The organism is Gilvibacter sp. (assembly GCF_965601605.1).
GTDB lineage: Bacteria > Bacteroidota > Bacteroidia > Flavobacteriales > Flavobacteriaceae > Gilvibacter.
Genome location: NZ_CBFCWJ010000035.1, coordinates 57,672 through 104,362, shown reverse-complemented (window position 1 = coordinate 104,362; position 46,691 = coordinate 57,672). Strand labels below are relative to the sequence as shown.

The following is a 46,691-nucleotide window of genomic DNA, read 5'->3' as shown; positions in this document are numbered from 1 at the left end:
CGAGCTGCTTCCCTACTTGTACACCATGTTCTGGGAATACGCTCAAGACGGTATCCCGATGATCAAGCCTTTGGTTTATTTTGATCAAGAAGACCACCAGACCTTTTACCGTACAGACGAGTTCATTTTTGGAAATGACATTTTAGTGTGTCCTATTTTAGAGCCGAATGCGCAAGGCCGCCGTATGTACATCCCTCGTGGACATTGGTACAACTACTGGAGTGATGAAGTGGTTGAAGGCGGAAAAGAACTTTGGGTAGATGCGGATATCAACAAGATCCCACTCTTTGTAAGAAGTGGAGCCATGATTCCTAAATATCCTGTACAGCAATATGTTGGGGAGAAAAAGATCGAAACCTTAACCTTGGATGTTTATTACAAAGAAGGAAAAGGAAAAGCCAAGGTCTATGAAGATGCTCAGGACGGTTACGACTACAAAAAGGGACGTTTTAGTATGCGTTCATTCAAGTTGACTGGAAAGTCCAATGAACTGATCATTCAGCAACACAAAGAAGGTAAGTTTGTAACCGAGTACGATACCATTACTTTGAAGTTCCACGGATTGCCTTTCAAGGTTACTGCTATTGAATTAGACAATCAGCTGGATACCAGCATTAAATTCAACGGGGAAGCTACTTTAGAGATCACCAAAGACTTTACTGAGCTTCACTTGATCGGGGAATAATCACCCTAAAATTGAACTAAAAAAGGCCAAGGATATTTGATATCTTTGGCCTTATGTATATTCCAGCCCTTTTCAAAGAGACCAATCACGCTAAGATCACCGAGTTTTTAAAAAGCAATGCCTTTGGACTTTTGATCACTCAGCATGATGGAAAACCACTAGCCACTCACCTGCCATTAGAATACTTGGAAAAAGATGGTAAAGCCTATCTGCAAGGGCATTTGGCTAAAAGAAATGTACAATGGGAGTCCTTTGATCAGCAAGGTGAGGTTTTGGCGGTTTTTAATGGACCGCATTCCTATGTTTCTGCAAGTTGGTACAGCATTGAAGAGGTCTCTACCTGGAACTATGTGGCCGTGCATATTTATGGCAAATTACGCACTATGGACCAAGAGGAGCTCATGCCCATGTTGGAAGGCCTTATGGCTAAATACGAGGCTGATGTTGACGAGCCCATCGATATGTCCAAACTCTCCAAAAAGACCTTGAACCAGGTCTATGGAATTGTAGGATTTGAAATTGAGATCACAGACATTCAAGCCAAATACAAAATGTCTCAGAATCGTTCTGAAAAAGATTATGAAAATATCATTGATCAATTGGAAGACGATCGCGGGACACAGTCGGCAGAAACGGCAAAACTCATGCGCGTCTTTAAACCCGACTTGGATGGGAATGCGTAACTAGCAAACGGCATTCCCTTAGTTGAGGAATTTCTAACACGATTTTAACGAATTTGCTATTACTTTTTGAGGAAAAACCCTGTTGACCTTCAAGGAGTTATGAATTAAATTTACAGTCTTTACACTAAACTGCAATCGACTTAAACAGTTGAAGTGAGAAAGAAAAGTTCTGCTACATGTTCAAAAAAACCCGATCGTCCTTGATCGGGTTTTTTATTGTCATTTATTGCTGCGTCGCATTTGCCTTTGAATCTTATTGATCGCAGATTCTATAGATTTTTCGGGTTCGATCACATTCCTCGCCCCCCAAAAATCAGGATCTGAAAAACCAGAGATCTCGTCGGTGATCACTACCGATGGACGCAATCGATCCTTTGGGCGTACAATTTGATCATTTGTGATCAATTCCCAATTGGTCACTGCCATCTCACTGTTCAAACTATATACGGAATTGAAGAGTTTGCGTTTTTTATTGATCTTAAAGGTGAGATCCACACTGCCGTATCCGTAGAACCAACGTCCGTCTTTCTCGCGGTAATCTACTCTATAAGCTGCTCTGGTTGGAGTAACCACAATATCACCGGGTTTTCTTTTTACAAACAAAGCGCTGGCCGCTTTTTTATCGGTGAGTAATAATTGGTATTCTGCGCTGGTCAAAGCCAGGGTTTCCGTGTCAATATAGAGTTGTCCATAATACAAGGGATCCAAAACAAAGTCCTTTTGCTTAAAACTCACCACATAAACCGGCCGATCATTCACCGCGGTAGAACTTTCCAAAGAGAAGTCGTAAAGGTCATAAGTGTCTTCTGTAAAGATGTATTCCGGATACTTCATTATATCCAAATACAAGGTAGAGAATGGCCCACCTTGTAATTTAAGTGCCACCGTATCCAAACGGCGATAGTCTGTGCTTTTACGGGCCTTATCAAGAGCTACCACATCTTTAATGTTGTTGGTGCTGGGTTGTTTGTACAAGTCCACAACAGCCTCGGTTAGGGATACATTTCTGTTGCGCCTTTTTATGGTCTCTCTGTAAAAGGCCGTCATGCGTGCGGGTTGAGGAAGGGTGTTGTCCCCTCTTTTCCTAAAAACAGCACGGACCAAGGCATTGGCATCAGCAAAACGCGTTACACTGATCTCACTCAACTGAGAAATTTCAATGGTCAAATAAATCTCGTGTTTGCTTTTAGGGACCTCACTCAAGGAGGCCGTGTAAGTCTCATACCCTAAAAGAGAAACCTCCAAAGAGGCATTGAGATATTCGTTAGGCACTTTAAGCAAATAATCACCTTCTGTATTACTTACGGTGCTGATGTTTGTACCGGTCACCAATAAAGTTGCAAAGACCACTGGGTCTTTACCTTCACTGTCTAAGATCTTTCCGCGAAATTCGGTGTACTCCGCCGCAGCGTCCTGTGCATTTAGGGTTGTTGCTGAGAATAAAAGAGTCGCTAGCAACAGCAGCATCAGTCCACGGAAATTGCGCTTTGGAGTTTGTGATTGGGCTCGCATTGGGCAATAATTTTCAATGGGATTGTTCTTCTAATTTAAGAAAATATCCCCTTCCCTGCCTGGTTTTTAACACTGTAGCCCTACGTATTTAGGGTCAAAGTCGCCATTGCAAACCTAGCCCTGCGTATTGATTGCGGTAATTTCTAAAGGATCTGGCAGTGATATCCGTATAATTGGTACTGCGGACCCTAGAGTAGACTTCTGCCCTTAAATATAGACTTTCATTAAGCTGCCAAGTCGCGTTAAAGCTCAGGTTAACGTATTCGTATTTGATCTTCTCTCCCGTAAGTCCCGATTGATCACGAGCCTCAAAAGTTTTATAATTCCGTGTATTAAATGCAGTGCTCGCACTCAGTACGAGCTTATCCCCACTGTATCTCAAACCTAAACGAGGCCCATATTGAGTAAAACCTGACCGATCGATCAACTGATCAATCCTTTGATAATAATTAAAGGCAGGAGTGATTTTAAAAGCCTTGGTCAAACGGAGTTCCAAAAATGCCGTGGCATCCAAATAATCCCAATCGCGTTCTCCGTCAGGAATCTCATTGGTGGTATTCAAAGTCTGATACAGTCGTTTTCGGGCGGCGAGCTCGATACCGATCTTCTGAAACCGCCGCCCTACTTTAAACCTCTGCTCAGTTGTAAAGCTGAGCTCATATTGATTATACTCCAGATCCCGAACTCCAAAAGGGTCAAAATTTTTGTGTCTGAATCCAGCCAATAGTATCATTTTATTGTATCGAAAGGGACGATACTGTACCCCTGTCTGTGCTTCATATTGCGTAAACCCTAAGGGATTGATTAAAATATCTTGCGCTCCGTCAAGTCCTTCTCTATCGTTGCGCTTGAATCTCGCAAAAGCCAAATAGTCCCAGCGTTTAGAGAGCTCCAATTCATAGGACAGATTGAGTGAAAATCGCCAATAAGAGTCCTCAGGTTGTTCGTAAAAGAATCGGGCTTCTGGAGCAGCAACTAGGCTGAAGGTGCTGTATCGACCTTCTGTCTTAAAACTGTAGCGCAGATCAATATCTTGATAGACACTACTATTAATCAAACTATCTCGACCTAAAACAGTACCCTCAAAAAGAACTTCATCGGGACTCTTCAAATAATTATACTCGTATCCGCTCAGAGTAAGCACTCTGAATTTGTGGTTTTCTGATTGCTGTGCTAGACCAATGTTGGTAAAGAGCAGGGTGACTAATAGGATATATCTGTTCATAATGTGTTTAGTTTTGGTTGTGCGTCAATAGCGGCTTGTAGCCCCATTTTATTGACTAATTGAATTCCCAGTCCTGGTCTTACGTTGACCTCCATGATCTGTGGTCCTAGTTCTTGATCAATAACAATATCGATCCCTAAATATCCCAAGGGAAAGATCTTTGCCGTCGCTATGCTGAGTGCGTAAAGGTCTTCCCAATACGGCACATCCATACCCTTGACACAACGGGTATTGTCTGGGTGGTTGTCGCTATACGAACTGCCGTCATAGACTTGTGTGAGTTTACCTGTGGCCATGTCAACGCCTATGCCCACCCCTTTTTGGTGCAGATTGGCTTTCCCATTGCTTTTGGAAGTTGGCATCCTGAGCATCGCCATAATAGGCACTCCCTTTAAAGTGATCACCCTAAAATCAGGAACTCCCTCTTTATAGATACTACCAAAGAACTCGTGAGGCACAATACAGGCTTCAATCAAGCAACGGTCCTCAGAACGCATGGAGTACATGCCGGTAATGATATTGGCTATGTGGCGTTTGACATCAGCATCAGCAAATACTTTTCCAGAACCTACCCACTCTCCTTGCTTTTTACGAAGGATCAAGATTCCGTCTCCTCCACAGCCATTTGCAGGTTTTATGGCCAAAGCATCGTATTGTTGACAATTTTGCCATGATCTTTTGATCTCACTGTGCTTGTGAATCACGGCATAAGTCTCTGCACAGGCAATCCCGTGCTTATGCAAGATTTGCTTGCACTCTACCTTGTCGTCGGCCAATTTGTAATGCTTGCGCTGGTTGTTGGGATAGATCAAGGTTCTGTTGCGCTTGTTGATCCCCATGACACCATTGGGCTTGATGAATCTGAACATAGCGACTATTTTAAAAGTGGATTGAAGCGAACGATCTCTACCAATCGGAAGCCAATGTATCGGCCTAAAAGAATCGCAATAACAATAATCAGCAATAGAAATTCTGGAAAGACCACCAACCATTCAAAGATCACTTGTTGTTGAAACAACAAATAACAACAGCTCACAGCCAACAGCGTTTGAAAAAGCATTCTTGTGGCATCACCCAGGCCATCTTCAACAATGAGATTGCTGAATTTCTCCGCGGACAACGTCAAGATAATCGTAGGAAAAACTGTTAGTGAACTTAGCCAAGGAATATCAAAATAAAGACCCGCTGCCGTCCCGGCCAGCATAAAAACAACCATAAGGGTAAGGGAGATCACCAATTTTGGTGTGTGTAATAAACCCAAACGCTGGAACGGTCTGGAAGCGAGTCCTACAAACAAGATCAGTCCTGTGAACAGTAGAATTCCTAGACCAAATCCGGTTTCAAACAAGGCATAGGCAATCAATACGGGTAAGAACACTCCAAAGGTTTTTAAGCCCACAACATTGCGTAAAAAGGCTACTAATAATCCGCCTAAGGGCAGCATCAGGATCAGATACAAGGCCGAAGTATTTAAAATTCCAGACTCCAAAAATCTAAACAAGCCTAAAGGACTAAAACTGCTCAGTGTAGCCGTTGGACGCTCCAAAAACTTCAACACTTCTAACTGCTCCATCTGGTAGTTGTAATCAAAAGACATACCTGGACTGTGGCTCAACATGGCACGATCTCCATGATGAATAGCCAAATAATTCGCTGGTAAATACCCAAAATGACCGTTAAGGGTGTCAAAAGGGATCCAGTGTCCGTCAATTTTTAGTTCAGTCCAAACGTGTGAGGTTCTTTTCTGTGTATTTTCTAAGATGAGGCCGCCACTCAGTCTAGCCGGATAGCCCATAGCACGGGCCAAAGCCACAAACAATCGGCTCTTACCGTTACAGGACGCGTAGTTCCGTGAAAGCGCTGTAAGGGCATCGGTCTTGGTAATGATTGGAGCCGATGGAATTTGCATCACCCGATCAAAAGCTGCAGTAATTCTCAAAAGATCACTGCTGTGTGCATTGCGGATTTGATCCGCCAGAGCAATAATCTCTGGCGCATCAGCTTGAATTAAGGGAGTTGATACTAAGTATTGGGTCGCGGATTCAGTATCTCTTTTAAAGTTTTCAGGGATTTGGTGCTGATACGCCTTGCCCTTAAAGACAAAACTGGTTTGTAATTGCTTGTATTGAGTATCGCCGTCTGCGGTCCATCTTAGTCGAGTACCATAAATATCTTCTCTAGGAATCAGCTCAGTTGGGAAAGTCAGGCTGTCAATTTGTTGTCTACTGCTATTCTGAGGCAGATACCAGTTTACTTGATCCTCAGAAGCAAAATCTTCTAGATAATAGTTGAAGGAAACACGATAGGTTTGATCTGCAGCAAAACTCGGTTTAGACTCATTTAGAGCCTTGCTCTTTTGATAAACTGCAAACATTAAGAGCCCTGAAATGGACAGCAGGACAAGACTGATAATTTGATTCTTTCGCATAGTGGTCGTTTATTGGACTAACAACCGGATTGGAAAAAATCCTGAAAAAGAATCGAAATTGTTTTTGGTAGAAAACAAAAAACCCGGCCAATTGACCGGGTTTCTATCTGTATATCAATGAATTACTTCACTTCTTCAAAATCGACGTCTTCAACGTCAGATCCTTGGTCGTCTCCAGCGGCTGAGGCATCACCTGTCGGTGCTCCTTGCTGCTGAGCTTCCGCTTGCGCTTTGTACATTTCCTCACTAGCCACTTTCCAAGCTTCGTTAAGGGCATCAAGTGCAGGCTGAATGGTCTCAAGCTCTTTAGTTTCAAAGGCTTTCTTTAGATCTTCAAGAGCAGCTTGGATCGGCGCTTTTTTGTCATCGCTGATCTTATCTCCGAATTCTTCCAATTGCTTTTCAGTTTGGAAGATCATCGCATCTGCTTCGTTGATCTTATCTGCTTTTTCTTTAGCAGCTTTATCAGCTTCTGCATTGGCTTCTGCCTCAGCTTTCATCTTTTCGATCTCTTCCTCTGTAAGTCCTGAAGAAGCTTCAATACGGATGTCCTGAGATTTTCCAGTCGCCTTATCTGCCGCAGTTACTTTGATGATGCCGTTGGCATCAATATCAAAGGTCACCTCAATTTGAGGCATTCCGCGAGGGGCTGGTGGAATTCCGTCTAAGTGAAATCTTCCAATAGTTTTGTTGTCTGTAGCCATTGGACGCTCTCCTTGAAGTACGTGGATCTCCACACTTGGCTGGTTGTCTGCAGCCGTAGAGAATACCTGTGACTTCTTGGTAGGGATCGTGGTGTTAGCCTCAATCAATTTGGTCATCACTCCACCCATGGTCTCAATTCCAAGAGAAAGTGGTGTCACATCTAAAAGCAATACATCTTTTACATCACCAGTCAATACCCCTCCTTGAATAGCAGCTCCTACAGCTACTACTTCGTCTGGGTTAACTCCTTTACTCGGATCTTTCCCGAAGAAGTTCTTTACAGCTTCCTGAACAGCAGGAATACGTGTAGAACCTCCTACTAGGATTACCTCGTCGATATCAGAAGTTGAAAGTCCTGCATTCTTAAGTGCAGTCTGACACGGCTCAATAGTTCTTTTTACTAGATCGTCGATCAATTGCTCAAACTTTGCACGGCTCAAAGTACGCACCAAGTGCTTAGGTCCGCTAGCCGTAGCTGTGATATATGGCAAGTTGATCTCTGTCTGAGAAGAAGATGACAATTCGATCTTTGCTTTTTCAGCAGCTTCTTTTAAACGTTGCAAGGCCATTGGGTCTTGTCTAAGGTCCATGTTCTCATCAGATTTGAACTCATCGGCTAACCAGTTGATGATCTTGGTGTCTACATCGTCACCACCAAGGTGAGTATCACCGTCAGTAGCCAATACTTCAAACACGCCATCTCCAAGCTCTAGAATAGAAACGTCATGCGTTCCCCCTCCAAAGTCAAAGACTACAATCTTTTGGTCTGAGGTCTTTTTGTCCAAACCGTAAGCCAAAGCAGCTGCGGTTGGTTCGTTGATAATTCTGCGAACGGTCAATCCTGCGATCTCACCAGCTTCTTTTGTAGCTTGACGTTGGGAGTCGTTGAAGTAAGCAGGAACGGTAATAACCGCTTCAGAAACGGAAGTACCTAAGTAGTCTTCTGCAGTTTTCTTCATTTTCTGAAGGACCATGGCAGAAAGTTCTTGTGGCGTATAAAGGCGACCGTCAATATCCACACGTGGCGTGTCATTGTCTCCTTTTACCACCGTATAAGCAGCGCGATCAGCCTCTTGCTGAGACTCGCTGTATTTGTTCCCCATAAAACGCTTGATGGAGGCAACGGTTTTAGTTGGGTTGGTAACTGCCTGACGCTTTGCAGGGTCACCCACCTTGATCTCACCGCCTTCTACGAAAGCAATTACGGATGGTGTTGTTCTTTTTCCTTCGGCATTCGGAATCACCGTAGGCTCGCTTCCTTCCATAACGGCGACACACGAGTTGGTGGTTCCTAAGTCGATTCCAATAATTTTACTCATAATTATATGCTATAGGTGTAATGATTCAAATTTAAACTCACTCCTCTATAGTCAATCATTATGCCAGCTCTATAATTATGACAGGCTGTCAGTCTAACTGTGCAGCCTGTCATTGTTGTCTTGCTTAGGATGTTAAATAGGCATGTATGGCGCTAAAATCCTGACGGGATCTACCGGCTTCTGCCGCTCCTTCAAATTGCGCCTTAACCGTTTCTGCCACAGCCAATCTTTTACCCGCAGAGCTATATGCCTGAGTAGCCAAGCGTAGATCTTTCAACATATGCTCTAAGGGGAAATGTGTTGGATAAGTATTATTGCTGATGTTATCCGTCTTTAAGGCTGTAAAAGGCGCCGTCACTGGTAATTTAGGCAGCGTTTTTAATAAGAACTCCGTATCGATGTTTAATGCCGTTCCTAACTGAATAGCCTCGCTAAAGATCACCATCGACTGACCCAAAAGCATATTGACCACCATTTTAAAGGAAGACCCCTGCCCTGCAGTGCCAAAAGGAATTACTTTTTGTCCCATCTGTAAGAGTAAGGACTCAAAAGGAGCGATTCCTTCAGCAGTGGTTCCCACAAAGAAACTCAATACAGCAGCTTCTGCTTGCGGTTTGGAACCTGCCACGGGAGCATCAATAAAAGAAACTCCACTTTTTTGAGCTGCCGTTGCAGATGACCTACTGAATTCCGAATCCACCGTAGAACAGTCTATCCATGTGGAATGAGGTTTCATGTGCTTTAAAATTCCAGATTCACTCAGAAACATTTGATCAACCGCAGATGGACCTGCAAGCATACTGATCACTAGATCTGCATCTGCCACTGCTTTTGCCGCACTTTCAGCAACAGTCGCTCCTAGTATTCTTAAGGACTCTGCTTTTTCTATAGAACGATTGTAAACCGTCAAAGAAGTTCCGTTTTTCAACAAGTTGGTAGCCATAGCCTGGCCCATAATTCCCAGGCCTATAAATGTAATTTTCATGTTCAAAGAATTTAATTAGGGCAAATTTCAAGGATATTCTCCACAGAAAAAATGAACCAGTTCAAGAAAACAAGAATTAAACGGATTTGCGAATCTTACTGAGAAACTCCGCACTCATGCCCAAATAGGAAGCCAAAGCGTATTGGGGAACTCGCTCCACAATTTCTGGATAACGCTCTTTAAAGACCAAATAACGCTCGGTGGCACTGTCGCGCAGGTTCGAAAGCATTCTGTTTTGCGCAAAGGCAAAGGCCTTTTGCGCTGTCATTTTAAAATACCTTTCAAAAATCGGGTGCTCTAAACAAAGTGCTTCGGTGGCTTCATACTCCAATTGTAAAACGGTGGTTGGCGTAATGGCTTCCACGTAAAGTGAGCCCGGTGCCTGATTGAGGTAACTATTAAAATCAGAGATGAACCAATCTTCTATGGCGAATTGAATGGTTTGCTCGCTACCATCAGCAGCAATAAAAAAGGAGCGCAAACAGCCAGAGACCACATAGCTTTGATGCCTACAGATCATCCCCGGTTCAAGCAGAAATTCCCTTTTATTCAAGGTCTTGCTTGAGAGAATTGCTTTAAGAGCAGTCTGCTGGGTATCATCGAGCTTTACGTATCGATTGATATTTGCGAGTATTCCAGAAGTTTCCACTCATTAAAAGTAATGGCTTCTGGACAAAAACACTAAATTTAGCCCCTAAAATACCACCGTGGAAAGCATCTCCGTTTTCGATATGCTCAAGATAGGCGTTGGCCCATCGAGCTCCCATACTTTAGGCCCTTGGCGGGCCGCAAACCGTTGGATCAAGATCGCCAAAAAACGCGGTCATTTTAAACAGATCGATCAGGTTACTGTTAATCTTTACGGCTCTTTGTCCTTGACCGGAAGAGGTCATGCCACGGACATTGCGGTACTTTTAGGGCTCTGCGGTTTTGACCCCGTGAGTTTCCCAACCGATCAGATCGATACAGAAATAGCGCTGATCCGTGAGAACAAAACCCTAGCGCTCAATGGAGAGCGGCCTATTGATTTTGATCTGGAGAAACAGATCGTCTTCAATCGAGAGTTTTTACCATTCCATCCCAACGGGATTGAGTTTATTGGATTACTCAAGAACGGAAAGCTTTTCAAAAAGACGTTTTACAGTATAGGTGGTGGATTTGTTGTTGAGGAATCCAGAAAGCGCGCCGCTGCAAAGAAAGAAGCCTTTAGTCATTTCCCTTACCCCATTCAAAGGGCTGATGAACTTCTAAAGTACTGCAACGAGCTGAACATGAAGGTTTCTGAAGTGGTCTATCAAAATGAACTTTCGTTGCGCACAGAAGCACAGATCAATGATGATTTTGAGGCTGTTTGGAAGGTGATGCTGGAAAGCATGTACACCGGCTGTCATACGGAAGGTATATTGCCTGGAGGGCTCAATGTGCGCCGTCGCGCTTATGACACCCACAAAAAACTCATCAGAAATACCCAATATACGGATCCGCAAGAGTGGATCTCTTGTATTCGCGATGGAGAAGTTAAGTTTAGAGAGATCTTAAAATGGGTAAGTTGTTTTGCCTTATCGGTCAATGAAGTCAATGCCTCGCTTGGACGTGTAGTTACAGCGCCAACCAATGGAAGCGCTGGTGTGATCCCTGCCGTATTGATGTATTATATGGTTATTGAAAATCACGACGCCAACTTTGACGATGTGCAGCAGTTCTTATTGGTTGCAGGAGAAATTGGAAGTCTCTTTAAAAAAGGTGCCACTATTTCTGCGGCTATGGGCGGATGTCAAGCTGAAATTGGAGTCTCTTCTGCCATGGCTGCTGGAGCTTTGACCGAACTCATGGGCGGAACTCCAGAACAAGTTTTAATGGCCAGTGAAATCGCTATGGAGCACCATTTAGGATTAACCTGCGATCCGATTGCTGGTTTGGTCCAGATCCCTTGTATTGAGCGCAATGCCATGGGGGCCATTAAGGCCATTAATGCTTCTGAGTTGGCGCTTGACAGTGATCCTAAAAATGCCAAAGTGCCTTTGGATAAGTGTATCAATACTATGTGGCAAACGGCCAATGATATGAATAATAAATACAAAGAGACCAGTGAAGGTGGCTTGGCCATTAATGTGGCCCTCTCTGACTGTTAGTCTTCTGTATTGCAGTCCCCTTTTCTTCGTGAATCGATCAAATGATGGATCTTCCAGCCGTCTTGTGTTTGAACCAAAGTGAAGGAATTGGCTCCGCAATGTAAAAATTGTCCATTGACATAAAAACGGTAAGGCGTCCAAACATGGGCAAGGTCGCCATCAATTTGCACCTTATAAGATAGTATTTCTTCTTTCCACACTTGCTCTGGTGGTCTATTGGCAATGCCTTCCAGCAAACGATCTACGCTGCCTCGGGCCAAACGTTTCTCACCATTAGGTGCTGTGTATGCTGTGTTTAGATCAACATCTTTGAGCATGACAGATTTCATCAAGGTAGTATCTCCCTTGTGGAATCCCTCAAAGAAAGTTTCAATGATGCCGCGGGCATCGGCCTCAGTAAAGTCTTGAGCAACCGCAGCTAGAGAGAAGCAACAAGCCAGTACAAAAAGTAATTTCTTATTCATGGTGTATTTAGTTAGCCGGCCAGAAATTCTGCTGGTCCTGTTTCCTGTTAAAATTAGTACTTTTATCCCCTAAAACCTTATTAAATGTCAACGGCCAAGAAAGAATACAAAAGAATTACCACCAAAACCTTGGTGGACATGAAGCATAATGGGGAGAAAATCTCCATGCTTACTGCCTATGATTACACCATGGCGCGCATTGTTGATGGCGCGGGTATTGATGTAATTCTTGTAGGTGACTCTGCATCTAACGTAATGGCCGGACACGAGACCACCTTGCCTATTACCCTTGACCAAATGATTTATCACGCTTCTTCTGTTATTCGCGGTATCAATAGGAGTTTGGTTGTGGTGGATCTGCCTTTTGGTACGTACCAAAGTGATCCAAAGGAAGCCTTGCGTTCTGCGATCCGCATCATGAAAGAAAGTGGCGGACATGCTGTAAAGTTAGAAGGAGGTCGTGAGATCAAAGACTCCATCAAGCGCATCCTGAATGCGGGTATTCCAGTAATGGGGCATTTAGGACTCACCCCTCAATCGATCTATAAATTTGGAACCTACACAGTACGTGCCAAGGATAAGGATGAAGCCGAGAAACTTAAGGAAGACGCCTTGATGTTGGAAAAGATTGGTTGTTTTGCCATTGTTCTTGAAAAGGTCCCGGCTTCCCTAGCGGCAGAAGTGGCTAAAAGTGTTCAAATCCCAATTATTGGTATTGGAGCGGGTCCTGGCTGTGACGGTCAAGTTTTGGTTACCCATGATATGTTGGGGATGACCTATGAATTCAATCCGCGTTTTTTACGTCGCTATTTAGACCTTTATTCTGAGATGACCAATGCCTTCGAGAAGTATATATCGGATGTAAAGTCTGGTGATTTCCCGAACGAAGACGAGCAATACTAAGGCTGCAAATGCGATCCACGGCGGAGAACATTGACATTATCTACGAGGACAACCACTTATTGGTGGTCAATAAACGCGCTGGTGACTTGGTTCAAGGTGATCAAACTGGAGACCTTCCTTTAGTAGAAGTTGCCAAGCAGTATATCGCTCGTAAATACAACAAACCAGGAAAAGTGTTCTTAGGGGTTGTTCACCGTTTAGACCGTCCCACCAGCGGCGTTGTAATTTTTGCTAGGACGTCAAAGGCATTGAGCAGGCTCAATGCAATGTTCCAAAATAGGGAAACGCAAAAGACCTATTGGGCCGTTGTTGACCGAGAGCCAGAAAAAGAAAAAGCGACCCTAACGCATTTTATGGTTCGCAATCCGAAACAAAATAAATCCTACGCCCACATTAAAGAGGTTCCTCAAAGTAAAAAGGCTGTTTTGTCCTATAAGGTCATTGCCCGATTGGAGCGATATACCGCTTTAGAAGTGGAGTTACACACCGGGAGACATCATCAAATAAGGTCACAGTTTGCTGCTATTGGCAGCGTGATCAAAGGTGATCTCAAATACGGAGCAAAGCGTTCCAATACTGATGGAAGCATTCATCTACATGCGCACCGACTGGAATTATTGCATCCCGTAAAGAAGGAACCCATGAGTTTTGTGGCCATGCCAAATACCCAAGATCCGATATGGGCAGCACTTATTGGATCCGGTACAGATCGTGCTTAAGGGCATAGATCACTAAGCCTACACGGTTTTTGATCTGCAAACGTGAAAATAGCTCGTGGCGGTAACCGTCAATTGTTTTTGGACTGAGATTCATCTTTTCTGCAATCTCTTTATAAGTCATTTCCGTACAAGCCAAACTGATAAAAATCCGTTCGTTCTCTTTCAATCGATGCTCAGGTTTTTCTTTGGCCGGATTGAGGGATTGTAATAAAGTAGCCGCAACTTTTTCCGAATGATAATAACCTTTGTGGATCACTTCCAAAAGTGCTTCCCTCAGCTTGTCTGGATGGATATCCTTAAGCAGGTAACCGTTGGCGCCACAGCGCAACATGCGTAAAATGGTCTCTTCATCATCATCCATAGACAAAGCGAGCACCTTAATGTCTTTGCGATAGGAACTGAGCCAATTGGCCGTTTCAAAACCGTCCATTACCGGCATATTGATGTCGAGTAAAACTACATCTGGCTGCATTTTTGCCAGTTTTAATTTTTGTTGAAAGTCCGACCCATTCTTTGCGTGGAACAGGACGTTAAACTCTCCAAAGGATTCTAAAAGTTTTTCTAGAGAACCGGCAAACAAGAGGTGGTCGTCTACAATTACGATATTGTGTTTAGTCTTGGCGGTCATAATCTTTATAGGGATATTCGAGGGTTAAACTAACACCTTTGCCCTGTTGTGAGTCCAGGGAAAATTCGGCGTTTATCAACGCGGCACGGCTTTTCATATTTAAAAGACCGTTGCTCACACGTACATCGGAGGCGTCAAATCCGATTCCGTCATCTTTGGCCTTGATCAGCAATCGGGCTGAGTCAAAGTCTAAATTTACAGATAAATTATCTGCTTTAGCATGTTTGATCACATTGCTAAAAAACTCTTGAAGAATGCGGTAGATGATGATCTCATCTTTGGCATTTATGCAGCACTCCTCGCCTTTAATGTCCAGAGTGGCATTTATAAAATTCATTCGATTGAAACGCTCCATCTCTCGCTTGATGGAGTTCACCAAACCGTCGTTTAGGATCACGTCCTTGTTCAACGAGCGCGATAAATTGCGGATCTCACGCAGGCTTTCGCCTACGATTCCTTTGGTTTCTTCCAGTTGAGGACGCGCTTCTTCATCCAGCTTGGACTCTATCATATTGAGTTGGATATTGGCCACTGAAAGCAACTGCCCAACATTGTCGTGAAGCTCCCAAGCAATATTTTTAAAGGTCTGTTCTTGAATCTCCAAACGCGAATTTGCCAGTTCTTGTTCAAATTTTTGTTCCGCCTCAAGATTTTCCAAGACCAATTTATTCTTCCTGTGAATAAACACCGAGAAAAACCGAATAGCTACCACCACAATAATAAGCAGTACCGCGGCAACGTAAATAATCAAATAAATTTGTTGGTCTGGGGTTTGCATAAGATAAATCCTAAAGTAAAGGTACCGTACATAATCACATTTGCTACGGCCAAGGTATAGAGGTAAAACTGTTTGAAAGCCTCTCCGCTTTCAATCTGATAATAATAACGCCCGTAGATAAACAAGGGCGTAATACACAAATAGTAGATCAATAATCCTACGGAGATGTAAAAAGTCAAGGAAGTGCTGAATCTCAGAATATTATCGCTCTTCAGCAATTCAAAATAATAGATCAAAATGCAGATCAATAAGAAGATCGATCCTACAATGTAGGTGTAGTTAGAAATACCCGTAAACATGATATCGGTAAATATCAAATTGGCAATGGCCGAGACCACATAAACAATGACTCCCCATTTAATAATGCTCGCTAAAAAACCACGTTTGAGTCGGGATCTAAAGAAAGCTGCAAAGAACCCAAAGGTGACAATGAGCTGCAAATTGTGTATCCATAGATTACTCTCAAAACGGGTGCCTTTTAAAGCTCCCAGAATTGCTACTTCTCTATCAATCAATCCTGGTAAAATATACGCTACAATCTCGGTGATAGCAACGAAAAATAGAACGTACACCACGTATTTGGTGTACGTTCCAACTTGGTGTCTTTTAATATGATACAAGCCCGCAAAAGCTGCTATGAGCTCTAAACAAATTACTAAGACTACAACAAACTTCATTAATAGTTCTTTGGAGGGAACCCAGCTGTTATGGTGTTATACGGCTCAATGTCATAATTGTTATCCGAGTGCTTATCGTCAGACATGGTCGCACTTAGAAAAACAGTTGCATAATCAGAACTCATATTGTTGTATGCTGCAAAATAAAGGCGTACACCAGGGTCGGTTATCCCCTTTTTGGCAGATTCATCTTTTACATAGTCAAGAAATTCTTCAAGTTCCGCAATATTAAACACAACTTCTCGGGTGTCTTGCTGCCCTCCTCGAGCCTGAGTGATAGCAGGCTCACGAGTGGTAACCCAGTTATTTTGAAGTTGTTTCGCTTGTTGTACTGAAATACATTTGGCAGGTTTGGCCATAGTTCGCTTTTTTAATTGTTATAACACATTAAAGGTTATAAAATCCGACTTGTAAATCAAAGAATCCGGCTAAAAAAAGGAAAAATCCCCTCTTTCAATCCCGCATATTCCTTGAGCTCAATACATAAAGTACAGGGTTTATCCCCTTGTGACTTCAAGATTTTGCCCCTATTTTTAAAGAAAAATCTACCATGAGAACCCTTAGACACCGCTCACAAGGAGAAGATGTGCACTTTTTAGAAGAGATCTTGGTCGCACTGGGATATCGTGTAAAAATCTCCGAATTCTTTGGCCTAGACACCCAAAAGGCAGTTATGGACTTTCAAAGAGCCAACAACTTAGTTGTTGATGGAATTGTTGGTCCTAAAACCTGGTCTGTCCTTATTGCAGCCCAAGAGCACCTAACGCGTTTCAATGATAAATTCTTATCAGAACAAGACCTTATTGACTTTGCCGCCAAGTACAACTTAGAACTCGCTGTTGTGAAAGCGGTCAATGAAGTAGAAAGCAGCGGAAAGGGATTTTTGATCGATGGTCGACCACGGATACTTTTTGAAGGACATATTTTTTGGAAACAACTGGCCAAAAGAGATTTGAATCCTGAAGATTTTGTGACCGATTTTACCAAAAACATATTGTATAAGTCTTGGACTAAAAGCTTCTATGAAGGTGGCGAACAGGAATACGATCGTTTGGAAAAGGCCGCTGGCATGAGTGATGTAGATGCCGTCCACGACGCAGCTTATTGTTCCGCTTCCTATGGGGCATTTCAAATCATGGGGTTTCATTATGAATTATTAGGATACCCTAGTGTTGACGCTTATGTAGCACATATGTACACCCATGAAAAAGCGCATTTAGAAGCCTTTGGTATTTTCTGTGAAAAGAACAATTTGATTCGCCATCTCAAAAGTCGGGATTGGGCAGCTTTTGCACGAGCTTATAATGGCCCAGGCTTTGCCGAGAATAAATACGACACCAAATTAGAATCGGCTTACCAGAAATACAAAACACTTTAAGGCTCTCGATTCACAAATTTTAAGCGCGTTCCCGGTAGTTGCTGAGACAAGATGCTTATTGCCTCAGGTAAAAGCTGAAGAATTCTGGCATATCCGCCCGTAGTTTGTGCATCTCGCATTAAAACGATCAATTCTCCTCCGGGTGTAAGTTGTACTGTTCCTGCTTGGACAGGACCTGTCAATATTCCTGGCAGCTTTAAGTTTGGAATCGATTTAAACCGATACCCCATTCTGCTGATGTTCCTTCCCAATTCATGAGAAGTATTCCACAAAAGCTCCCGCTGTTGTTCGCTAAGCTTCTCGTATTCAGGACCTAAAAGTACTGGGATCTCTGATGTGTCAAATAGCGTCTCTAAGCTCCGCAAACGGGATAACGCTGGTTTTTGAGGTAAATCCTTTTCGTGAAATTGGAGTTGTTGCCCTTTTTCTAAACGCGATCTTTCTGTTATGCCTGGGTAATACGACGCACTGCCCAAAACCAATTCGCTTTTAAAACCTCCTGCAATAGCGATATAACCAAAATTACTCGCTGCTTTGGTAATGATCTCTAGTCGCTCTCCGAACTTAATTCTGTGCGCTTTGTATAACTCTTTAGATTCTCCATTGATTTTTAGGCTAAAATGCAAGCCGGTTACAGCCACTATCGCCTCTTTGGCAAAAAGCAGTTCAGGACCTCTTTGGTAAAACTCAATGAGCGTGGCGTTAGGATCATTTCTGACAAGTTCTCTGGCAAAACCAGCATTATAATTGTCCATAGGCCCGCTCCACGGAACTCCAAAACTTCTATAGCCGAAGCGCCCAGAGTCTTGGAGGCTTGTTTGAAATCCTGCTTGAAGAACCTCTATCATTGGATCTCTATTTTAGTCAACTGGTACTCGCCATTGGCTACTTGCTTCTCTATTTCTTTGAACTCTTTATAAGTCACTGGGAAAAATCGCAACAAATGCCCCGCATTAAAAGGACTCGGTCGTTTTGAATTCGACGGATCAAATATGGGGACCGGACAACGTCCGATCAGATTCCAACCCCCTGGACTGTCTTGCGGATAGATTCCTGTTTGTGAGCCTGCTATACCTACAGATCCAGCTGGAACTCTGGTCCTCGGATTGGAAAGCCTTGGCTGGTGTAACTCTTCATTGAGGCCTCCCAAATAGATAAAGCCCGGCAAAAATCCGCAGAAATAAATATGGTAATCAACTCCGGCATGCCCTTGGATCAGATGTTCCAAGCTTAGTTGCTTATCATGCAAAAAAGTTTCTAGGTCTAAGGCCAATTGCGGCTCATAACAGACCGGTAACTCCCAGCGAACGCTCGGTTTTGCCACCATCACTTCATTTAGACTGAGAGTTTCTTCAAGTTCTTTTTTTAATGCCGGCGGAGACTGAGTGGGTTTTAAATGCAAGGCAATTGCATTGTAGCTGATCACCGTTTCTGCAATCTGGTCAGAAAAGAGTTTGACCAACTTGCGATATGCCAGCAGTTCGGCATGGATCTCTGGACTGATTACTGCAGGCCACTCAATGAGCAAAGTGTGTTTGCCAAAAGGTCGGATTCTAATTGTACTCATCGCTCTAGAGTTAAGTTATTTGCCTCAAATTGAGCATGAATATACTCCAGCAATTCCAGAGCGCCAGGAGTATCGCCATGAACGCAGTAAGTGGATGCTTTTAGTGTCAAAGTTTCGTTTTCCCAGGTATTTACGGATTCTTTAAAGATCATCGATCTCAGTTGATCCCAAGCCTCCAATGGATCTTTAATTACAGCCCCGTCTAGCTTTCTCGACACCAAGGAGCCGTTATTGTGGTAACGTCTGTCGACAAAAGCTTCGGAAATGGTTACTATCTGCTCTCCTGCCATTTGCTGTAGCACGCCACCCGGGAGTGTATATACTGGCACTTTCAACTTTAAGTTGTTCATGGCATTGAAAATAGCCTGAGTTACCGTGCGCTCACGCGCCGCTTCATTATAGAGCGCTCCATGAGGTTTGATATGATGAATTGGCACATCCAGTTCATTACAACAATCTACAAAAAGGCTAAGCTGCTGAGTGATGGCAACCGTGAGCTCTTCTGTACTTAGATCAAGTACTACTCGTCCAAAATTGGCTTTATCCGGATAAGCAGGATGCGCTCCTATTTTTACCCCGTGATTCAAAGCACGCTCTAAGGTCGTTAGAATGGTATCTCGATCTCCATAATGCCCGCCACAAGCCACATTACAGCTGCTGATCATAGGCATGAGTTGGGCCTCAGTAGCAATCCCCTCACCTACATCCGCATTGAGGTCAATAGAACGTTTTACCCCATCCATGTGAGAAATAGTTTATAAAGAGTGCGCCCACTTAATAATAGGCAGATCCCGATGATCGCAATGCCTAAGATGTTTTGAAGTGTTGAATTGACAAACTTGCCCAATAAGCCGTTACGATTCACTGCCCAGAGCAAAAAGATCGCAATTAATGGCAATACGATACCATTGGCTATCTGAGCAAATTGAATGATGGCGATCGGACTGCTGCCGCTTAAGGCAAAGAAAACACCAATGACCAATACTGCGATCCAAACGGCACGAAATCGCTTATCGGTCAAAGAGGCATTCCAACCAAAACAACCACGGGCCACATAGGCCGCAGCTAATGGTGCCGTGATGGCAGAAGTTATCCCTGCTGCAAAAAGCGCCGTAGCAATAAAATATTTGGCAAAACCACCCAATAGAGGCTCCAATCCTTTTCCTAAATCTGCAGCAGAATTTACTGCCATACCTTGCAGCGCAGCTCCGCAGACTAAAATAGCCATGGAAACCAAACCGCCAATACCTACAGCGATCACAGTGTCTCGTCTAACCCATTTTAGATCATCAGTATTAGACCATTTTTCACTGACCAAAGCAGCGTGTAAAAACAAATTATAAGGTACTACTGTAGTTCCGATCAAGGCAATAACCGTGAGCAAGCTTTCCCCCGGCATTGCAGGAATGAGCAGCCCTTTGATGAGTGATAGTACATCCGGCCCTGTTAGGACAGCCGTGATCAAAAAACAGAGACTCATTACCAATACTAAAGCCATCAGGACGCGCTCTAAGATTTTATAGCGACCTATATAAAGAAGCAGAAAAGCGATCAAACCAATGAGTAGTACGAGACTTTCCATTTGTTGACCAAAAAAGGTGAATTGTGTATTGGGAATCAACTCTCGCAATCCCAAAACGCCTCCGCTTATGTTCCCAGCTTCATAGGCACTATTGCCAATAATAATAGCCGAAAAAACCAAAAATAAAGCGAGATTGCGTAAGGCCTTATTGTCTATCTGTGCACGTAATGCGGCCGCCAGGCCTTTGCCAGTTATTAAACCCAAACGAGCGGCCATTTCTTGTAAGATGATCGTGGCGATCATAGACAGTAGCAACGCCCACAATAGATTCATTCCGAAATTTACCCCCGCAAGGGTGCAAACCGTCACTGTTCCAGGGCCTATAAATGCAGCTGCAATAAGTGTAGCAGGGCCAATTTTTTTATACCAGGGTGTGCGCATCGCACTAAAGGTAAAAAATAAAAAAGGAGCCCTATAAAGGACTCCTTCTTTTTATTTATGTGGATTGGAATTACATCTTCACGTCTTCCAATTCAACCTCTTCTGCATTTTTGTCTACCAACTTCACTTCATCAAAGCCCATGTCTTTGAACTGAGCGAACTGTGTAGCGGCATCACCTACAACTAAATAAAGCATGCGGTTCTCATCCAACAACTTGTTGGCAAGCGCCTTGTGCTCTTCTAGGGTCATGTTCTTAACGATCTCCTCTTCTTGCATGATGTAATCTGGAGCAAGGCCATAAGCACTCATCTCAGATAACATTCCCAATAAAGAGAATTGCGTTTCAAAGCGACGGGCGTTAGACTTAACCATTGCGTTCTTAGTGAACTCTAGATCCTCAGCAGCAATCCCTTCTTTGTAGTTCTTGATCTGATCTCTAAAGATTTGAACCGACTCTCCTGTGGTATTTGTTCTTACACTAGAACTCGCGTTGAAGGTTCCAGGAATCTTAGATCCGCTAAATCCAGAACGCGCTCCATAAGTATATCCTTTCTCTTCACGCAAAATCAAGTTTACGTTTCCAGAGAAAGATCCACCTAATTTGTAGTTCATCACTTCTGCAGGATAGAAATCTGGATTGTCTCGAGCCATAGATAGATAACCAATATTGATCACCGACTGCTTCGCATTCGGGATATCAACAAAAGCTAAAGTAGACTGATCACGTGATGTATCTACTGGGAATTCTGGAATGGTTACATCCTTTGCTGCCCAGTTAGACTCTAAGCTGTTCAAGGCAGCAACGGTCTGAGCTTGATCGATCTTACCAACGATCAAGAAACGACTGATCGAAGGTGAGAAATTCTTCTCATAGAAGGCCTTAAGGTCTTCCATAGTGATCGCTTCAACCGATTCTACTGTACCGCTAGTTGGGTAAGCAAATGGGTGACCTTCACCGTAAAGCATTTTGTTCCAAACACGCCCTGCTACTGCATTCGGGTTGGCATCAGAACGCTTGATGCTGTTAATAGTAGCCGTTTTGATACGATCAAATTCGTTGGCATCCCAACGAGGCTCTAGAAGGATTTCTTCTACCAAGGCCATCAATTTGTCAAAGTTTCTAACCAAAGTATTTCCTTGTACCACAATGCTCTCACGAGTTGTGTACATGTTCAAGCTCGCTCCAAGAAGCTCGATCTCTTCTTCTAATTCTTGTGGTGTCTTATTGGCTGTACCTTCCATCATGATGTCACTCATCAAGTTGGCTACGCCATTCTTGCTCAAATCATCAAGCAAGTGTCCACCTTCAATGATCAAGCTGAAGTTTACGGTTGGGATCTCATCCTGAGAAATACCGTAAACCATCATACCGTTGCTTAAATCGGTCTTCCAGCTAGTTGGAATGCTCAATGCAGGAGCTTCTCCAGCTGCAGGCTCCACAGAACGGTCAAAAGCAGAAGGTGTCTTAGCGATCTCCTCCTCAGTATCCACGATTTCTTGAGTAACATTTTCAGTGATCTCTTCCTCCACAACTGGAGCAACCATTGAATTAGTCGCAGCTAGCTCAGGCTTTCCTTTAGGAACAAAGCTAGTGATCACATAAGGCTTGTCTTTGATGTATTTGTTGTAAACACGCATCACGTCTTCTTTGGTAACGCTCTGAATGTTCTCCAAATCTTTCTTGTAGAATCCAGGGTCCCCAGCAAACACGTTGTATTGTGCTAAGTTGAATGACTTCCCAAGAACACTGCTGATCTGGTTGTAGAAGTCTGTTTCCAAGCTCGCTTTGATGCGCTCAATGTCACGATCTGTAACTCCTTGCTCTTCAAACATGGCATAAGCCTCAAAGATTGCATCTTCTACTTCTTGAAGAGTCTTTCCTTCATTAGCAGTTATGATAATTCTAAATGCTCCCGCTATCTCCTGAGAGTTGTTGAAAGCTGTGGTACGAGAAGTCAATTCCTTCTCTTCTACCAATACCTTATATAAAGGCGCTTTCTTTCCTTGAGAAAGTAATTGTCCAAGGAAGTCTAGTGCATAAGCATCATCAGTGTATTGTTGTAGTGTTGGATAAACCATGTTTAACTGAGGCGCTGTAGCGAAGTTGTCTTCGTGCATTAAACGCTTAGTCTCAGACAAAGTCACAGGCATTGGCTCTAGTGGAGCTACTTCCTGACGCTTCTTGATCTCTCCAAAATACTTCTCGATCATTGGCTTGATGGTCTCCATATCGAAGTCTCCAGCAATTACCAAGGTAGCATTGTTAGGGCCATAGAATCTGTCGTAGAATTCACGTACGTCATCTACAGTCGCGTTCTGAAGGTCTACCAACTCTCCGATCACCTGCCAGTTATACGGGTGTCCTTCTGGATAGATGTTTTTATCAATAACCCAACCGGTATGTCCGTAAGGGTTATTGTCAACACGTTGACGTTTCTCGTTTTGTACTACTTCTTGTTGATTGTAAAAAGCAGATTCTGTCACCGTATTGATGAAGAACCCCATACGGTCACTTTCTAACCACATGATCTTTTCCAATGCGTTCTTTGGAACAACTTCGTAATAAATAGTACCGTCTTTCCAAGTACCACCGTTGAGCGTTCCTCCCACGTCTTGAATTTTCTTAAAGAATTGATCCTGCCCAACGTTTTCAGACTCTTGGAACAACATATGCTCAAATAAGTGAGCAAATCCTGTGCGTCCAGTCTTTTCACGGTTAGATCCTACGGCATATTGAATGGCCATAGAAACAATTGGGTCACTTTTGTCTTGGTGCAAGATTACATCGAGACCGTTTTCCAGTTCGTACTTTTCAAATTCAAGAGTTAGGTCGCTGTTCGCAGAATCTCCTGTACTTCCGCCTTCTTTGCAAGAGGTTGCAATAAAAAACAAAGCCGCTGGGATTAACCACAAACTGCGTGTGAATGATTTTCGCATGATTGATTTTTTTTTAAGTGGGTTAAAGATAGGTAATTCACTCCGCCAGAGCACTTTCAGAATTCTAAAATATCTGTTAAAAAGCCCATAAACAAAGGGGTCTAAAGCTCTTTATGTCAGATAAAACGAATCTAAAGAAATAAAAGTATGTGATGTTCAGCTCAAACGAACAATTGAAAACTTAGAAATGAATTGTAGACAATACAATTAAATAGGCGCGACTAGTAAGCCTTCCAGAATCATAAAAGATTAATTCAAATCGCGTAATTTCAATTCTTCTCCAGGATTAACAAAAGCAAAAGCAGTATATCCTGCAGCTTTGAAATCATCCAACTGCTTGCCCATATTCTTGGCTTTGTAGTCTAAAACTACGGCATTGCCTGCTTCCCTTAATTTAGAAGCTTGAGTGCGCATTGCTTTTATTGACTCAGGGTCTTTTCCTCCTAAAAGTGCAATGCGCTTACGGGTATCAGGAATCTCAAATCCTTGCTCATCCAAGATCAAAGCCAAACGTTCAAAGCCAATGGAGAATCCGCAGGCCGGCACTTGTTGTTTACCACCTAAGAAACGACCAATCATTTTGTCGTAGCGTCCCCCACCCGCTATGGACCAACTGTAGCCTTTTACCTTGACTTCAAAGATCATCCCAGTATAGTAGCCCATTCCTCGAACCAAGGAAAGATCAAAACCGATATCGAGGTCAGCTCCAGCTTCAGCTTTCACAGTGTCTATCACGAATTTTAAATCATTCATGATTTCATCTGGAACTATGTTTTGTTCGGCATTTGCCGCAATAAAGTCTTCAAAAGAATGCTCTAGAAACGAAGTGACTACTCTTAAAAATGTATCCAATTTCCCTTGATCAAGATCACTTGCAGCAAATTCTTGGGTGATTCCTTTTAGACCGATCTTATCAAGCTTGTCCAAAATAATAAACACTTCACCTGCTTGATCTTCATCAAATCCGCAGTAATTGGCGATAGCCATAAGCAAACGACGATCGTTGATCTTTACCTCAAAAAGTTCTAAACCGAATTGTTTTAAAGTAGAAGTAGTCGCGGAGATCAGCTCCAATTCCGCCAAATAAGTTGGATCTCCTATTACGTCGATATCGCATTGGGTAAATTGTCTGTATCTTCCTTTTTGCGGACGCTCTGCTCGCCAAACATTTCCAATTTGAATAAACTTATTCACCTTGGGTAACTGGCCCATATTGTTGGCATAAAAGCGTGCTAGAGGAACCGTTAAGTCAAAACGCAAACCAAGATCAGCCAAATCATCCATGGTACTTTTGGCTAGTTTTTCCCCGCGTTTTAAGATCTTGAAAATCAGCTTTTCATTCTCCCCACCTTGACCACTAGAAAGCAAAGCGATGTTCTCCACACAAGGCGTTTCAATTTGATTGAATCCAAAGACTTGGTAATGCTCCAGAATTACGTTTTGAATGTAATTGCGGATGGCCTTTTGATCGGCAGTGAATTCACGCATTCCCTGAGGTGGAGTCTTCAATATTTTCATGGGTTCCCAATGGATTTTTAAGATGCCACAAAAATAGCAATTGCGCTAGAGATGTTAAAATTAGTGGCTTCCTATTTTTAACCACCTCCCATCCAACCGGGTCTATCCAAATTGCGATACTGGATGGCTTCCAATAGATGAGATTCCTGAATATTGGCAGCTTGCTCAAGATCTGCCATAGTCCTAGATACCTTGAGAATACGATCATAGGCTCTCGCCGAAAGCCCCAAACGGTCCATAGCATCTTTCAGGAGCTTTTTACACGTATCATCCAAGCTGCAAAACTCACGAATCTCTTTGGATTGCATTTGGGCATTATAATGTATTTTGGGATGCTCGATAAAACGCTGTTGTTGCAGTTTTCTAGCTTTGACTACCCGATCTCGAATTTTATCGCTAGAAGTACCCGGTGGTGTTTCGCTCAACTTATCAAAACCAACTGGATTGACTTCAACGTGCATATCCATTCGGTCTAGCAGCGGTCCGGATATTCGTCCCAAATACCGCTGTATCTCCGCCGGTGAATTTACTACAGGAGCGTCGGGTTCATTAAAATATCCACCTGGACTCGGATTCATACTGGCTACCATCATAAAACTTGCGGGATAGGTCACATTGAATCGCGCTCTAGAAATTGATACTTCCCGATCCTCTAGTGGTTGACGCAATACTTCCAGAACTGTACGTTTGAATTCTGGGAGTTCATCTAAAAACAAAACTCCATTGTGAGCGAGCGAAATTTCTCCCGGTTGCGGGTAAGTTCCTCCTCCTACCAAGGCAACATCACTAATGGTGTGATGTGGACTCCGAAATGGCCTACTGCTTAAAATTCCTTTAGTTTCCTTAGTTCGACCTGCTACGGAATGGATCTTGGTGGTTTCTAAAGCTTCATCCAAGGTCATGGGCGGTAAAATGGACGGCAAACGTTTGGCAATCATGGTCTTTCCTGAGCCTGGAGGCCCTATAAGTAGAATATTATGACCTCCAGCAGCTGCAATTTCCATACACCGTTTTATACTTTCCTGCCCCTTAATATCAGAGAAGTCTAGAACAGAGTCCGTCGCTTGTTTAGCAAAAAGCGCTTGGGTGTCAACCTCGATTTCCTCTAGAGAATTCCCTTGATGAAAATAGTTGATTACCTCCGACAGTGACTCCACACCATAAACTTTTATTCCTGAGACAATCGCAGCTTCCTCAGCATTTTGCGTGGGTAGAATTAAATGGGTAAATCCTTCCTCCTTGGCTTGAAGGGCTATAGGCAAAGCCCCGCGAATAGGCTGTAATTCACCATCTAGAGACAGTTCTCCCATCATTATGAATTGCTCAGGATCTTTAGTAGTATTGATCTGCTCAGTAGCAAAGAGAATGCCCATAGCCAAAGGCAGGTCGTAAGCCGCTCCTTCCTTTCTGAGATCAGCGGGAGCCATGTTTAAGGTGAGCTTTTTACCCGGTATTTTATAGCCGTTGGTTAACAAAGCGGCGGCTATTCGGTAGTTGCTTTCTTTAATGGCATTATCTGGAAGACCAACCAAATGGTAGCCAATACCATTATCAACATGAACTTCAATGGTTATTGTTGTAGCATCAATCCCGAAAACGGCACTCCCGTATACTTTAGTAAGCATAGTTGTTTGTTTGGGAGGAATAACCGCTGGCAAGGTAATAAATGCTTTACCGCAAACTTTAATGCTAAAGCGTAGTGCTGTATAGATTTATAAATTTAGCGCAGCCTCACTATTGCTTAGCGCGCAGGTTTTCAGCACGTTTGATCTGAAAAGGCGTAAACCAATCCCAACTCACCCCCACACTGATCTGGTTCCCAGAATCCACGAAGCGATAATTGTAATTGTCGTGCCCGTAGATATAACTCACAAAGAAGCCGAAATCGCTCTTAAAAGGATACCAAGTACCGAACACTTCTGCACGTAAGGGTTCTACGCTTGGATGAGCTCCTGAAATTCCTTCTAAACGCAGTCCAACAGAGTATTTCAATGTTTCCTTATAGGTATGCAGGTATTCATATTCAAACCCCAATCTATGGCGGCCATAAATGTCAATATCGAGCGGATTGTATCCACCAATATCGGCTACAAAGAACATATTGTTATGCCAGAGCTCATACCAACCGGTAAACGAATGGACCTGATAAGGCGTGTCTCTTTTTAAATTGTTGAATCTAAAATTTCCGCTGACTCGCGTGAAATTCGTAGAGAAATTTCCATTCACGCGATTGAGAATATCTGACAAATTGGTCTGGTCATTGATCATGGCATAGATCGCATCACAGGGCGAGGTCTCATCGTCTAAATTGGTATCAAAAGCGCAGCCTGATTGTCCGTTGGAATAATGTCCAGTTTCTAAAGCAGCCGCCACAAAATGGTTACCATCTGTTTTGCGCAGCAATTGAAATCCAAGAAAAACTCTATAGGACGGCGTTTTTACCGGCCTAGAGTTTTCATTATACATGCGGATATGTGGTTGGAAACTGGCGTAGAACGTACTGCTAAAACGCTTGTCAGATTCATCCTGTAGGTTTTTGACCATATTGTTGTAAAAGCTGTAATAAACCACCGGATTAGCATCAAAAAGGATCTCTTCCTGGTCAACCATACTGGACAAATAACGAACCGTTGGTTTTATACTGATGGGATAATAATCTCCAAAAACAGAAGTTTGTTGCTCCGAGGTTTCTTGAGCTGAAGCTGTCAAACCGAACAGAATAAATAGAAGTAGAAGTCTGCGCACCGCGAATAGAAATTGGTTAGTTGGCCTGAAGGTACTATAAAGAAATGTAAAAGCGACTACCAGGCGGCAGTCGCTCTTATCTTAACAGACTAACTTAACTCTTGGTGCTTGCGCCTGCACCTGTGGAGTTATTAAATAGTCCACAAATCATTAAAAGGTTGCGTGGAATTTTAAAAAAATTATATTATTTCTTCTAAAACTTTTTAATCTTATGATTATCAGATAATTAAACTACCGATAATTACTCCGCCAATTTGCTCAATAAAGCCGCTGTAGAAGCATCATGGCCATCAGAAACACTGACAGACTCAATATCGCTCAAAGTGTTTTTAGCCAACACTTTACCAAGTTGCACACCCCATTGATCATAACTGAAAATATTCCAGATCACTCCTTGAGTAAAGAGTTTGTGTTCGTAAAGAGCAATGAGTTTTCCGAGTGAATTTGGACTCAATTGGTCAATAAGGATGGTGTTGGTTGGACGGTCACCCGTAAAGACCTTAAATGGAGAATCTAGGGTTTGTCCATCAGTTCCAGTCATCAAGGCCTGAGTTTGGGCAATGAAATTGGCCATAAGCGCATCTTGATGCGATTTCTGATTGTGCTGATCCTTTTTAAAGCCGATAAAATCCGCAGGAATCACTTTAGTTCCTTGGTGGATCAATTGGAAAAAAGCGTGCTGGGCGTTGGTTCCTGTAGATCCCCAAACAATAGTTCCTGTTTGGTAATCGATTACGTCTCCGTTTCTATCCACACCTTTTCCATTACTTTCCATAATGGCTTGTTGTAAATACGGAACCAGCTTGGTCAAATACTGTGTATAAGGAATTACCGCTTCGCTTTCAGCTCCTAAGAAGTTGTTGTACCAGACAGAGATTAGTGCAAGAGTGACCGGCAAGTTCTGCTCATAAGGAGTTTGCGTAAAGTGCTGATCCATAGCGTGAGCACCTCTTAAAAGCTCCTCGTACTGCTCATATCCAATGGCACAAGCAATTGACAGTCCAACGGCACTCCACAAAGAAAAACGGCCGCCTACCCAATCCCACATGGTGAAAATATTGTTCGGGTCAATCCCAAAGTCTTTTACCGCAGGGATATTGGTACTTACCGCAACAAAGTGCTTAGCAATTTGATCTTCTGGTGCGTGCTGTAAAAACCACTTGCGAATGGTCTGAGCGTTCATTAGGGTTTCCTGAGTGGTGAAGCTCTTGGAAACAATGATAAATAGGGTTGTTTCTGGATCTAGCCCCTTTAAAGATTCCACCACATGGTCTCCTTCTACATTAGAAACAAAATGAACTTTCAGGTGATTGCGTTGATTGCGCAACGCCTCAACCACCATGTCTGGTCCTAGATCGCTACCACCTATCCCAATATTGACAACATCTGTTATGGATTTACCTGTATGCCCCTTCCAGTCGCCTGAGACCACCGCATTACTAAAGCTCTTCATCTGTGCAAGGACTTCTGCGACTTCTGGCTTCATATCGGAGAAATTCCTCAGGGCAGTGTGCATCACTGCTCGGTCTTCTGTCTGGTTGATATGTTCTCCTGAGAATTGTGCAGCAATTGCGCTTTTGAGATCTACTTCTTCTGCTAGATCCAATAAAGCCTTATGCACCTCTGCAGTAAGATGCGTTTTAGAACAGTCCACATAAAAGTCTTGCCATTGAAAGCTGTATCGCTCTGCCCGCTCTGGGTCTGCTTTAAACAGTTCTTGCAATCGTTGCTGCTGGCTTGCTTTTAATTCGCTTAGACGCTTCCAGGCCTCAGTGCCTGTTGGATTAACAGATGGAAAACTCATTTTTTGTCAGTTTGGGTTTCACTGACAAATTTAATGACAAATTAGTAGAGACCCTTATCCAGAATCACCAAATTATGACGAATTGCAAACAAAACGAGTCCGGCCACATTCTTGGATTCTGTTTTTTGCAATAAGTTGTTCCTATGTCCTTCCACGGTTCTTGGACTTATAAAGAGTTTATCCGCGATTTCATGAGTGGTAAGTTGATCGCAGATCAGTTGTAAAACCTCCTTCTCCCTAGCGGTGAGTTCCTCCGCAACATTGAGACTTCGTGATGGAGCCCCTTGTAATTCATCTTGAATAATTTGCATCACTTGATAATTGTAATAAAAGCCGCGTTTGACCACTTCGCGTACGGTGTGTTTAACGGTCTTGGGAGTTGAATTTTTAACCAGGAAAGCCGCTGCCCCGATGTCTACCATATTGGCTATAAAACCTCGCGTATTGTAGCTTGTCAGGGCAATGACTTTTATTGCTGGGTATTTTTTGAGTACGGCTTTTGTAGCTTCTATACCATTGACCATAGGCATTTTAAGATCGGTTAGGACCACATCAGGCAGATCGTCCATCGTAGCCAAGGTATCAAGAAGTTTTTGACCATTTTCTGCTTCAAAGACTACTTCAAAGTCAGCTTCTCTTTCTAGGATGAAAGCAATCCCTTTTCTAAAGAGCTCTTCATCGTCTGCGAGTCCAATTCGTATTGTATCAGTTGCCATTTCTGAGGTTATTTAGGGTAAATCTGATGCCGTTTCCAGCTTCACTTTCAAAGTTCGACTGACCCCCTAAAAGGGCCACTCGACTTTCAATATTTTTCATGCCCAGTCCAGGTTTACCTGCACTAGCGGTGTTTTCAAAGCCCACGCCATTGTCTGAATACGACAAACTGGGTGGATTACTGGTAAGCGAAATGCTTATTGCAGTTGCCGCGCCGTGTTTCAACGAATTATTGACCAGCTCTTGTATAATCCTAAAGACATGGAGCTCTTCTTTGGAATCAAGCGATTCTGGCTCATAGTCACAGCTGAGCTGGATCAAACCTTCATGAGCCCTGTTGTAATCGTTAGTCAATTCTTCTACAGCAGCTTTCAACCCAAATTTCTGCAATACCGGAGGCAGCAGATCATGGGCTATTCGACGTGAACTCTCTAGGGTGGTATTGGAAATCTGAAGTATCGTGGCAAGCATTTCATTGGATTGCTCTTCTTCTACTCCGCCTTCTAAAAGCACGTTTGTATTCAGTGATACAATGTTTAGCTTGGAAGAAATTGCATCGTGCAGATCTTGGGCTATGCGTTTGCGTTCCTTCTCTTGAGTAAGAATGGTGGCTTGTAGCATCTCTTTTTGAAACGATATCTCCATATTGGCCTTTTCAAGTTCTGCATTGATGACTTTTTTCCGCGATAGAAAAAAGAAGATCACCAAGGCACTAGCCATCAACAATAAAAAGCTAAGGGCTATTAGAATCAGAGAGATAATATCCGTATTCTCAAACAAGTTTTTTGGTGGCTTTTCGGGTTCGGTAATTGGTATACCATTCAAAAGTGACTAAGCACTGGAAGAGCAAATAGAACACGATGTTCAAATTCAATAAGAGTAAGTAGCCTTGTTGGGACAATTCGTATTGAAGGTTACCGCTAGCAAATATCAGCGTGCTGCAAATCAAGTATATAAAGACACCTACATTCACAATAATGAATGGCGTTTTAGCACTGATGGATCGGTAAAAATAGATCAATGAATAGCCTATTAATAAGGCTTGACTTAGAGAAATACCGATAGAATTGTATCTAAAGAACAAACTCGGATCCATAGCGTACTGAACAAGCATGAAGCATAAAAGAACTCCCGCAAAAACGTAGATTAAACGGTTTTTTATCAACTCGCCATAAAATAAGCTGAGCAATATCAACTGCACAACCGTATAAATACTCGAAATGAAGATGTTGGGCTCCCCCAAGATTACAAAAAGGATCATACCTAACTGCGTTAAAGACATAGCAATTAGGTATAGGGTGAAAAACTTAAAAGCCTTGCTCTGTTTAGCAAAGCTTTTAAGAAATAATAAAGCGTTGATAATAAGAATAATCGTAGCGAAGTACGATAGATTCTTAAAAAACCGTGTCATGTAAATCTAGCTGTTCAATTGACTCGATGGGTCGCATACTGGAGGGCATGGCATCGTAAAGTCAAAAACATAGTTGCCATTATCGCGACCGCTTGGATCTGGTAACTTGTCTTTATAAGTTCCATCGATTTGATGGGTGCAACCTACAATAACGAGTTTTTCGGTTCCGTTATCGTCAATGGCCAAGTAAGCTCTTACGGCATCAGGATTTTCAGCTAAAACACCCGTGAGATCGTCTTTTGGGATCAAAAAGGCTTTAACTGCATTAGGATTTTGATTGCGCCAATTGGTAGTCCAATTAATGGCATCGCTTAGCGAAATAGTATCGTTGGGAGTACTCATGATTAGGAATTGTTGTTTGGTTAATAAATCACAAGTTGAAGATACTTAAAAAGCATCGCCTATTTTAACAATTACGGTTAAGCCGTAATTAGTTTAACGTAAAGCCGTAGTCTACTTACAGCCCTCGTTACGCTTGTAATAATCAATCAAACCATCGATTGGTCTGCGGATGATATTGCCTAACTCTAAATGATAAGGCTTCATGCAATCACGAATGATATCTTCTGAGAAATGCGCAATGGAACCAATGAAGTGAATAGGTACATGCTGAGCCTCTTTATAACAGAGGATTTTGTTCTCTATGAATTTGAAGATTCCTTCACTGATCAGCTTGTAGAAATAACCGTTAACTTCTTCACTGGTAAAAATAAATTCAGCAAATGAAGCTAAATAGGTATTCGGGTTGGGGCGTTTGTACACATTGAGCTTGATCACATCTGTATTGAGATCAAAACGCTTCTCAAACTCTTTGGCCAGTTTTTCTGGCATTTTTTTGTAGAAATAATCGCGGATTAGACGCTTTCCGAAGTAATTCCCACTGGCCTCATCCATCAAGGCATAACCTAAGGAATCTACTTCCATATGGATACTTTTACCGTCGTAATAGCAACTGTTTGACCCTGTTCCTAAAATACAAACTATCCCAGGTTCATCCGTGGCTGCATAGACGGCTGCGGCAACATCTTCTTGTACACTGATCTTCGCCCCCATAAATAGGTTTTGAAGTACGGCATAGAGAGAAGCCCTTGGAGAAGGTGTACCGCAACCTGCACCGTAAAAATCCACTTTTGTCACGGTAGCAAACAGTCCTACTAACTCGGTATTCTCACGAATACGACTTTCGAGTTCATCGGGTTCTACCACAGCAGGATTTAACCCTTTGGTGCGGGTTTTTAGTACTTTCTCACAAGAATCGTCAAGGAGGACCCAGTCACATTTGGTGGATCCTCCATCAGCAATTAATATCATAGTTTAGTCTTATAGGCTGGCAATATGCGCAGCAAGATCGATCAATTTTGACGAATATCCATATTCGTTATCGTACCAAGCAACCAATTTGAAGAAATTGTCATTCAATGCAATTCCGGCATTGGCGTCAAAATTACAAGTGTTGGCATCTGATACAAAGTCCTGAGAAACTACAGGCTCATCTACAAAATCAATCACACCAGCGTAAGCTCCGCCTGCTGCTTCTTTAAACAAGGCCTTCACCTCATCATAAGTTGCAGACTTTTCCGTACGTACGGTAAGATCCACTACAGAAACGTCTGCAGTAGGAACGCGGAAAGCCATTCCGGTTAGTTTTCCTTGAAGTTCTGGAATCACTTTTGTCACTGCCACCGCAGCTCCAGTAGAAGTAGGAATGATGTTGTTCAATGCTGAACGTCCTAAGCGGTAGTTCTTACGCGAAGGTCCATCTACTGTCAATTGCGTAGCAGTTGCTGCGTGTACCGTAGTCATAAGTCCTTCCACAATTCCTAAGTTATCGTGGATAACCTTGGCCATTGGTGCCAAGCAGTTAGTGGTACAAGAAGCGTTAGATACGATCTTATCTTCTGGCTTCACCTGATCGTGGTTCACACCCATTACAAACATCGGTGCGTCTTTAGATGGCGCAGAGATCACTACTTTCTTCGCTCCAGCATCTAGGTGCGCCTTAGCAGTATCCATGGTTGTAAAAATACCGGTACAGTCAATCACAATATCTACTCCAGCATCATCCCACTTCAATTGACTTGGGTCGCGCTCTGCGGTAACTCTAACGGTGTTACCATCTACTTTTAGGTGTCCATCTGCCACTTCTACGCTTCCGGCGTACTTTCCATGTACAGAGTCATATTTTAATAAATAGGCCAAGTGATCAACGTCCAAAAGGTCGTTTACGGCTACTACCTCTACTTGAGGGTTTTGTGCAGCGATTCTAAAAGCCAATCTTCCAATGCGGCCAAAGCCGTTAATTCCAATTTTAGTCATAGTATTATGATTTAGACAGACGTGATGTCTGCTACTCGAATAAGTTCAACATCTATTTCATTTTGTCCGCTAATCGCTCTAGCGAATGGGACATATACAATTTTTCTATTAGCGATTCCAACCATTACATCTTGTTGGCCGCTCATTAAGGCATCAATAGCCCCTACACCTAACCTACTGGCTAGAACTCGATCATAACAACTCGGCGCTCCTCCACGCTGAATGTGCCCAAGAACGGTCACACGCACTTCATAAGCACTCATATTTTCTTCAATGTATTTGGCGAGGTCAAAGATGTTCTTACCGATCTGATCGCCCTCTGCAACTACAATTATGCTCGAGGTCTTTCCGGATTTCTTACTGCGACGAAGCGATTCCAACAAACGGGTACGCCCCATATCTTCCTCAGGAATCAAAATTTCCTCAGCTCCTGCTCCAATACCTGCGTTCAAAGCGATATCTCCAGCATTACGACCCATTACCTCAACCAAGAATAGGCGGTTGTGTGAGTTGGCTGTATCGCGGATCTTATCAATGGCCTCTACTACAGTATTAAGCGCGGTATCGTATCCGATGGTGTAGTCGGTTCCGTTGATATCGTTATCAATGGTTCCAGGTAAACCTACTATGGGAAAGTCGTGTTCTCCCTTAAAGACAGAGGCACCGGTAAAAGTTCCATCTCCACCAATAACCACTAAGGCATCGATTTCTGCCTTTTTGAGGTTCTCGTAAGCTTTTTGACGTCCTTCTACGGTTCTAAAATCTTTAGATCTCGCAGACTTGAGGAAAGTACCGCCTCGATTGATGATGTTCTTTACCGAACGTGCATCGAGGTCTTCAAAATCGCCTTCAATCAATCCTTGATATCCTCTAAAGATTCCAACACAGGAAAGTTCATTATAGGCACAGGCTCTAACAACTGCACGAATAGCAGCGTTCATTCCAGGGGCATCTCCCCCAGAAGTAAGCACTCCAACTTTAGTGATTTTTGTACTCATTTATTGCTAAACTAGGGCATTTGGAGCAACTCCACAACTGCCCGATTAAACTAAAACGTTTTCGTTTGATAAATTTTTCTAAAAAACTCGTAATTGCCTGATTTTCCTCTAGTTTTTAATCAAAAACAGATAGGAAGCTGGCCGTATTTCGAAGCTTTTTTCGCCTTGAATTTCGATTGTTTCTCCGGATTTGAAATCGCGAAAACTACCCAGTGCTTTTACGGGTAGGTTTTTAGTCTCAGAACCGAAGTTGGCCAAATACAAAACTTCTGAATTGTCTTTGAAACGTCTAAAAGCTAAAAGGTCAGGATCGTGAAAGGTGTCTACCCATTCATATGCCCCTGCAGCTACTCCACCATTTAAGGCAGGTACTTCCTTTCTAACCTTTGCCAATTGCTCCAAAACAGGCCAAATTTTTCCTTTGGCTTTTGGAATACTGTCCTTTTCAAAGAACTTCAAACTGTGATTGAGGTCGTATTCCAGACCGCTGTAAATGAGTGGCATGCCCGGAAGTGCATAACTCAATACCAAGCAAGACTCCCAATGAGCTCCAGTACGTCCTAAGAAGGTTCCATTCCAGGAGTTCTCATCATGGTTCTCCACAAAGTTCATCAGATAATCATCATCGGCCCATTTTTCCATTTGCCCGTTGTAGTGTGCCCACCACTGTGCTGCAGGTTGTTCTCCTTTGGCAATATCATTCATCAAGTGGTGATTGGCCCAGCCGTAAGCCATGTCAAACAAACCGTCTTCCAATAATTCTGGATTGTCCGCTTCCGCTAACATAAAAATGGACTTTTCTTTTCGCAATTCAGGAATTGCCTTGCGCCAAAAATCTGTAGGCACAAAGCCTGCCACGTCGCATCTAAAACCGTCGATGTTCTCTTCTGCGATCCAATAGCGCATCTCAGCGATCATGGCCGGCGTCAAATCTGGATTGTCAAAATTTAGATCAGCTACATCCGTCCAGCCTTCTGGTGTTCTGCCGTCATCCTTGAGGGGTTCAGAAACTTCTCCAGCTTCATTCTTGGTGTAATACTCCGGATGTTCTGCAATCCAGTGATGATCCCAACCGGTATGATTGGCCACCCAGTCTAAGATCACATAAATACCGTTGTCGTGTGCAGTCTGCACCAATCGTCTAAAGTCTTCTAGAGTCCCAAATTCAGGATTGATTCCCGTATAATCCGATACCGCATAGTAGCTACCCAGGTATTTTTTACGTTCTTCTGGATCCTCAATATCATCAGCCATCACATTGCCATAAGCTTTACGCTTGGTTGAGGATATAGGATAAACCGGCATCAGCCAGATTACATCTACTCCGAGGTCCTTTAGCTTTGGAATATCAGCAGTAAAAGCGTCAAAACTACCCTCTGGTGAATATTGTCGAATATTTGCTTCATAGAGAATCGCCGTTTCTAAAAATTCATCCGTCAAAGGAGGTAAAGTCGTCACAGTCTCGTTCATAGGTTCTTCATTTGAGGGTTTGTCGTTACAGCTGATCCACAATGCCGGGAGCAGCAAACAAATAAATGCGCGATGTAAAAGGGTCTTATTCATCTATCGATTCTAATAAAACTACGCTGTCATTAGAATTCAAGCTTACCTTTCCATCCTTTACCACAGCAGTCTGTCCAGAATAGGCGTCGCGAACAGAGCTACCTTCTGCAAAGGCCATCCCGATCTCAATGATCTTCTCTCCTTGAGGAGCATTGAGTGCCACAACAACGGTGTCGTTTCCTGCTGCATATTCACGTTGGAAGGTATAAGGGGCTGATGCCAATTGTTGGTGTCTTCCAATTCCAACCGCTAAGTGGTTGTCTTTAAACTGCCCTAACTTTTGATAGTGCGCTAACAGCTGCTGTGCTTCTGCGTCGTTGGCATAAGCCTCCCAATCCATAGAAGAACGCAGCGTAGCGTCTCCATTGGTTCCGTCAATCAGCAAAGAACGCCCAACCTCATCTCCGTAGTACATTTGCGATCCACCAGGAGTCAACAGCAATAGGTTGGCAGCGGTATAGGTGTTTTGACGCTCCTTGTCATAAGGGTAACCGTCATCATGTGAAGTCAAATAGCTCAAGGTCCCGTAGTCGGCTAGCGTCGTATTTAAAATAGAATCGTAGCGAGAGAATACAGCTTCGTAGTCTACATCTGCCTCTTGAGAACGCAGATCAAAATTGATCATGGACGTAAAGGCATCTTTGTAATAGTCCTTTTTTACATCGCCAAAATTGGTCATTAGCCCATCGTTGATTCCGTATCCATAAACCTCTCCGACGGTGTAAAAAGCGGTGTCATCTAAAACCAGTTCTGGATTGGCCTGCTTCCAAGCTGCAAATGCGTAGTCACATTGCTTTTTGAATTCCTGCCATACAAAGGCTTCGGTGTGTCTAACGGTATCTACACGGTAACCGTCAATTCCAAAGTCGGTAATATAGTCCGTCAACCACTTCATGATATAAAAACGAGGCGCTCTAGGATAACCAGTGCGCTCAAAGAAGGCGTCGAGTTCCGCCATTTCTGCATCATAACGACCTTCTTGCTTCCACTTTTCTACCAAGGCTGGCGGCAAGGCTACATCATCATTGCTCTCCGTTTTAATGTCTGGAAGGTTTTCAACTAAAGTACACTCCACAGTGGTCTCATACGATTCATAAGTACACTTTGGCTGGGTACGCACCCACTCTTCTGGCCAAACAGCATCCATAGCTGTCACCGGTCCTGTGTGATTGATCACAGCGTCCAAAAGCACGCGAATGCCCTTACTGTGCGCTGCAGTAACCAAAGCAGTTAGATCATCAAAGTTCCCGAAGTTCGGATCCAATTGCGTCCAGTCTTTGGTCCAATATCCGTGGTAGGCATAGGTATATCCAGTACCCTCATCGGTTCCATCGTGTACCTGCTCAACGATTGGAGTCATCCAAATGGCATTGATTCCCAAGTCTGAGAAATACCCCTCTTCTATCTTTTGGGTGATTCCTTTGAGATCTCCTCCTTCAAAACCACGTAAAACGGCAGTCTCTTGGGTTCTATCAAAGTTCACGTCATTTGAGGGGTCACCATTATTAAAGCGATCCGTTAACAGAAAATATAAATTAGCAGCTTTCCAATCAAAAGGTTTGGTGGCTGCAACTTCTTGTTCTAACTCTTGCGGAGTTTCTTGCTTTTCTTCTTTACAGGCTGCAAAGCAAACCAGCAACATTAAAGCCAGTAGATTAATCTTGCGCATCTGATTATAAATTTATGGTTGTGGTCTCCCCGGCAGAGAGCGAATAATCTGTACCGTTTACAGTAACGTCTATTGCGGAATCACCCGCTACAGACAAGCTACAGGTCTTGGCATCAATATCCACGGTAAGTATCTGTCCTCTAAAATTCACTTTGAATCTGTAAGCGCCCCATTGCTCTGGTATCCTCGGATTCAAGCTCGGTTGGTCATTTTTGATTCTAAAGCCCGCAAAGCCTTCAACGATACTCATCCAGGTACCTGCCATGGAAGTAATGTGACAGCCTTCTTCTACTTCTTTGTTGTAGTCATCCAAATCAAGTCTGGAGGTTCTTAAATAGAAGGTATAGGCTTGCTCCATACGACCCAATTTGGCTGCTTGAATGGCATGCACACAAGGAGATAAAGAAGATTCGTGTACTGTGAACGGCTCGTAGAAATCAAAGTGCTTTTCCAGAGCCTCATCTGTAAACTGATCTTCAAAAAAGTAGAAACCTTGCAGCGTGTCCGCCTGCTTGATATAAGGCGAACGCAATATGCGATCCCAAGACCAATGTTGATTGATCGGGCGTTGTTTTGGATCGAGGTCACTAACCTGAATCAACTCTTTATCCAAGAAACCGTCTTGTTGCAAGAATACTCCGTGCTCCTCTGAATACGGGAAGTAAAGGCCATCGGCAATTGTGGTCCAATCGCTTAACTCACCCTCAGTAAGATTTGTTTTGGCTGCAATGCGGCTGTAGTCATCAGGTGCTTCGGATTGAATGCGCTGCATTTGGGCAGCAGCATAGTTCAAACACCACTGTGCACTGTAGTTGGTGTACCAGTTGTTGTTAACGTTGTTCTCATATTCATTCGGACCAGTTACTCCTAGAATAACATACTTACCTTTTTGTTTAGAGAAGGTAGCGCGTTGTTTCCAAAAACGAGCAATCCCAATGAGAACTTCAGCACCCATTTCATTGATGTATGAAGTATCTCCGGTATAACGAGCATAATTGAAGATCGCAAAAGCAATGGCTCCATTTCTGTGGATCTCCTCAAAGGTGATCTCCCATTCGTTGTGACACTCTTCCCCATTCATGGTTACCATCGGATACAAAGCTGCACCGTCCGTAAAGCCGAGCTTCTGGGCATTTTCAATAGCCTTCTGCAGGTGCTTATATCGGTAAACCAAAAGGTTGCGAGCAACTTCTTGGTTCTTAGTAGCCATATAGAACGGCAAGCAGTAAGCCTCCGTATCCCAATAAGTACTACCTCCGTATTTCTCCCCGGTAAATCCTTTAGGACCAATGTTGAGTCTTGGATCTTTCCCCAAATAGGTTTGGTTGAGTTGAAAGATATTAAAGCGGATTCCTTGTTGTGCTTTGTCATCGCCTTCTATCTGTATGTCTGCCATGGACCAAATTTGTTCCCAGGCAGCTGCTTGCGCATTGGCCAAGCCTTTTACGCCAATTTCCATTCCTTTTGCCAAAACAGCTTTGGCTGCTGGAATCAACTGGTCAATATCATGATTGGTAGAAACCGTATAACCGGCATATTTCTCCAAATTAATGGTTTCTCCTTGAGCTACTTGCGCACTGTAAGTCACAGAAGCTGTTTTGTCGGTTTGATCTACACTGGATTCTGAAACAGGCTGATCGTTCAAAAACACCTGTGAATCCATATATGTACAAACATGGAAGGCTGTTTTCTCGGTAGCGGAATGTATAAAGGCTGCAGACTTAGAAGCGCTAATGCCTTTAATGTCCCAAAACTTATCGTCCCAATTGGAATCTTCATTGGTAATTCCGGCATCGATATACGGACTAAAGCTGATGGTCGCAGATCCGTTAACCGGAGTCACTCTATAATCGATCACTCCCAATTCATCCATGTCCAAGGATAAAAATCGAAGCACTTCTACCTTCACAGTTTTTCCGTTTAGTAAAGTTGCCTCAAAACTTCGGGTGTACAAACCGGTTTTCATGTCCAGTTCTCGCTTGAAGTTGTCTACGCTTTTACAGGTGTGCAGGTCCAAAGCTTCTCCATCTATACTGACGTTGATGCCTATCCAATTCGGGGCGTTGAGTACTTTGGCAAAGTATTCGGGATAACCGTTCTTCCACCACCCCACACGAGTCTTATCAGGGTAATAAACTCCCGCAATATAGCTTCCTTGAAATGTTGGTCCGGAGTACTGCTCCTCAAAATTGGCGCGTTGCCCCATGGCTCCGTTACCAATACTGAATAAACTTTCTGAAGATTTAACGCGTTCTGCATCGAAGCCTTCTTCGATGATAGACCATGGATGGGTTACAATATATTGTTGGTTCATTGGATTGTTTCGCTGGTTAATTGATCAATAAAGTTGTTGGGTATTTGGGTAAAGTCTTGAAAGACGTGTTTGGCATGAGATAGGTGTTCTGGCTTCCCGATGCCTACAGAGACCATTCCGCCAGTATTGGCAGCAGTTACTCCAGCTTTGGAATCTTCAAAAACCACACATTGCTCAGGCTCTAATTTAAGTAGTTCTGCTCCCTGCAAAAAGACTTCAGGATCGGGTTTGGCAGCGGTCACATTGGTACCGTCTACTATGGCCTCAAATTCTTGGATCATGCCTACGCGCTCTAAAATATGGCGTGCGTTCTTACTGGCCGAACCCAATGCGATCTTGTAGCCTTTACTTTTTAGATCTGCAATAAACTCACGTACTCCCGGGAGTACATCATCTGCACTCATGGTTGCCACATGAGCCAGGTAATCTACATTCTTATCCGAAGTCAAAAAATCAAAGCGTTCTTGGGTGATCTCTACCCCAGCCCAATCGAGGATCTTCTGTAATGAGTCGATGCGGCTTACGCCTTTTAATTGTTCGTTGAGTTCTGGCGTCAGCTCAAAGCCAAGAACGGCTGCTGTCTTTTTCCACGCCAGATAGTGGAAATGGGCGGTGTCTACAATAACTCCGTCCAGATCAAATATAATTCCTTCTATTTTCATCCTAATTAGAACGCGACCTGGGCCTTCTGGGAGGAATCCTCAAAAAGCAGCAAATCGCTTATGTATTTAAGCGACAAGCACTTTGCTTATCTGCGCTGAAAAAAGGGAAGTAATAATAGCAACAGAATGCGGGCTAAATATACGGAATTTTTAAACCAATGCCCTATTTAGCCGCCGATGCTCTGGGAATCAATTCTGTTTGTACCACCAAGGTCTGGTAAGCATCATCGGGATCGTCATTCTCAATTCTATTGATGAGCAATTGTGCGGCGCGTTTTCCCATCTCATGCCCGTGCTGACTCACAGTAGCCAAAGGCGGTTGGGCGTATTTAGAAAGAAGTCCGTCTGTAAATCCAATGACCTTTACATCTTCCGGAACCTGCTTGCCTGCCTTCTTGACCGCATTCATAGCCGCAATAGCAAAAATTTCGTTTACCGCAAATATCGCATCCAGATCTGGATTGCTCTCTAAGTATTTACCAATGGCCACTCCTAAGTCCTCGCTTCTAGAAACTGCGTCCATATCGTCATCCAATTTGAGGATGAGTTTAGGGTCTTCTGAATAACTGGCATCCTTCAAAGCTTTTTGATATCCCATATAGCGCAGTTTACCTACATTCACGTGATCATTGGTGGTAATGATTCCGATGCGCTTACAGCCTTGTTCCACTAGATAGCTCACTGCAGTACGCGCTCCGCGGACATCGTCTACCACAACTTTGTCGGTATCAATGTCTGGAAGATCCCGATCAAAGATGACAATGGGCATTCCCTGATTCATGGTTTCTCTAAGGTGATGGTAGTCTTTCTTTAAAAGTGTTTCCTTAGCTACCGAGATGATAAAACCGTCAATACTGCCGTTAGCCAGGGTGTCCATATTGTGAACCTCCTTGGCAAAGGATTCATCAGATAGCCCAATCACCACATTGTAGCCACGTGCATTGGCCTCCTGTTCTACCCCTTGAATCACCGTTGTAAAAAAGTGATGTACAATTTCTGGAATGATGATCCCAATGGTATGAGCGCGTTGGTTTTTAAGACTCAAAGCGATGTTGTTGGGCTTGTAATTGTACAAGGCCGCAAAAGCTTGGATTTTCTTACGCGTCTCTTCACCAATTTCATGGCTGTCCTTTAAGGCTTTGGAAACAGTAGAAATAGACACCTCCAATTCTGAGGCTATCTTTTTAAGGGTCATTTTTGGCATAGGCTACACTCTAGGATTCTAAAAAGCGCTAAACAATTGATAATCAAAGACCGAAATATCTAGAATTTGGCAGTGATAGCCTCTGTATATTTCGAAAGTGTTAAAATACGTAAACTTATCAACACGCAAACGTTTTCGTAGGTCTTTATCCTTGCGGCGGACTTTGCAGACCCAATATTTAGGCTACTTTTACTTTCAAGGAAGTAATAATAGCATCTATTAGTGAATTATAACCCTTAAATGGGTCGCTATTATAGTTGATATTAAAAAAGGGCGCTCGTAACAGAGCGCCTTTTTTGTTATTGGAAATATACGTAAGTGCTGATCACAATGATCACTACGATCGCTCCTGCAAGCTTCACATGCTTCCAAGGCTCAATTTCTACTTGCTCTGTATACTCTTGCTCATAAGGTGTTTCTCTAGGCTTGATCTTACCTATGGCTAACATGATCAGGGTGTTAAGTACAAACAAGATCGCCATTACGTGCAAGAAATGTGGATAAGCGCCTGCTTCAATCGCAGCAAGTTGTTCTGGATCTGTAATTCCATTAGCAGCTGCATCCTCTAAGGCCGATCCCACAAAATGCGGTTGCAAAATGAACTGACTTAAGATGTATAGTAAAGAACCTGATAACAAACCAATCTTAGCTGCTATGGCTGGAACTCGCTTAGTCAAATAACCAACCACGATGATGGTTAGAATTGGAATGGAGTAAATTCCATTTACCTCTTGGAGGTAGTCAAATAAAGATCCTGCATTGGCCAACTGAGGCGCAATGAACATAGACGCAAGAGCTAAGATCACTCCAAAGGTCTTACCGTTCTTCACCACGGTTTTCTCATCAGCATCTTTGTTGATGTGTTGTTTGTAGATGTCGATTCCGTATAGGGTAACCGAACTGTTCAAAACCGAGTTGAACGAGCTCAAGATCGCTCCAAATAGAACAGCAGCAAAGAATCCAAGCCAAGCCGACGGCAATACGGCGTTTACCAAACGTGGGTAGGCTGCATCTGCTTGGTCCAATCCACCTTGAAAATAGTGGAAGGCAATGATTCCAGGCAATACTACGATAAGGGGACCTAATATTTTTATGAAGGATGCAAGGATTAAGCCCTTCTGCCCTTCTTTTAAGTTTTTAGCGGCTAAAGCACGCTGAATAATCTGTTGGTTGGTTCCCCAATAGAAAAGTTGCACCAACATCATTCCTGTAAAAATGGTAGAGAACGGGATCGCACTAGTGTTACTTCCCATGGCGTCAAATTTCTCCGGATTGGCCTCTGTAAGGGTTGCCCATCCGTCCATAACACTTCCATCTCCAATGGCCATTAAACCAAAGATCGGAATCAATAATCCTCCTATTAAAAGTCCAATAGCGTTAATAGTATCCGAAACAGCTACAGCTTTCAGGCCTCCAAATACGGCGTAGATGGAACCAATAATACCGATACCCCAAACACAGATCCAAAGGGCTGCTGTGTCAGAGACACCCAGTAATTCTGGAATTCCAAACATATTGGAAATCGCAAGTGACCCAGAGTAAAGGATCACGGGTAATAGAACCACTACATAACCGGTCAAAAATAATCCAGAGGTCAACGTCTTTGTGGTGACGTCAAAACGGCTGGCCAAGAAGGTCGGCACGGTTGTGAGTCCACCTTTTAAATATCGAGGTAATAAAAACAAGGCCGTGACCACTATTGCGATCGCAGCGAGAGTTTCCCAGGCCATTACCAAGATTCCTTGGTCGTAGGCAGAACCGTTAAGACCTACAATTTGTTCTGTAGAAAGATTGGTCAACAAAAGTGAGCCAGCTATGACTCCAGCGGTAAGACTTCGTCCACCTAGAAAATAACCATCACTGGTACTTTCATCGGTTTTTCGGGTTGCAAGATAGGAGATAACGCCCACCATTAGGGTAAAGCCTACAAAGGATACAATTGCTAGCATAGTTGTTGAATATTGGTTGATAAAAACTTGCCCAAACGGACTAGTCTGGGCAAGTTAATAATAAAAATGAAGAACGTTTAAGTTCTTAGTTGTTGCCTAAAAAAGACTATCGCTTAACGATTTTGATCTGCTGCTGTCCAGCGTCAGTAGTCACTGTTGCAAAGTAAACACCAGTCTTAAGACCAGCTACGTTGATTGCAGAGTTTGTTCCACTTAGCTTCTGGCTCAACACTTGCTGTCCAAGTACGTTGAAGATAGCGATATCGTTTTGCTGAGTTTTGGTTTGTACATTAAGCACATCGTTTGCAGGGTTTGGATAAACAGATAGCCCTACTAGTTCAGACTCGTCTACGTTAAGAGCAACTGCTCCTACTACTACGCTTCCAAGTGCTGCTTCGTCTGCTGGGTTTGCGTTAGGTCCAGATACTTCAAATCCGAACTGTACTTGGCCATCAGCTGCATCAGTTTCAGTCATGGTCATAGAGAATACACCAGCTTCTGTAATTGGCAAAGTCATTTCACGTAGTAAAGCAGAGAAATCTGCGTTGAATACACGGATAAAAGCAACTACACTGTAGTCAGAACTCAAAGTATAGCTCTCTACACCACCGGTGAAAGTCTGCTCTCCACCTAGTCCAGAGTTGTCTCCTACAATAGTGTTGGCTCTCATGAACTTAGCACCTTCTCCAGTAGTTTGGTTTACCCAAAAAGGATCGTCTGGGTTGTCAGCATAAGTGTTGAAGTTTGGCTGAAGCGTGATACGCCCGTCAGCACAGTTTACAGTTGACTTAAGATCTCCTACACCCCATCCAGAGTTGAATACAAAAGTTGTTTCGTCTAATTCGAAAACATTCATGAATCCGAACCAAGCGTCTCCGTCAGCTCCAGCACAAGGATCTACTTCGATCGTTGTTTGTGCATTACTTGTGAACATAGCAAACATAGCTGCTAATAGTAAGTAAGTTTTTCTCATCACATTTTAATTTAAATTAATAATCAAGTTTCAAGTTTAAAAATTGTACACCTTCACATAGTCCACGACAAAATCCTGAGGGAAGATATTATCATCTACCTCAGGGCCGCCAAAGTGTCCTCCAATTGCCATATTCATAATTAAATAAAATGGCTTATTAAACGGCCAGGTCTTAGCGTTTTTCTCCTTGGGCTTAAAAGTGTATACTTCTTTATTGTCTATATAAAAACTAATCTTTTCTGCAGTCCAATCCGTGCGGTATACGTGAAAGTCGTTCTCCACACCTGCGATATGAGTTTGTTTGGAATTGATGGTCGCGCCAAAGCTATCTGGCGTATGCAAGGAGTTGTAGATCACTCCAGGTTGCTTTCCAACATATTCCATAATGTCAATCTCTCCACAACCGGGCCAAGTATTGGTGTCAATATCGTTACCCAACAACCAAATAGCTGGCCAAATTCCTTGACCCTTCGGTAGTTTAGCTCGAACTTCAATACGCCCGTATTGGAATTCCATTTTACCTTTAGTTGTAATGCGCGCACTGTTGTAGACACCATCTTTTTTAGTAGCGGAAATAATCAGATGTCCATTGTCCACAACTGCATTGGCCTTGTTGTAGATCTGACGCTCATTATTACCCCAGCCACAAAGGTTTGGACAGCCGTCACCCAGCTCGTAATTCCAATAAACCTCGTTGAGGGAATTACCATCAAAATGTTCTTCAAAGACAAGCTCATTGGAAGTGTGTCCACAGCCTGCAAGGAGTAATAATGACGATATGATCAAACTAATTCTCAACATAAATTATCTGGTAAATTCTACACTGTAATTTGTGGCAGAACTTCCGCCAATGAAAACGCGATACAAACCGTCTTCTACGACAAACTCACCATCATTGTCGTAGAAGCCCAGTTCTGTATCAGTAAGTGTAAAACTAATTTCTTGGGATGCTCCTGGAGCTAGCTCCACCATTTCAAATCCTTTCAATTCACGCACTGGACGCGTCACAGAAGCCGCTACATCTTGAATGTAAAGCTGTGCTACCTCTTTTCCTTTTATCGCTCCGGTATTGGTCAAAGTGAAGCTCACTTTAAACGTGCCGTCTCCATTAGGGTTTACTGCCAGTCCTTCATATTGGAAGGTGGTATAACTCAGTCCGTGT

The 46,691-nt window shown here is 43.1% G+C and carries 43 protein-coding genes (1 of these 43 only partly in view); 6 read left to right on the top strand and 37 right to left on the bottom strand.

Annotated features, from left to right (window positions below):
* Together ACSLP7_RS09960 and ACSLP7_RS09955 are read left to right on the top strand one after the other, a co-directional pair.
* Window positions 1-685 (top strand): DUF5110 domain-containing protein (locus ACSLP7_RS09960; RefSeq protein ID WP_435579166.1); only part of this gene is annotated, 685 nt, incomplete at its 5' end.
* A gap of 53 nt (window positions 686-738) precedes the next feature.
* Window positions 739-1,368, top strand: coding sequence for an FMN-binding negative transcriptional regulator (locus ACSLP7_RS09955; RefSeq protein WP_435579165.1), 630 nt, complete (start codon window positions 739-741; stop codon window positions 1,366-1,368).
* 219 nt (window positions 1,369-1,587) lie between these two features.
* Here the strand turns inward: ACSLP7_RS09955 and ACSLP7_RS09950 are convergent, their stop codons facing one another.
* From ACSLP7_RS09950 to ACSLP7_RS09920, 7 genes are all read right to left on the bottom strand, one after another.
* Entirely contained in the window at window positions 1,588-2,880 is a 1,293-nt protein-coding gene (locus ACSLP7_RS09950; RefSeq protein ID WP_435579164.1) for a carboxypeptidase-like regulatory domain-containing protein, read from the bottom strand.
* Window positions 2,881-2,974: 94 nt separating this feature from the next.
* On the bottom strand, window positions 2,975-4,105 hold the full coding sequence (locus ACSLP7_RS09945) for a hypothetical protein (RefSeq protein ID WP_435579163.1): 1,131 nt from the start codon (window positions 4,103-4,105) through the stop codon (window positions 2,975-2,977).
* Window positions 4,102-4,974, bottom strand: a complete 873-nt coding sequence (locus ACSLP7_RS09940; protein WP_435579162.1) for a sugar-transfer associated ATP-grasp domain-containing protein — start codon at window positions 4,972-4,974, stop codon at window positions 4,102-4,104. The genes ACSLP7_RS09945 and ACSLP7_RS09940 overlap by 4 nt, the downstream gene beginning before the upstream one ends.
* A gap of 5 nt (window positions 4,975-4,979) precedes the next feature.
* Window positions 4,980-6,533, bottom strand: a complete 1,554-nt coding sequence (locus ACSLP7_RS09935; protein WP_435579161.1) for a 7TM domain-containing protein — start codon at window positions 6,531-6,533, stop codon at window positions 4,980-4,982.
* A gap of 122 nt (window positions 6,534-6,655) precedes the next feature.
* On the bottom strand, window positions 6,656-8,557 hold the full coding sequence (gene dnaK, locus ACSLP7_RS09930; RefSeq protein WP_435579160.1) for a molecular chaperone DnaK: 1,902 nt from the start codon (window positions 8,555-8,557) through the stop codon (window positions 6,656-6,658).
* 124 nt (window positions 8,558-8,681) lie between these two features.
* Window positions 8,682-9,542, bottom strand: coding sequence for an NAD(P)-dependent oxidoreductase (locus ACSLP7_RS09925; protein ID WP_435579159.1), 861 nt, complete (start codon window positions 9,540-9,542; stop codon window positions 8,682-8,684).
* 76 nt (window positions 9,543-9,618) lie between these two features.
* Window positions 9,619-10,191 carry a Crp/Fnr family transcriptional regulator gene (locus tag ACSLP7_RS09920; RefSeq protein ID WP_435579158.1) on the bottom strand — a complete coding sequence of 191 codons (573 nt, stop codon included), beginning with the start codon at window positions 10,189-10,191 and terminating at the stop codon, window positions 9,619-9,621.
* A gap of 58 nt (window positions 10,192-10,249) precedes the next feature.
* Here ACSLP7_RS09920 and ACSLP7_RS09915 point away from each other — a divergent pair, with 58 nt between their 5' ends.
* Window positions 10,250-11,674 carry an L-serine ammonia-lyase gene (locus tag ACSLP7_RS09915; RefSeq protein WP_435579157.1) on the top strand — a complete coding sequence of 475 codons (1,425 nt, stop codon included), beginning with the start codon at window positions 10,250-10,252 and terminating at the stop codon, window positions 11,672-11,674.
* Here ACSLP7_RS09915 and ACSLP7_RS09910 read toward each other — a convergent pair.
* Complete coding sequence (locus ACSLP7_RS09910) at window positions 11,671-12,138, bottom strand: nuclear transport factor 2 family protein (protein ID WP_435579156.1); 468 nt, start codon at window positions 12,136-12,138, stop codon at window positions 11,671-11,673. The genes ACSLP7_RS09915 and ACSLP7_RS09910 overlap by 4 nt on opposite strands.
* A gap of 84 nt (window positions 12,139-12,222) precedes the next feature.
* Here ACSLP7_RS09910 and panB point away from each other — a divergent pair, with 84 nt between their 5' ends.
* Together panB and ACSLP7_RS09900 are read left to right on the top strand one after the other, a co-directional pair.
* The gene (panB, locus tag ACSLP7_RS09905; RefSeq protein WP_435579155.1) at window positions 12,223-13,041 is read left to right on the top strand and encodes a 3-methyl-2-oxobutanoate hydroxymethyltransferase; all 819 of its coding nucleotides are present in this window, start codon (window positions 12,223-12,225) and stop codon (window positions 13,039-13,041) included.
* An 8-nt stretch (window positions 13,042-13,049) separates the two neighbouring features.
* Entirely contained in the window at window positions 13,050-13,760 is a 711-nt protein-coding gene (locus ACSLP7_RS09900; RefSeq protein ID WP_435579154.1) for an RluA family pseudouridine synthase, read from the top strand.
* On the opposite strand, the gene ACSLP7_RS09895 is transcribed toward ACSLP7_RS09900, so the two are convergent.
* From ACSLP7_RS09895 to ACSLP7_RS09880, 4 genes are read right to left on the bottom strand one after another with little or no spacing between them, the layout of a single operon-like run.
* A complete protein-coding gene (locus tag ACSLP7_RS09895; RefSeq protein WP_435579153.1) occupies window positions 13,732-14,388 on the bottom strand; it encodes a response regulator transcription factor in 657 nt (218 codons plus the stop codon). The two genes, ACSLP7_RS09900 and ACSLP7_RS09895, sit on opposite strands and share 29 nt — an antisense overlap.
* Window positions 14,372-15,166 (bottom strand): sensor histidine kinase, encoded by a 795-nt coding sequence (locus tag ACSLP7_RS09890; protein ID WP_435579152.1) that lies wholly within the window; start codon window positions 15,164-15,166, stop codon window positions 14,372-14,374. Before ACSLP7_RS09890 ends, ACSLP7_RS09895 begins: the two co-directional genes overlap by 17 nt.
* Window positions 15,136-15,843, bottom strand: coding sequence for a hypothetical protein (locus tag ACSLP7_RS09885; RefSeq protein WP_435579151.1), 708 nt, complete (start codon window positions 15,841-15,843; stop codon window positions 15,136-15,138). The genes ACSLP7_RS09890 and ACSLP7_RS09885 overlap by 31 nt, the downstream gene beginning before the upstream one ends.
* Window positions 15,843-16,202 carry a hypothetical protein gene (locus ACSLP7_RS09880; RefSeq protein WP_435579150.1) on the bottom strand — a complete coding sequence of 120 codons (360 nt, stop codon included), beginning with the start codon at window positions 16,200-16,202 and terminating at the stop codon, window positions 15,843-15,845. Before ACSLP7_RS09880 ends, ACSLP7_RS09885 begins: the two co-directional genes overlap by 1 nt.
* A gap of 191 nt (window positions 16,203-16,393) precedes the next feature.
* On the opposite strand from ACSLP7_RS09880, the gene ACSLP7_RS09875 reads away from it, so the two are divergent.
* Window positions 16,394-17,221 (top strand): N-acetylmuramidase domain-containing protein, encoded by an 828-nt coding sequence (locus ACSLP7_RS09875; protein ID WP_435579149.1) that lies wholly within the window; start codon window positions 16,394-16,396, stop codon window positions 17,219-17,221.
* Here ACSLP7_RS09875 and ACSLP7_RS09870 read toward each other — a convergent pair.
* From ACSLP7_RS09870 to bglX, 25 genes are all read right to left on the bottom strand, one after another.
* Entirely contained in the window at window positions 17,218-18,069 is an 852-nt protein-coding gene (locus tag ACSLP7_RS09870; protein ID WP_435579148.1) for a biotin-dependent carboxyltransferase family protein, read from the bottom strand. The two genes, ACSLP7_RS09875 and ACSLP7_RS09870, sit on opposite strands and share 4 nt — an antisense overlap.
* Window positions 18,066-18,788 carry a 5-oxoprolinase subunit B family protein gene (locus ACSLP7_RS09865; RefSeq protein ID WP_435579147.1) on the bottom strand — a complete coding sequence of 241 codons (723 nt, stop codon included), beginning with the start codon at window positions 18,786-18,788 and terminating at the stop codon, window positions 18,066-18,068. Before ACSLP7_RS09865 ends, ACSLP7_RS09870 begins: the two co-directional genes overlap by 4 nt.
* Complete coding sequence (pxpA, locus tag ACSLP7_RS09860; RefSeq protein WP_435579146.1) at window positions 18,785-19,531, bottom strand: 5-oxoprolinase subunit PxpA; 747 nt, start codon at window positions 19,529-19,531, stop codon at window positions 18,785-18,787. The genes ACSLP7_RS09865 and pxpA overlap by 4 nt, the downstream gene beginning before the upstream one ends.
* Entirely contained in the window at window positions 19,519-20,751 is a 1,233-nt protein-coding gene (locus tag ACSLP7_RS09855; protein ID WP_435579145.1) for an Nramp family divalent metal transporter, read from the bottom strand. The genes pxpA and ACSLP7_RS09855 overlap by 13 nt, the downstream gene beginning before the upstream one ends.
* Before the next feature lie 70 nt (window positions 20,752-20,821).
* Window positions 20,822-23,689: a M16 family metallopeptidase gene (locus ACSLP7_RS09850; RefSeq protein WP_435579144.1), complete on the bottom strand. Its 2,868-nt coding sequence runs from the start codon at window positions 23,687-23,689 to the stop codon at window positions 20,822-20,824.
* 249 nt (window positions 23,690-23,938) lie between these two features.
* Window positions 23,939-25,207, bottom strand: coding sequence for a histidine--tRNA ligase (gene hisS, locus ACSLP7_RS09845; protein WP_435579143.1), 1,269 nt, complete (start codon window positions 25,205-25,207; stop codon window positions 23,939-23,941).
* 77 nt (window positions 25,208-25,284) lie between these two features.
* Window positions 25,285-26,832, bottom strand: coding sequence for a YifB family Mg chelatase-like AAA ATPase (locus ACSLP7_RS09840; RefSeq protein ID WP_435579142.1), 1,548 nt, complete (start codon window positions 26,830-26,832; stop codon window positions 25,285-25,287).
* A gap of 109 nt (window positions 26,833-26,941) precedes the next feature.
* Window positions 26,942-27,952, bottom strand: coding sequence for a hypothetical protein (locus ACSLP7_RS09835; protein WP_435579141.1), 1,011 nt, complete (start codon window positions 27,950-27,952; stop codon window positions 26,942-26,944).
* 241 nt (window positions 27,953-28,193) lie between these two features.
* Complete coding sequence (gene pgi, locus ACSLP7_RS09830) at window positions 28,194-29,756, bottom strand: glucose-6-phosphate isomerase (RefSeq protein ID WP_435579140.1); 1,563 nt, start codon at window positions 29,754-29,756, stop codon at window positions 28,194-28,196.
* A gap of 41 nt (window positions 29,757-29,797) precedes the next feature.
* Window positions 29,798-30,472 carry a response regulator gene (locus ACSLP7_RS09825; RefSeq protein WP_435579139.1) on the bottom strand — a complete coding sequence of 225 codons (675 nt, stop codon included), beginning with the start codon at window positions 30,470-30,472 and terminating at the stop codon, window positions 29,798-29,800.
* Complete coding sequence (locus ACSLP7_RS09820) at window positions 30,462-31,250, bottom strand: sensor histidine kinase (protein ID WP_435579138.1); 789 nt, start codon at window positions 31,248-31,250, stop codon at window positions 30,462-30,464. The genes ACSLP7_RS09825 and ACSLP7_RS09820 overlap by 11 nt, the downstream gene beginning before the upstream one ends.
* A complete protein-coding gene (locus tag ACSLP7_RS09815; RefSeq protein ID WP_435579137.1) occupies window positions 31,243-31,752 on the bottom strand; it encodes a hypothetical protein in 510 nt (169 codons plus the stop codon). The genes ACSLP7_RS09820 and ACSLP7_RS09815 overlap by 8 nt, the downstream gene beginning before the upstream one ends.
* Before the next feature lie 135 nt (window positions 31,753-31,887).
* Window positions 31,888-32,223, bottom strand: a complete 336-nt coding sequence (locus ACSLP7_RS09810) for a hypothetical protein (RefSeq protein ID WP_435579136.1) — start codon at window positions 32,221-32,223, stop codon at window positions 31,888-31,890.
* 111 nt (window positions 32,224-32,334) lie between these two features.
* A complete protein-coding gene (locus tag ACSLP7_RS09805; RefSeq protein ID WP_435579135.1) occupies window positions 32,335-33,192 on the bottom strand; it encodes an N-acetylglucosamine kinase in 858 nt (285 codons plus the stop codon).
* Between the two features lie 9 nt (window positions 33,193-33,201).
* Window positions 33,202-34,197, bottom strand: a complete 996-nt coding sequence (gene gap / locus ACSLP7_RS09800; protein WP_435579134.1) for a type I glyceraldehyde-3-phosphate dehydrogenase — start codon at window positions 34,195-34,197, stop codon at window positions 33,202-33,204.
* An 11-nt stretch (window positions 34,198-34,208) separates the two neighbouring features.
* Entirely contained in the window at window positions 34,209-35,195 is a 987-nt protein-coding gene (pfkA, locus tag ACSLP7_RS09795) for a 6-phosphofructokinase (protein WP_435579133.1), read from the bottom strand.
* Between the two features lie 108 nt (window positions 35,196-35,303).
* The gene (locus ACSLP7_RS09790; protein ID WP_435579132.1) at window positions 35,304-36,758 is read right to left on the bottom strand and encodes an alpha-amylase family glycosyl hydrolase; all 1,455 of its coding nucleotides are present in this window, start codon (window positions 36,756-36,758) and stop codon (window positions 35,304-35,306) included.
* Complete coding sequence (locus tag ACSLP7_RS09785) at window positions 36,751-38,427, bottom strand: alpha-amylase family glycosyl hydrolase (RefSeq protein WP_435579131.1); 1,677 nt, start codon at window positions 38,425-38,427, stop codon at window positions 36,751-36,753. The genes ACSLP7_RS09790 and ACSLP7_RS09785 overlap by 8 nt, the downstream gene beginning before the upstream one ends.
* 4 nt (window positions 38,428-38,431) lie before the next feature.
* Entirely contained in the window at window positions 38,432-40,741 is a 2,310-nt protein-coding gene (locus ACSLP7_RS09780; RefSeq protein WP_435579130.1) for a glycoside hydrolase family 65 protein, read from the bottom strand.
* Window positions 40,738-41,403 carry a beta-phosphoglucomutase gene (gene pgmB, locus ACSLP7_RS09775; RefSeq protein ID WP_435579129.1) on the bottom strand — a complete coding sequence of 222 codons (666 nt, stop codon included), beginning with the start codon at window positions 41,401-41,403 and terminating at the stop codon, window positions 40,738-40,740. The genes ACSLP7_RS09780 and pgmB overlap by 4 nt, the downstream gene beginning before the upstream one ends.
* Before the next feature lie 163 nt (window positions 41,404-41,566).
* Window positions 41,567-42,607, bottom strand: coding sequence for a LacI family DNA-binding transcriptional regulator (locus ACSLP7_RS09770; RefSeq protein ID WP_435579128.1), 1,041 nt, complete (start codon window positions 42,605-42,607; stop codon window positions 41,567-41,569).
* Between the two features lie 299 nt (window positions 42,608-42,906).
* On the bottom strand, window positions 42,907-44,556 hold the full coding sequence (locus ACSLP7_RS09765; protein WP_435579127.1) for a solute:sodium symporter family transporter: 1,650 nt from the start codon (window positions 44,554-44,556) through the stop codon (window positions 42,907-42,909).
* 106 nt (window positions 44,557-44,662) lie between these two features.
* A complete protein-coding gene (locus tag ACSLP7_RS09760; protein ID WP_291185497.1) occupies window positions 44,663-45,529 on the bottom strand; it encodes a T9SS type A sorting domain-containing protein in 867 nt (288 codons plus the stop codon).
* 36 nt (window positions 45,530-45,565) lie between these two features.
* Window positions 45,566-46,330 (bottom strand): glycoside hydrolase family 16 protein, encoded by a 765-nt coding sequence (locus ACSLP7_RS09755; RefSeq protein ID WP_435579126.1) that lies wholly within the window; start codon window positions 46,328-46,330, stop codon window positions 45,566-45,568.
* A gap of 3 nt (window positions 46,331-46,333) precedes the next feature.
* Window positions 46,334-46,691: the 3' end of a beta-glucosidase BglX gene (gene bglX, locus ACSLP7_RS09750; protein ID WP_435579125.1), read on the bottom strand. Its footprint extends 1,928 nt past the window's final position; only the last 358 of its 2,286 coding nucleotides appear in the window; its start codon lies off the right edge, out of view; the stop codon is at window positions 46,334-46,336.

Bases quoted from the DNA above. Each gene is read 5' to 3' on its own strand.
- ACSLP7_RS09955 (WP_435579165.1), top strand. From the start codon at position 739: ATGTATATTCCAGCCCTTTTCAAAGAGACCAATCACGCTAAGATCACC.
- ACSLP7_RS09950 (WP_435579164.1), bottom strand. From the start codon at position 2,880: ATGCGAGCCCAATCACAAACTCCAAAGCGCAATTTCCGTGGACTGATG.
- ACSLP7_RS09945 (WP_435579163.1), bottom strand. From the start codon at position 4,105: ATGAACAGATATATCCTATTAGTCACCCTGCTCTTTACCAACATTGGT.
- ACSLP7_RS09940 (WP_435579162.1), bottom strand. From the start codon at position 4,974: ATGTTCAGATTCATCAAGCCCAATGGTGTCATGGGGATCAACAAGCGC.
- ACSLP7_RS09935 (WP_435579161.1), bottom strand. From the start codon at position 6,533: ATGCGAAAGAATCAAATTATCAGTCTTGTCCTGCTGTCCATTTCAGGG.
- dnaK (WP_435579160.1), bottom strand. From the start codon at position 8,557: ATGAGTAAAATTATTGGAATCGACTTAGGAACCACCAACTCGTGTGTC.
- ACSLP7_RS09925 (WP_435579159.1), bottom strand. From the start codon at position 9,542: ATGAAAATTACATTTATAGGCCTGGGAATTATGGGCCAGGCTATGGCT.
- ACSLP7_RS09910 (WP_435579156.1), bottom strand. From the start codon at position 12,138: ATGAATAAGAAATTACTTTTTGTACTGGCTTGTTGCTTCTCTCTAGCT.
- panB (WP_435579155.1), top strand. From the start codon at position 12,223: ATGTCAACGGCCAAGAAAGAATACAAAAGAATTACCACCAAAACCTTG.
- ACSLP7_RS09900 (WP_435579154.1), top strand. From the start codon at position 13,050: ATGCGATCCACGGCGGAGAACATTGACATTATCTACGAGGACAACCAC.
- ACSLP7_RS09895 (WP_435579153.1), bottom strand. From the start codon at position 14,388: ATGACCGCCAAGACTAAACACAATATCGTAATTGTAGACGACCACCTC.
- ACSLP7_RS09890 (WP_435579152.1), bottom strand. From the start codon at position 15,166: ATGCAAACCCCAGACCAACAAATTTATTTGATTATTTACGTTGCCGCG.
- ACSLP7_RS09885 (WP_435579151.1), bottom strand. From the start codon at position 15,843: ATGAAGTTTGTTGTAGTCTTAGTAATTTGTTTAGAGCTCATAGCAGCT.
- ACSLP7_RS09880 (WP_435579150.1), bottom strand. From the start codon at position 16,202: ATGGCCAAACCTGCCAAATGTATTTCAGTACAACAAGCGAAACAACTT.
- ACSLP7_RS09875 (WP_435579149.1), top strand. From the start codon at position 16,394: ATGAGAACCCTTAGACACCGCTCACAAGGAGAAGATGTGCACTTTTTA.
- ACSLP7_RS09870 (WP_435579148.1), bottom strand. From the start codon at position 18,069: ATGATAGAGGTTCTTCAAGCAGGATTTCAAACAAGCCTCCAAGACTCT.
- ACSLP7_RS09865 (WP_435579147.1), bottom strand. From the start codon at position 18,788: ATGAGTACAATTAGAATCCGACCTTTTGGCAAACACACTTTGCTCATT.
- pxpA (WP_435579146.1), bottom strand. From the start codon at position 19,531: ATGGATGGGGTAAAACGTTCTATTGACCTCAATGCGGATGTAGGTGAG.
- ACSLP7_RS09855 (WP_435579145.1), bottom strand. From the start codon at position 20,751: ATGCGCACACCCTGGTATAAAAAAATTGGCCCTGCTACACTTATTGCA.
- ACSLP7_RS09850 (WP_435579144.1), bottom strand. From the start codon at position 23,689: ATGCGAAAATCATTCACACGCAGTTTGTGGTTAATCCCAGCGGCTTTG.
- hisS (WP_435579143.1), bottom strand. From the start codon at position 25,207: ATGAAAATATTGAAGACTCCACCTCAGGGAATGCGTGAATTCACTGCC.
- ACSLP7_RS09840 (WP_435579142.1), bottom strand. From the start codon at position 26,832: ATGCTTACTAAAGTATACGGGAGTGCCGTTTTCGGGATTGATGCTACA.
- pgi (WP_435579140.1), bottom strand. From the start codon at position 29,756: ATGAGTTTTCCATCTGTTAATCCAACAGGCACTGAGGCCTGGAAGCGT.
- ACSLP7_RS09825 (WP_435579139.1), bottom strand. From the start codon at position 30,472: ATGGCAACTGATACAATACGAATTGGACTCGCAGACGATGAAGAGCTC.
- ACSLP7_RS09815 (WP_435579137.1), bottom strand. From the start codon at position 31,752: ATGTCTTTAACGCAGTTAGGTATGATCCTTTTTGTAATCTTGGGGGAG.
- ACSLP7_RS09810 (WP_435579136.1), bottom strand. From the start codon at position 32,223: ATGAGTACTCCCAACGATACTATTTCGCTAAGCGATGCCATTAATTGG.
- ACSLP7_RS09805 (WP_435579135.1), bottom strand. From the start codon at position 33,192: ATGATATTAATTGCTGATGGAGGATCCACCAAATGTGACTGGGTCCTC.
- gap (WP_435579134.1), bottom strand. From the start codon at position 34,197: ATGACTAAAATTGGAATTAACGGCTTTGGCCGCATTGGAAGATTGGCT.
- pfkA (WP_435579133.1), bottom strand. From the start codon at position 35,195: ATGAGTACAAAAATCACTAAAGTTGGAGTGCTTACTTCTGGGGGAGAT.
- ACSLP7_RS09790 (WP_435579132.1), bottom strand. From the start codon at position 36,758: ATGAATAAGACCCTTTTACATCGCGCATTTATTTGTTTGCTGCTCCCG.
- ACSLP7_RS09785 (WP_435579131.1), bottom strand. From the start codon at position 38,427: ATGCGCAAGATTAATCTACTGGCTTTAATGTTGCTGGTTTGCTTTGCA.
- ACSLP7_RS09780 (WP_435579130.1), bottom strand. From the start codon at position 40,741: ATGAACCAACAATATATTGTAACCCATCCATGGTCTATCATCGAAGAA.
- pgmB (WP_435579129.1), bottom strand. From the start codon at position 41,403: ATGAAAATAGAAGGAATTATATTTGATCTGGACGGAGTTATTGTAGAC.
- ACSLP7_RS09770 (WP_435579128.1), bottom strand. From the start codon at position 42,607: ATGCCAAAAATGACCCTTAAAAAGATAGCCTCAGAATTGGAGGTGTCT.
- ACSLP7_RS09765 (WP_435579127.1), bottom strand. From the start codon at position 44,556: ATGCTAGCAATTGTATCCTTTGTAGGCTTTACCCTAATGGTGGGCGTT.
- ACSLP7_RS09760 (WP_291185497.1), bottom strand. From the start codon at position 45,529: ATGAGAAAAACTTACTTACTATTAGCAGCTATGTTTGCTATGTTCACA.
- ACSLP7_RS09755 (WP_435579126.1), bottom strand. From the start codon at position 46,330: ATGTTGAGAATTAGTTTGATCATATCGTCATTATTACTCCTTGCAGGC.